Raw genomic sequence first — 57671 nt, 5'->3', positions numbered from 1 at the left:
CAGACCCGTCTGGGCGGTAGATTTACAGTATTCAATATAGCGGCCTGCGGCGTCGTCAATGCGGCGCACCTTGCCCAATTTCGCAGACTCAACCGTCGTCATGCTGGCATCAATAGCCTCTTCAATCGCAATCTCAAGCTCGTCAGGTAACTTGGTACCATCGGCAGAAAAAAACTTAATCCCATTATCATAATAGGGATTGTGGCTCGCGCTGATCACAATCCCCGCGCGCGCTTGAAATGTTCTTGTTAAATAAGCAATAGCCGGTGTTGGCATTGGCCCCAATAGCAAGACGTCAACACCAGCCGCAACCAAGCCCGCCTCTAACGCCGACTCAAACATATAACCTGAAATACGGGTGTCTTTGCCAATAATGACCTTACTTCGACCTTCGCGGGCGAACACCTGCCCAACAGCCCAACCCAATTTCAAAACAAATTCAGGGGTGATTGCACCCTCACCAACGCGACCACGAACCCCATCGGTGCCGAAATACTTTCTAGTCATTATTACAGCTCTCAGACTTCACTGCGCTTGCAAGCTTTACTGCATCGACGGTTTCTTTAACATCATGCACGCGAAGAATATGTGCGCCGCGTTCTACCGCCATCGCCGCCATTGCCACGCTCCCAGCCAATCTTTCCTCAACCGCTCGGCCAGTAAGCGCACCTAACATAGATTTTCTTGAAACCCCAACCAACACTGGAAAACCCAACTCAACAAAACTCGGCAAACGACGAAACAATTCCAAATTATGCTCCACGGTTTTGCCAAAACCAAAACCAGGGTCGAGTAATATTTGCTCACGCGCGACACCCGCCGCCACACACACCGCAACACGCTCTTGAAGAAATGCAGCGACCTCATCAAAAATATTTTGATATGTTGGACTTCTCTGCATTGAGCTTGGATCACCCTGCATGTGCATTAAACACACCGGCAAACCACTCTCTACGGCAGCATCTATAGCACCAAACCGCGACAACGCCCGCACATCATTAATTAAATTTGCACCCAACTGCGCCGCGCCGCGAATCACTTGCGGGGTACTGGTATCGACCGAAACAATCGTGTCAAAACGCTGCGTGATAGCCTCGACCACCGCCAACACCCGATCACACTCTTCTTCAGCAGTGATCGCCATCGAACCCGGTCGCGTTGACTCGCCGCCAATATCTACCAGCGCGGCGCCCTGCTGACACACCTCATCAACTCGGCGCAGCACTTTTTCAAGCAAAACACTGCCGGCGTGAAATACACCACCATCGGAAAATGAATCAGGGGTAACGTTAATAATCGCCATCACCTTCGGCTCGCTTAAGTCTAATAAGCGAGCACCGCAGCGGAGCTGCGGTGACCATTGGCTTACAAAGGAGTTCATTGCAAACTCAGTGATCGCTCACCGAGCCAACAAAAGGGTCTTCTGGACGATTCTTTTTGTCATCGCTAGGTCCAGCGTCAGTATCGCCCTCAGCAGCCTCTGCCTTATGGCCGCCACGACGATCATCGTCATCCCACCCCGCAGGTTTACGCGGAGCACGACCAGACATAATATCGTCTATTTGTTTGGCATCTATGGTTTCATATGTCATCAAAGCATCAGCCATTACATCTAACTTACCGCGATGCTCTTCAAGAATTTTCCGCGCACTTTCATAGCACTCGTCAATAATGCGCCGAACCTCTTCATCAATCTGCCTAGCAGTTTCACCAGAAAAACTTTTACCTTGCTGCCCCGCTGAACGACCAAGGAAAACCTCTTCCTCAGCATCGTCATACATCAACGGCCCCATCTTGTCTGACAAGCCCCACTTGGTCACCATCTTACGAGCGATATCAGTTGCACGCTGAATATCGTTAGAGGCGCCCGTGGTCACACCATCTGGCCCCAGGGTCATTTCTTCTGCAATTCGACCGCCAAATAAAGAGCAAATCTGGCTAGTGATGTGCCGACGACTCAAGCTGTAACGGTCTTCTTCTGGCAGGAACATGGTCACACCCAAGGCGCGGCCACGGGGAATAATGCTTACTTTATAAACAGGATCATGCTCAGGCACCGTACGACCAACAATCGCATGACCAGCTTCATGATAAGCGGTATTCAATTTTTCTTTATCTGACATCACCATGGACTTGCGCTCAGCGCCCATCATGATTTTATCTTTCGCTAGATTGAATTGCTCCATGCTAACCAAGCGTGAATTACCACGAGCGGCAAACAGAGCCGCCTCATTCGCAAGGTTGGCAAGGTCTGCGCCAGAGAAACCAGGTGTACCACGGGCAATAATTGACGCCTCAACGTCATCACCCAGCGGCAATTTGCGCATATGCACTTTTAAGATTTGTTCGCGGCCACGAATATCTGGCAAACCCACTACAACCTGACGGTCAAAACGACCGGGACGCAATAGTGCAGGATCAAGCACATCGGGGCGGTTAGTTGCAGCAATAACAATAACGCCGTCATTTGCTTCAAAACCGTCCATCTCAACCAGCAACTGGTTCAGTGTTTGCTCGCGCTCATCATGACCGCCCCCCATACCGGCACCACGGTGACGGCCTACCGCATCGATCTCATCGATAAAGATAATGCAGGGCGCCTGTTTTTTCGCTTGCTCGAACATATCTCGCACGCGCGACGCACCAACACCAACAAACATTTCAACAAAGTCAGAACCAGAAATAGAGAAGAACGGCACTTTCGCTTCGCCAGCAATCGCTTTTGCCAACAAGGTTTTACCAGTACCCGGTGGGCCGACCATCAATACGCCGCGTGGAATACGGCCGCCCAAACGCTGGAATTTACCAGGATCGCGCAAGAACTCTACTAACTCTTGAACGTCTTCTTTCGCTTCATCCACACCCGCCACATCGGCGAAAGTGGTTTTAATTTGGTCTTCACTTAATAGGCGCGCCTTGCTCTTACCAAAGGCCATCGGACCGCCTTTACCGCCGCCAGCACCACCTTGCATCTGCCGCATAAAAAACATAAAGATCGCAAGAATGATCAAAATTGGAAAACTTGCCACCAACAACTGAGTCCACAAACTTTGGCGCTCAGGCTTACTTCCTTCAACAACCACATTATGCTGTAGTAAATCGTCGATTAATTTGGGGTCATCTAATGGCGGCCGCACGCTTTCAAAACGACTATTGTCATTGCGCTCACCACTTATCACTAAACCATTAATAACAACTTTGCGGACACGCTCATTTTGCACTTCAGTAATGAACTGCGAATAATTAAGCTGCTCAGTAGGTGACTGGACGCTGAAATTATTAAATACCGTCAACAAGACAGCAGCAATAACCAGCCACAACAGTAAATTCTTAGCCATATCGTTCAAAAACCGATCCTCACGCTACTCTGCTTTCAAAGTACACAAAACGGGAAGTTAACCCCAATGTTTGCCCACTCTACTACATTAATTGGGCACCCTCTACGCAATATTTAGCCGCGCAGACCGGTGGCTACTAGGTAAACTTCCCGCGACCTCGGCCTTGATGCCGCGGGTTTACGAGTCACTACCTTGCTGAAACGTTCACGGAGAAGACGCATATATTCTTCAAAGCCTTCTCCCTGAAATATTTTGGTGACGAATCCACCGCCGGGGCGCAACACTAAACTCGCCATGTCCAGCGCCAGCTCGCATAAATACATCGACTGCGGCTGATCAACATCCCTCATACCACTCATATTGGGGGCCATATCGGAAATTACAAGGTCTGCCTTCTGATTCCCCAAAAAAGCCATCAGCTCGTTGGCTACAGCCTCGTCGGTAAAATCACCCTGAATAAACTCCACGCCGGCGATGGTATCCATCTCTAAAATATCAGATGCCAACACCTGGCCATGATGCCCCACCAGCATGGCCGCTACCTGCGACCAACCGCCAGGCGCACTACCCAAGTCAACCACACTCATGCCGGGCTTAATCAGACGATCTTTTTCCTGAATTTCCAATAGCTTATAGCAAGCCCGCGAACGATAGCCCTCTCTCTGGGCCATTTTGACGTAGTGATCATCAAAATGTTCCTTCATCCACGTAATACTAGATCCTGTACGTTTAACCACGCCCACCCCATTAATAGCGAGAATTCATATTTCAGCGCAAGCGCCTTTCGAGTAAAATGCTCGGCCACGCCTTTTTCGGTTTAGTAATATTATGCCCAAGTTCAGCGCCAGCGATAAAAAACACCTCCGCAGCCTCGGCCACAAACTCAGTCCCGTTGTGATGATCGGTGATCGCGGATTAAGCGAAGGCGTAATGACCGAAATTGACCGAGCACTAGACGATCACGAACTCATCAAAGTGAAAGTGAATCTGGCTGATCCGACGGAACGTCGCGCTATGATTGATCAATTCTGTGCTGCCCACAAGGCACAATTGGTGCAAGCTATCGGCAAGATCGCATTGATTTACCGGCCAGCTAAAAAGCCTAACCCGAAGCTATCTAATCTGCTTCGGGCATAGACTAAGCAGAATTACTCGGCAAGGTGTTGCACCTTGTCGATTTCGTACTCAATAGTACCGCCTGGCGCAGTCACCAAGGCAACATCACCCTCTTCTTTACCGATTAGGGCGCGGGCAATAGGTGAAGTCACAGAAATTTTTCCTAACTTCACACTCGCCTCGTCTTCACCAACAATGCGATACGTCACTTCTTCATCGGTCTCGCAATTAATCAAGGTTACCGTAACCCCGAAAATGACTTTGCCGGTGTAGGGAATAGTGGAAATATCGATCACCCGCACGCCAGCCAGCTTACTTTCGATTTCCTGAAGCCGGCCTTCACAAAAACCCTGCTGCTCACGCGCAGCATGGTATTCCGCATTTTCTTTCAAATCACCATGAGCACGCGCTTCGGCAATAGCTTGCGTGATACGTGGACGCTCCACCGACTTCAGATGTTTTAACTCTTCGCGCAGCGCTTTTTCGCCAGCAACCGTCATTGGTACCTGATTCATTGCATAATACCCTCGTGTACGTCCTGTAAACGACGCACTGTTTTTTCTTCACCAAAGGCAATAGCCTGACAAATTGCCTCGGCCCCAGCAAGTGTAGTGGTGTAACTCACCTTGTTAACCAAAGCGCTTCGGCGAATCAATGATGAATCGGCAATAGCTTGCTTACCTTCGGTGGTATTTATAATTAAATCAACATCGCCATTTTTAACCATATCGACAATATGCGGCCGCCCCTCCAGCACCTTGTTTACGCGCTGACAATCTAGCCCCGCCGCAATTAATACCTTATGAGTACCGCGCGTAGCGCACAGCGTAAAGCCCTGGGCTACAAGTTGCTTAGCAACCTCAATCGCGCCATCTTTGTCGGGATCACGAACACTAATAAAGGCATGACCGCTAGTTGGGAACACCTCACCCGCACCTACTGCCGCTTTCGCAAAGGCTTCAGCAAAAGTCTCGCCCAAACCCATGACCTCACCCGTAGATTTCATCTCCGGCCCAAGAATCGGGTCAACACCGGGGAACTTCGCAAACGGGAATACCGCCTCTTTCACCGCGAAATATTTAGGTATTACTTCGGTAGTGAAATTTTGCTCTTCAAGGCTAGTACCGGCCATGCAACGCGCCGCCACTTTCGCCAGCGACACACCAATACATTTAGACACAAATGGCACGGTACGCGAGGCACGAGGGTTAACCTCAATCACGTATATTTCACCATCTTGCACCGCAAGCTGTACGTTCATCAAGCCGATAACACCCAGCTCTAAAGCCATAGCCTTAACAATCTCGCGCATGCGATCTTGCACTTCGGCCGACAGCGAATACGGTGGTAACGAACATGCCGAATCACCGGAGTGAACACCCGCTTGTTCGATATGCTGCATGATCGCGCCGATCACTACTTGCTTGCCATCTGATACGGCATCGAGATCGACTTCAACCGCAGCATTCAAAAAATGATCTAGCAGAACCGGCGATTCATTAGATACCCGCACCGCTTCGCGCATATAACGCTGTAGTTCGTCTTCTTTGTAGACGATTTCCATCGCACGACCACCCAAAACATAAGATGGGCGAACTACCAATGGATAACCAATTTTTGCCGCTGCCAACAAAGCCGCTTCTTCTGAGCGCACAGTCGTGTTTGGTGGCTGCAACAGATCAAGCCGTTCGATCATCTGCTGAAAACGCTCACGGTCTTCTGCGCGATCAATGGCATCTGGCGACGTACCAATAATCGGCACACCCGCCGCCTCAAGATCTCGCGCCAATTTCAGGGGCGTTTGGCCACCAAACTGGACAATAACACCTTTAGGCTTTTCTATTGCGACAATTTCTAGCACATCTTCTAAAGTCACAGACTCGAAATACAAGCGGTCAGATATATCGTAATCAGTTGATACAGTCTCAGGGTTACAGTTAACCATAATGGTCTCGTAACCGTCTTCACGCATTGCTAAGGCCGCATGAACACAGCAGTAATCGAATTCAATACCCTGACCAATACGGTTAGGACCACCGCCAATAACAAGAATCTTTTCGCGGTCAGATGGCAGTGACTCGCACTCTTCTTCATAGGTGGAATACATATACGCCGTGGACGTAGAGAATTCCGCCGCGCAGGTATCAACACGCTTGTAGACCGGACGAATATCCAAACTATGACGTAAAGTACGCAACTGCTTCTCGCTTACCGCAAGCAATACCGCTAAGCGCTGATCTGAAAACCCTTTACGCTTTAGGCGCCACATCAAATCTTTGGTGATGTCTGTGAGGGTCAGCGTTTTCAGCGAGTTCTCGGTCTTAACGATGTCTTCAATCTGCACGAGGAACCAAGGATCAATCCACGAGTGTTCGAAGACTTCCTCAACGCTCATCCCCGCACGGAAAGCATCTGCAACAAACCAAATGCGCTCAGGGCCAGGGTTGGTCAGCTCAGCAATCAATACATCACGCGCATCGTCACGATCTACATCAATTTGATGTTCAAAGCCGGCGGAGCCAACCTCAAGACCACGAAGTGCTTTTTGCAGCGACTCTTGGAAGGTACGACCAATCGCCATGACTTCGCCGACTGATTTCATTTGAGTGTGTAAACGAGTCTGCGCTTCGCCAAATTTTTCAAAGGTAAAGCGTGGAATTTTGGTAACCACGTAGTCGATGGCAGGCTCAAACGAGGCAGGGGTCGCGCCGCCGGTAATCTCGTTTTGCAACTCATCAAGTGTGTAACCAATCGCCAATTTTGCCGCTACTCTCGCAATCGGGAAGCCCGTTGCTTTAGAGGCTAGCGCAGAAGAGCGACTCACCCGCGGGTTCATTTCAATAACGACTAAACGGCCGGTGTGCGGCTCCATACCAAACTGGACGTTTGAACCACCCGTCTCAACACCAATCTCACGCAATACCGCGCAAGAGGCGTTACGCATGATTTGATATTCTTTGTCAGTCAGGGTTTGAGCTGGCGCCACTGTGATCGAGTCACCGGTGTGCACGCCCATCGGATCAAAATTTTCGATTGAGCAAATAATAATGCAGTTGTCGTTTTTATCACGCACAACTTCCATTTCAAATTCTTTCCAGCCAATCAAGCTCTCGTCAATCAATAGCTCATTGGTTGGCGACAAATCGAGACCACGGGTACAAATCTCAACAAATTCTTCTTTGTTGTAGGCAATACCACCGCCCGAACCACCCATGGTGAAACTCGGGCGAATAATGGCGGGAAAACCGATAGAGTCCAGAACTTGCAAGGCCTCTTCCATGCTATGCGCGATAGCTGAGTTCGGCGTTTCTAGGCCGATACGCTTCATGGCCTTATCGAACAGCTGACGATCTTCCGCCATATCGATCGAGTCTTTAGTCGCGCCGATCATCTCAACGCCGTACTTGGCCAAAACGCCTTCACGGTCCAAATCTAGAGCGCAGTTAAGTGCTGTCTGCCCACCCATGGTCGGAAGAATCGCATCTGGGCGCTCTTTTTCAATAATCTTCGCAACCGTTTCCCACACCACTGGCTCAATATAAGTGGCATCCGCCATCGACGGATCCGTCATAATGGTCGCAGGGTTGGAGTTCACCAAAATCACTCGGTAACCTTCTTCCCGCAAGGCCTTACACGCCTGCGCACCGGAATAATCAAACTCGCAGGCTTGACCGATAACAATCGGGCCAGCACCGAGGATGAGGATACTTTGAATATCAGTTCTTTTTGGCATAAGTTCTAATCATCTGACTCTGTGCTTCGTTACAAAAAGTCGGACGTCGGAAGCTGGACGTCGGACGCTAAAGTCGGGCGCAGTGTTGGGTTTTCTCATCCGACATCAGACGCCGGACCAACAAAAACCACTTACAAAACCGCAAAGCCGGACTTCTTACTAGGCCTGCTTAGAGGCTTTAATCAAATCTATAAACTGATTAAACAAGGGCGCAATATCATGCGGGCCCGGACTCGCCTCTGGATGCCCCTGGAAACCGAACGCAGGTGTATCTGTGCGTCGAATACCTTGCAAGGAACCATCAAATAACGACTTGTGGCTTACCACTAAGTTGGCCGGCAAGGAGCTTTCATCAACCGCAAAACCGTGGTTTTGGCTGGTGATATGCACAACCTTCGTAGCCAAATCTTGCACCGGATGGTTGGCACCGTGATGACCAAATTTCATTTTCTGGGTTTTAGCACCAGACGCCAAACCCAGCAACTGATGACCCAAGCAAATACCAAACACAGGCACACCCGTCGTCAGAATCTCTTTAATGGCGGTAATAGCGTAATCACAAGGCTCTGGGTCGCCAGGGCCGTTAGACAAAAATACACCGTCAGGCTTCATCGCCAATACATCGGCAGCGGATGTTTGCGCCGGTACCACCGTTAGACGGCAGCCTCGGTCAGTCAACATCCGTAAAATATTGCGCTTTACACCAAAGTCGTAGGCAACAACATGGTATGGCAGCTCGGCGTCGCTAAAGGTTTTGTGACCCGCACCTAGCGCCCAACTCCCTTCGCGCCACTCGTAGCTTTTGGCGGTAGTGACTTCTTTGGCTAAATCCATGCCTTTAAGACCGGCAAATTCCTTCGCCATCGTCAGCGCCTTAGCCTCGTCGATATCGCCGGCCATCAAACAGCCGCCCTGCGCACCCTTGTCACGCAAAATACGCGTTAGGCGGCGGGTATCGATATCGGCTATACCAATAATGTTCCGTGCTTTTAGGTAATCAGACAGGCTTTGCTCGCTGCGAAAACTCGATGCGAGCATGGGAAGGTCACGAATAACTAATCCGGCAGACCAAATATGCTCTGCTTCTTCGTCTTCGCTGTTCACACCGGTATTACCGATATGAGGATAGGTTAATGTCACAATTTGGCGAGCATATGAGGGATCGGTCAATATTTCTTGGTAACCGGTCATTGCCGTATTAAAAACGACCTCACCAACCGAATGCCCTTCAGCACCAATGGCGATGCCCCGAAAAATGCTGCCGTCTTCAAGGGCAAGTATGGCTGGAACCGTCAAGACTACCTCCTAGATCGAACTTGCGGCCGAGAGCTACCGCCGACACACTCGCCGGAACGACAACCAAGGGACCACAGAGGAAAATACGCGTGCAAAAAAGCGAGATGAAGATTACCTCACCTCGCTTTTTGCGGGGCTGCGGAGCTTATTTAGCTCGGCACCCTAATCTGATGCGCGATTTTACGCGAAATGCCCCCCGCGCGTCCACCGCAATAAATACCGCTAATGCCAACCTTGCTCGCTGCGCCTAGCTATGCCGACCGAATACCCAGCCAACAAAACCCAAGATCACTTCAAGCCAAGCACGTCCTGCATATCATAACGGCCTGCCGCCTGCGCACTCACCCATGCCGCCGCACGCACCGCGCCGCGAGCAAATGACATACGCGAACTGGCCTTGTGAGTTATTTCGACCCGCTCACCTTCGGCAAAGAAAGAAACAGTGTGATCACCCACCACATCGCCACCGCGCACAGTGGCAAAACCAATAGTTTCACGCTCCCGCGCACCGGTTTGACCTTCGCGACCGTAAACCGCCACTTTTTCTAAATCGCGCCCCAGCGCATCGGCCACAACCTGCCCCATGCTCAGCGCAGTGCCAGATGGCGCATCGATTTTATGGCGGTGATGAGCCTCTACAATTTCAATATCAACATCATCACCCAATACTCGTGCCGCCATATCCAACAGTTTAAAGCACAAATTTACACCGGTACTAAAATTCGAGGCCTGACAAATCGCGATGGGCGCAATTGCCGCTTCCAGCTCTGCCTTTTGTTCAGCATTAAAGCCGGTAGTACCAATCACCATGCCCTTGCCTGCAGCGCCACACGCTTTGGCATTAGCGAGCGTTGCCGCAGGCACGGTAAAGTCGATGAGCACGTCAAAATCATTCAGCACCGCATTCACGTCACCGACGATGACCACGCCATTTTTGCCAAGGCCCGCTAGCTCGCCGGCATCAGCGCCGATAAGAGAGCTTTCAGGGCGTTCAATTGCCGCCGTTAATTCACAACCATTATTGAGCGATACCGCCTCAATTAAAATTCGCCCCATCCGCCCTGCGGCACCGGTTACTGCTATCCGAACTGTCATAACGCTTTCCAATATTTAAGAGTCTGTATCTGCTTTTTTGTCGACGCTTGCTACGCCTTGTTGCGCCGCAGCATCTGCCCGTTCACTTCCAAGCGCCATATCTCGCACCGTAGTTGATGCCAAAGCCGCATCCAAAGCCGCGTCAATTGCCGCAGTCACTTCAGCCACACCTTGCACCGGCTTACGCGGCACTCTCAGCGCAATCATGGGCACGGTACCATCACTTCGTACCGCGTCTATCACCATCTTTAAGGAGGTTTTTTCAAGCGGCGCATTCGGCAAGTAGCGCGGCGGATCTTCGTGGTTCTCGGTCACCAGACCCGCCTGTTTTAACGCCCCCAACACCCGCGTTACGCCTTGGATTTGCACCCGTAAGCGATAGACAAAATCACTGGCAGAAAACGGCTTGCGCGACTGGTAATAACGCTGCGCGATAACAGCCATAACCTGCAAGGCTAAGGTTTCGCGCTGACGAATACTTAAATCACCACTGCGCCGCGTTGGCGCGATATATTCGGGGTGCTGCACATAAAATGCAACACTGCTACCCACCAACAAAATCAGCCAGCTGATGTACATCCACATCATAAATAGAATCAAAATCGCAAAGCCAGAATAAATCGCATACGTGCCACTGCCACTGGCAGATACCACCACGCTACCAAAACCCCAACCTAAACTTTGAAACAACACCCCAGACACCACACCGGCAACCAAACCAGCACGGACAGTGACCTTGGTATTAGGGATAAACATATAGAAGAAGGTGAAGGCGGCAATAATCATCAAATACGGCGCCGCTTCCGTAGCAAACGCAATTAAATGCTGCACGAAGGGCAGGTGCGTACTAATGGTTTGCACAAAGCCGCCACCCAACACACTGGCAGACAAACCAATGGCTGAAAATACCAGCAAGGGCCCAATCAGCATCACGCTACCGTAATCGGCAAAACGTCTGCCGATACTACGGTGCTGGTCAAGACGCCAAATATAATTAAAGGTAGCTTCTATTTTTTGAATCAATGAAATCGCGGTGTAAAACAACAGCGCGACACCGAAGGTGCCGAGGACACCAATTTTTACGTTGTCGATAAATCCAATAATTTTGTCGGTAATCTCAACACCCTGCGCGCCCATTGGTGCAAGAAACTGCAGCATAATCGGCTCTAGCTGCTTATTGTGCATACCAAAGGCCTTAAGGACGGAGAAGCTCACCGCCATCATGGGCACCAACGACAACAAAGTGGTGTACACCAAGCTCATTGCCCGCAGGGTTAACTCGCCCTTGGTTAAATCGTCCAGCACCACATAAACCAAACGCAAAACGTCTATTAGCTTTTGTCGCCAAGGACTGTAATGCACGACCTTCTCTGACCACAGATAATCGGCTACCAATTTATTGAGGGTTTTATCCATTATTGAGACGCCCTTACTCAGAGTATCGATTGACTACACTCAAGCCGCAAAAATCGCGAAATGATGAGCAACCGTCATGCTTTTAGAATGGCATGCCGCCAAGAATGGAGAAAAAAGCAGGGGAAGTCGAGACTGGATTCCGCCAATTCAGCGGAACCCAGTCATCAACGCATTAAAATAATCAGAGCTTCATATCGTCAAAAAAGGTTTTCACGCCGTCAAACCACGTTTTTTTTCGCGGTGACTGCTTATCGTCTCCCTCCATACTCGCCTGCAACTCTTGCAATAGCTCTTTTTGGCGCTTAGTGAGCGACACCGGCGTTTCCAGTGTGACCTTGCAAATCAAGTCACCAGTACTGCCACCGCGGACCGGGGTAATGCCTTTACCGCGTAGGCGGAAGGATTTGCCGGTTTGAGTTTCGGCCGGAATTTTCAGTTTTACGCGACCTTCCAAGGTCGGCACGTCAAGCTCGCCGCCCAAAGCTGCATCTGCAAAACTAATAGGCACGTCGCAGTACAAATTTTTGCCATCGCGCTTAAATATCGCATGCGGGCGCACAGACATTTGTACATACAAATCGCCCGTGGGGCCGCCGTTCGGACTCGCCTCACCCTCACCGGTTAGACGAATGCGGTCTCCAGTATCTACGCCAGCAGGCACTTTAACAGAAAGGGTTTTTGTCTCTTCTATTAAGCCTTGGCCACGACATTCACTGCAGGGGTTCGCAATGATCGTGCCTTTGCCACGGCAATTTGGACAAGCCTGCTGCACAGCAAAGAAGCCCTGCTGCATCCGCACCTGACCAACACCATTACAGGTATTACAGGTGACCGGCTTAGAGCCTTTTTTAGCCCCGCTGCCATCACAGGGCTTACAGGCTACCAGCGTAGGAATACGAATTTTAGCCGTTGAGCCATGAACCGCCTGCTCAAGGTCAATCTCCAATGTGTAGCGCAAATCAGAACCGCGCTGCGGGCCGCGCTGACGACCGCCACCGCCGCCGCCAAAAATATCCCCAAACACATCACCAAAAATATCACTAAACCCGCCGGCACCAGCACCACCGCCGCCAGCGTTAACACCTTCGTGGCCGAAGCGATCATAGGCCGCGCGCTTGTCTTCATCAGAAAGCACTTCGTAGGCTTCGGTCGCCTCTTTAAAAATGTCTTCCGCCTTCGGATCATCAGGGTTGCGGTCGGGATGATTTTTCATCGCAATTCGACGGTAGGCTTTTTTAACTTCCTTGCTGTCGGTATCTCGCGATACACCCAGAATTTCGTAATAATCTCGTTTTGACATAGCTTCGCTTCACGCTAGACGGGAAGCAGGAGACGCTTTTTGTAGTGCCACCCGCTACCCCTTAAATGATTCTACCCCTCATGCCAAACGGGAGATCGCAAAACACGCTGACCTTAGCCTTTGCGTCTTCCGTCTCCCGTCCAGCGTTACACTCAAGCGAGGCAAGCCTCGCGTCGAGCTTACTTCTTATCGTCGTCTTTCACTTCTTCAAACTCGGCATCAACGACATCGTCACCACCGGCTTGTGGCTGTTCTGCACCCCCCTCAGCCTCTGCTTGAGCCGCTTGCTCAGCATACATTTTTTGTGCCAAGCCGCTAGACGCTTCGGTTAGCTTCTTAGTGGCTTCTTCGATTTTCTCGACGTCGTCACCTTTAACCGCTTCATCGACTTCAGCCAAGGCCGCTTCAATAGCTGCCTTTTCTTCGTCACTAGCTTTATCGCCTGCTTCTTCAACTGTCTTACGAGTCGCGTTAGCCAAGCCTTCTGCAGTATTGCGAGCAACTACCAGTGCTTCAAACTTCTTATCAGCTTCTGCGTTCGCTTCTGCATCACGCACCATTTGCTCTATCTCGTCCTCACTCAAACCACTAGACGCGGTAATGCGGATAGATTGCTCTTTACCGGTTGCTTTATCTTTAGCAGACACATGCAAAATACCGTTGGCATCAATATCGAAGGTCACTTCAATTTGCGGCAGACCACGTGGTGCTGGTGGAATATCAGCCAAGTCGAAACGACCCAGTGATTTGTTTGCCGCAGCTTGCTTGCGCTCGCCCTGTACGACGTGAATCGTTACCGCTTGCTGGTTGTCATCCGCCGTTGAGAACACCTGTGATTTCTTAGTCGGAATCGTGGTGTTTTTCTCAATCAGGTGAGTCGCTACACCGCCCATGGTTTCAATACCCAAGCTCAGCGGGGTAACGTCTAGCAGCAATACGTCTTTTACTTCACCAGACAATACTGCGCCTTGTAGCGCTGCACCCATTGCTACCGCTTCGTCAGGGTTTACATCGCGACGCGCTTCTTTACCAAAGAACTCAGTTACTTTGGTTTGCACCAAAGGCATACGAGTCTGACCACCAACCAAAATGATTTCGTCTACTTCAGAAGCAGATAAACCTGCATCTTTCAGTGCAACTTTCATTGGTTCTAATGAGCGAGCAACCAAATCACCAACTAGTGATTCCAATTTGGCACGACTCAGCTTCACCACTAAATGCTTAGGACCGGTCGCATCTGCTGTGATGTACGGCAGATTGATTTCAGTCTGCTGACTAGAAGAAAGCTCAATTTTGGCTTTCTCTGCCGCTTCTTTGAGACGCTGCACAGCCAGTGAATCGCCTTTCAGATCAATGCTGTTTTCTTTCTTGAACTCTTCAGCCAAATAATCGATCAGGCGCATATCGAAATCTTCACCACCTAAGAAGGTGTCGCCGTTAGTCGACAACACTTCAAACTGGTGCTCGCCGTCTACTTCAGCAATTTCAATAATCGAGATATCAAAAGTACCACCACCTAAGTCGTATACCGCGATAGTGCGGTCGCCCTTAGATTTGTCCATACCGTAGGCCAGTGCCGCTGCGGTAGGCTCGTTGATAATACGTTTAACGTCCAAACCAGCGATACGACCAGCGTCTTTAGTTGCCTGACGCTGAGAATCATTGAAGTAAGCCGGTACGGTAATAACCGCTTCGGTAACTTTCTCACCCAAGTAGTCTTCAGCGGTTTTTTTCATTTTCTTCAAAATTTCCGCAGAAATTTGCGGAGGCGCCATTTTCTCGCCCTTTACTTCTACCCACGCGTCGCCGTTATCAGCTTCGCAGATATTGTATGGCACCATTTTGATGTCTTTTTGAACCACGTCGTCTTTAAAACGACGACCGATCAAACGCTTCACCGCGTACAAAGTGTTATGCGGATTGGTGACGGCCTGACGCTTAGCGCTCTGACCCACCAAAATTTCCTTGTCGTCGGTGTACGCAACAATAGATGGCGTAGTACGCGTACCTTCAGCGTTCTCGATTACCTTAACCTTGTCGCCATCCATTACCGCTACGCAAGAGTTAGTGGTACCCAAGTCAATACCAATAATTTTACCCATGATCATTCTCCACTTAAAAACTGTCGCCACGTCCGGCGAAATTCTTTGTCTTGTGACAGATATTGGCCCTTATCCACACATTTCAAGGGGGCATAGGCCATTTTTAATACAATTACTGCTTATGGCGCCTTAGCAATAACGACCATCGCTGCACGCAGCAAGCGGCCATTTAAGGTGTAACCCTTTTGCATCACGTCCATCACCGAGTTCGGCTCAGCATCGGGGTTGGGCACCATCGCCATCGCCTGGTGATACTCAGGATTAAACGGTTCGCCAACGGGGTTTAACTGCTCAACATTGTGACGCGCCAAAGCGTCTACCAATGTTTTAAGCGTTAACTCAACGCCTTCCAAAATCGGCTTTAAGGCTTCATCAGCGATATCGACAGAAGCCAGCGCACGATCAAGATTATCGACCACCGGAAGCATATCGCCGGCAAATTTCTCGAGCGCAAATTTGCGCGCGTTTTCAGCATCTTTCTCAGCACGACGACGCATATTCTGCGCCTCGGCCGCCGCACGCAGCGCCTGCTCTTGTGCATCAGCAACCGCTTGCTTGGCCTCTTCCAACTGCTCTTCCAAGCTGAGTTCTAACTTGCCGCTAAGGTCAAGGTCGTCGTCTTGCTGCAACTCTTCAGGCTGAAACTCTTCATCCGGCATTGCCGCTTTGTCTTGTTCCTCTGCCACGTATTCAATCTCCGTACACGTATTAGGTCTTGCGGGTAATCTCCGCGCTGTCGCATTTATGGGGCTTAGCACCAATAATTCAAGGCAATGACAAATATTTTTACACCTAGTTATTGACGACCACCTTTACTGGCAGTATTTTACTGTATAAATATACAGATAAATTTTGTACAACCGTGAGAGACCACTATGCTGAGCAATCTCAATATCAGCAATTACGCCATCACCGAACATCTCGATATAGAACTTAAAACCGGCATGACCGTGCTCACCGGCGAAACCGGCGCGGGCAAGTCCATCATGCTAGACGCCCTAGGGTTGGCGCTTGGCGACCGTGCCGACAGCAATATTGTCCGCAGCGGTGCAGATCGCGCCGATATTCACGCTTTGTTTGATATTAGCGCCATTCCCGCAGCCCACGACTGGCTAAAGGAACGCGATTTAGACGACAGCAATGAATGCATGCTAAGACGAGTTATTACCGCGGACGGTCGCTCACGCGCCTATATCAATGGCCAACCCGCAACGCTGCAAGATGTTCGAGGGCTGGGCAGCCTTCTTATCGACATCCACAGCCAGCACGCCCACCAATCGCTGCTTCAAAAGCCCTACCAGCGGGAATTATTAGATGCCTACGCCGGCACTGCCGCGCTCGCCAGGCAGGTAAGCGAATACTGCCATCAATACCAACACTGCAAAAAAACCTTGGCCTCACTAGAAGCCAACCTCGCCGAACAAAACGCGCAAGAACAGCTACTGCGTTATCAACTTGAAGAATTACACCGACTAGACCTAAAAGCCGGCGAAGTCGACGAGTTAGAAAGCTTACAAAAGCAGCTCGCCAATGCAGAACAAATACTGGCCGCCAATCACCATAGTTTAAACCTCTGCCGCGAGGGAGAAGTTAATGCCATGGGCATTTTGCATCAGGCGCTGTCTTCTCTACAAAGCAGCCAACACCGCAGCAGCGCCCAAGAAAATGCCGCGCAACTTATAGAAAGTGCCCGCATTCAGATTGAAGAAGCCGCCGTCGAGCTTCAGCACGTTATCGACAGCACCGAGCTCGACCCCGAGCGCTTAATCGAAGTAGAAGCAAGACTAGACGCCATCTACCAAACCGCTCGCAAGCATCGCATACAAGCCAACGAACTACTGACACTGCAAACCTCATTAGAAAATCAGCTCGAGGCGATGGATGCCAGCGACGAGAAAATTGATCAGCTACGCAATACGCAAGACGAGGCACTAAAGGCCTACCAAACCAATGCCAAGGAACTAAGTAAAAAACGTGCTAAAGCAGCCAAGCTTATGAAAACAGGTATTGAAAAGCAGCTGCAAGCACTGGCAATGAAGCATTGCGAAATCGAATTTGCCATGCACCCACTGGGCAACGACGAACCTCACAGCCACGGCCAAGAGGAAATCGAAATATTAATCAGCACCAACCCGACAAGCCCTAAAGGGCCGCTAAACAAAATTGCCTCCGGCGGCGAGCTATCACGCATCAGCCTAGCAATCCAAGTAATAACCGCGCAGGTCGCCGCTATACCCACAGTAATTTTCGACGAAATTGACGTCGGTATTGGCGGCGCCACCGCAGAAATTGTGGGACAACTGCTAAAGGCGCTAGGAAAACGCAGCCAAGTTCTGTGCGTCACCCATCAGCCGCAGGTTGCCAGCCAAGGTGATCATCATATTCGCGTGAAAAAGACCGGCAGTAAAACCAAACTCACGACCAGCTTAGAGCCGCTGGAAGACAACCAAAAAATTGAAGAAATTGCACGTATGCTAGGAGGCATTGCGATTACGGAGAACACCTTGGCGCACGCGCGGGAGATGCTGGGGATAAGACACTAAACTCGGAAGAGGATAAACCTAGAGTCGCTGGATGCTTGACGGGAGACGAGAAACGCCCTTGCATCTCCCGCCTCCCATTCAGCGTTAAAAAGCATTACGCCTTCTTCGGCCTTACATACAAAACCAAGCTGTGATCGACCAGCTCAAAGCCGCGCTCTGCCACCAATTGACGCTGGCGGGATTCAATCACCTCGTCAAAAAATTCGATAACGTCGCCGGTTTCCATGCACACGATATGATCGTGGTGATCACCTTTTTCTAATTCAAATACCGAGTGACCGGTTTCAAAATTATGCCGGGTCACTAGGCCTGCAGCCTCGAACTGAGTCAACACGCGGTAAACCGTGGCCAAACCCACATCTTCACCAGACTCCATTAAAGCGCGATAAACATCTTCCGCGCTGAAGTGTTGATTCTCGGTTTCAGCCTGCTCCAGCAACTGTAAAATCTTCACTCTCGGCAGAGTAACTTTGAGACCCGCTTTACGAAGCTCTTGATTTTCTATAGACATATGTCCTGGACCTTAGCGTTGCGATTGGGTTTGCGCTATTATCCCACGCCTCTATAAGCGATTGGAACCCTTAGCATGTATAGACAACTTGCCACAGCCTGCCTACTCGTCTCTTTGGCCGCCTGCAGCTCTTTGGAATTCCCCGGTGTTTACCGTTTGCCCATTGATCAGGGCAACATTATTACCCAGGAAATGGTAGATCAGCTCAAGATCGGCATGACCCGCAGCCAGGTTGAATACGTCATGGGCACACCACTAGTGCGCGACACATTCAACCCAAATCGCTGGGACTACGTTTATACGCTAGACGATCGCAACAATGACAAGACAGAGCGACACCAACTGACGGTAAAATTTGTCGACGGTAAACTCAGCGAATTTACCACTGACATTAAACCAACCTCAGAAACTACCCCTGCAGAACAAGTAAACACCGACGCCGAATAATTATTTGGCGTCTTTGCGAGCCTTCACCTTGGCGGCTCGCTGTTTGCGAACCTCTTTGGGATCGGCAATGAGAGGTCGATAAATTTCAACGCGCTCGCCACCCTTTAAAGCCTGTGCGTCTGGGGCACTTACCGATTTGCCAAAAATACCAAGGTCTGCGGTCGCCAAGTCTAAATCCGGAAACTGCTTATCTAATGCAGACTGCATAACGGCAGCCCGCACGGTACAACCTTCAGGCACTTCCAAGGCCACAATACGCTGCCTATCCGGCAAGGCGTAAGCCACCTCAACATGAATAGTATCGCTTTTATTTTCCATACTGCTCATTCGCTCTCTTAACAAGGGCATCGACTAAATTATTAGCAACAGAGTTAAACAACTGCCGCGTTGCCGCACCAACAACACTATTGGTAAGTGCAAACTGCAAATGTAAGCTTACCTTACAGGCATCTGCCCCCAGCGGCAGTAACGACCACTCGCCGGTTAGATTTTCAAACGGACCTTCAATTAATTTCAAACGCACGCTGCGGCCAGGCGTCAAGGTGTTGCGAGTAACAAAACTAAGACGAATACCGGCGCGGGACAAATCTAAACGCGCGTCCATTGAATCTTCCGTCTGCGCCAACACCTCTGCGCCAATACAGCCATCCATATATTGCGGATAGGCTTCAACGTCATTTATTAAGTGATAAATGACGTCTGCAGAATACGGCAGCAAAGCGCTGCGTCGAATCTCGTTCATACGGGGTCCCGAATCATTTCAACGCGCTAACAACAACTCAGCCACTAACACGCAAATACAAGCCAATGATTAGCACAGCCAACACGGCTGGCGGCGCAATATACCGCAACAATGCCTGCCAAAGCCAAAAAAACGCCCCTTCAAACCAGCCTTTTCGCACTCCGTATACCGATTTCGGCACCCGCCAAGCAGCAAACAAAACAAAACTAAAAACGCACATCGGCAGTAAAACATTGGCCGCTAAAATATCTAGCCACTCCATCAAACTCAAGGAAAACCACCGCAAATCGGAGTTTGGCATCATCGACAATATCGACAAATCGCCAAGCACAAACACCAAACCGCCGACCAATACTGCCGCCAGCCAGCGCAGCACACCCCAGCGCTCCACCAAATACGCTACCACTGGCTCCATCAAGGCAACGACTGTGGTTAATGACAGAATAAATAACAATAAATAAAACGCGGTGCCTGCGATATCACCAAACACGAGGTTAGCAAAAGAAAATGGCAAGCTGATGAACAACAACGCGGGGCCCGAACCAGAGACAATGTGTTGATCAAACACCAGCGCTAAAATGGCCACGCCAGCAATAATCAACACCGCCGCATCAAATACCGCCAAAGCAATTAGCTGACGACTCACAGAGCGTCCCGACGGAAAATACGCCCCATAGGCCATTAAAGCGCCAGTGCCAATACTGAGTGTGTAAAATGCGTGTTGTAGGGCAGAGAAGCCACCCCGCCACGTTAGGTCTTCTATCCGCATATCAAACATCCAGCTTAGCGCCGAATGGAAATCACCTAAAGCGTAGCCGTAATAAAGCAAACCCAATAGCACAAGCAATAGCACCGGCAAAACAATTCGCAACACCGCCGCCATTCCCTTCACCACATTCAATGCCGACAATGCCACCGCCAATACCAAAAATAGCCGCTGCCACAGCCTCATTACATCTGCACTTGCCAACAACGCTTGAAACTCGCTGGCGACAACATCCAAACTAGCCGCGTCTAGCACGCCAAATGCCATTTTGGTCACATAAGCTAACAACCATCCAGACACGACCGAATAAATCGCGGCCAGTAACAACGCCGCAATACAGGCGAACTGCGTAACTAACGACCAATACTTACTGGCCTTGGAATAATGCGCCAGCTGGTCAATCGCATGCACAGGATTGCCTCGAGCACGCACGGCAATACGCACTTCTGCCACCGCGATAGGCAGCATAATAAGAAACAAACACGCCACATAGGTAACGAGATAGGCGCCACCACCGTTTTGACCAAGCTCCTGTGGTGTCCGCCAGAAATTCCCGAGACTAACCACCAATCCGGTGGCGGCAGCAAGGAAAGTCCAACGGCTAGACCAAATTCCCTGTATTTTTCTTTTTTGTAAGGCCATACGTCGGCAACATCAATTTCAGCAAAGCAGACGTCTTTTTACCTGAGCCCAATAGGTTTTGCCAGCAACTCCCTCTATAATCGCCACCATGAGCAAAAACAAATCAAAAAACACCAGCGGCACGATCGCCCAAAACAAAAAGGCGCGTCACGACTACAGCCTCACCGACAAATTTGAAGCGGGTATAGTGCTTCAAGGCTGGGAGGTGAAAAGTCTGCGTCAGGGCAAAATTCAAATTACAGATACCTACGTCTTCCTTAAAGACGGCGAGGCGTTTCTGCTTGGCTGTAACATCACCCCGCTACTCAGTGCGTCGACACATTTTGTGACTGACCCAACCCGTACCCGCAAACTCTTGCTACACAGCAAAGAACTAAGCAAACTACAGGAGGCCGTTCAGCAAAAAGGCTATACCTGTGTATGCACCGCGCTGTACTGGAAAAAACACTTAATTAAAGCTGAAATTTGCTTGGCCAAAGGTAAGCAGGATCACGACAAACGTGAGACTGAGAAAAACCGTGACTGGGAACGACAAAAAATGCGCATTGTGCGCGACCATAACTAATACGAGCTAACCGCCACTCGACCATGAAAACTCTCTATTTACTGCGTCACGCCAAATCTGACTGGAATGATGACCAATTAACGGACGCAGATCGCCCCATCACCAAACGCGGTAAACGGGACTGCCAATTGGTCGCCGCCGAGCTTCAACGCAGCGGACGACGCTTTAAACATGTTTATTGCAGCACCGCAAAACGCGCGCAAGAAACACTCAAGCGCTTTCAAGGCGATTCCGATGTGTTTGACGACGCCGACATTATCCATGAAAACGCGGCATACACCTTTGAAGCAGCAAAATTGCTCGCGTGGCTAAAAGAGCTACCACAATCCCAAGATAGCGCCATGGTCATCGGCCACAATCCCGCCCTCGCTGAGCTGGCCAACTATTTATACGACGGTAAACTCGGCCACGTTGGCACATGCACCTTCATGGAATTAGAAATCAATATCGAATATTGGGATCAACTCCGGGCCGACAGCGCAAAACTCACCGACATTATTCGCCCCAAGCAATTCCGTTAATTCGCACGCTGCGACAAAGGACAATCACTGACAATGACCGCGCATCCGGCATTAAAAGATATAAGCATTGTTAACGACGTACTCATCCTCAAAAAAAATCACAAACTTATTCGCCGCATGCAAAATGCCCTGCCAGGGCCAGAAATTCATGGCTACCAAGTTTGGGGCTCGTCATTTTTAATCATGGATTACTTACTAGAAAACCCTCCTAAGAAAAAATCCAAAATGACTGAAATTGGCTGCGGCTGGGGAATTTTAGGCGTTTCTTGCGCGCAGCACTTTAAAGCAAAAGTGACGGCGGTTGACGCCGACGAACACGTATTCCCCTACCTCGATGCCCACGCATTGCTAAATGACGTCAAAATCACAACCCGCACAGCGCGTTACGAACACCTCAAAACAGCTGACCTAAAAGGTCATAGCCACATGCTAGGCGGCGACATTTGCTTTTGGGACAGCTTAGTAAAACCGCTATTCTCCGCAATAGAAGCCGCCCGCGAAGCAGGTGTTAGCACTATTATTATTGCCGATCCGGGGCGGTCACCATTTCATAAATTAGCCAAGCGCTGCCAAAAGGCCTTTGGCGCTGAGCTCATCACTAGAGAGATCAGCACGCCAAAAAAACTAAGTGGCGAGTTGCTGATTATCTCTCAGTAGATACTATTTTTTGACTTTCGACTTCGCAGCCTTAAGCTTTAATCTTGACCTATAGTCCAGCTTTGCCATGCGCGGCAATTTACCCGTACTCAAATATTTATGAGTCAGTAATTGCGAGCGAATTTTCGCTGAGCTTTTCTTCCGCGGCCTAAACGTATTACTCTGTGATGCATCAATAATCCGAGCTTTTACGTTATCTGCCCACTGCAAATCGATAATAGACTGCAATGTTTCCTGCAAAGGTTTACTGTATATCGGGCAGGTTACCTCGACTCTGAAATCGATGTTCCGCGTCATTAAATCTGCCGACGAAATAAAATAACGCGGCTCACCCGCGTTATGAAATATATAAACCCGCGGATGTTCTAAAAAACCATCCACAATACTAATGGCTTCAATATTTTCACTTAGACCTTTTACCCCCGGCACCAAAGAGCACATACCACGCACAATCAAACGCACCGGTACGCCCGCCGAGCTAGCCTCATATAATTTATCGATCAATTCACGATCAACCAAATTATTACACTTCAGCGTAATCCCACACTCAAGCCCCTTACGGCCATTATGAATTTCAGTTTCTACTAAGGCCAGCAAGCGCTCACGGCTATTTAAAGGCGACACGCCAAGATGTTTAAATTCATGTCGCTTGTAGTTGTAAGCGATAAAATCAAAGACTTTAGCAACCTCGTCGCCAAGCGCTTGATCGTAAGTAAGCAAGCTGAAGTCGGTGTATACCGTTGCGGTCTTCTCGTTGAAATTCCCAGTACCGATGTGTGAATAATATTTTTGGACACTGCCTTCCTGACGCACAATTGAAATCAATTTACTGTGCACTTTTAATCCAGGTACGCCTAAAATCACATTCACACCACCGTCCGTAAGACGTTGTGACAAGGCAATATTCGCCTCTTCATCAAAGCGCGCTTGTAACTCAACCACTACCGTCACTTCTTTGTGATTCGCCACCGCATTTAACAAAGCATCGACCACATGGGAATTAGATGCCACCCGATAAAGACTAGCCTTAATGCTTTTAACCGCAGGATCAATCGCTGCAGTTTTTAGCAAATCAGTTAGATAATTAAAACTGTGGTACGGGTAATGCAATAAAATATCCTGCTCACGCAGGCAGCTGAGAATATTTGATGCCTGATCAATGGCCGGCACCGGAATAACTGGCAGTTGCTTATTATCTAAATAGGCGGGGCCCAAATTAGGGAAGCGCATAAAATCTTTAGAATTATGATAGCGGCCACCAGGAATCATAGAATCCAAACGCCCCAAGCCTAAACGTCTCACCAAATAATCAAGTAAATCATTAGGCATGGCGCTGTCGTACACAAAGCGGACAGGATCACCTTTTTTGCGACGCTTTAAACTCTGTGTCATTTTTTCTACAAACGTGTGTGTTACCTCTTCACCTAATTCCAAATCTGCGTCACGAGTCAGTTTTATAGTGTAGGCTGCAGCCTCATCCATGGGAAAAATGCCGCGAAAGACTTCAGGCAAACACACCCGAATCATATTCTCTAGAGCAATAAGTACCTTACCCCGCTTACCCTTGCGCCCAGGAATACGAATAAAACGATCTAGTCTAGTCGTAGGAATTTCGAGCAGTGCAAAACGCGTCTGCTGCTCACTGCTCAGCTTTATTGCCAAATAAATCGAGGCATCATTTAATTCGGGAATGGGGTTCGCATCATCCAAAACAATCGGCACCAACTCCTGCTGGATATGCGAATGAAAGTAGCTCCTCACAAATGCCGTCTGCGGCCCATCTAACTGACGCTCATTTATCAAATAGATCTTACGGCGCCGCAACTCCTTCAAGTTTTCTCGGTACATTGCATCAAAACGATGCTGCAGCTTAAGAACTGACTGACGAATCTCTTCCAACAGCACCTTATATTCTTCTTGTTTAGACGGCGGTGAAAACGCCGCCAAACGCCGCACATCGGCTACCCGCACCCGGAAAAACTCATCTAAATTATTTGAAAAAATACCAAGATAACGAATACGCTGAATTACCGGCACACCTGGATCTGCTGCCTCTTGCAATACTCGCTCGTTAAAAGAGAGCCAACTCAACTCTTTAGCAATCCATGTCGTTCCTTCGATTTGCCCGCTCATCACCAATCCCATTTATTAAAAGTGTAATAAAAACTACACGCCAGCTTAATAAAGAATGATGTCATTAATATGACACATTTAAGCAGTCGATTTTGCTCTGCCCAGCCGATACACTAAACCCTCACCAAGGAATTATTATTACAATGGCTCAAAATAGTGACTCTTACGCGGCCCTCGACCTGGGCTCCAATAGCTTTCACCTACTTATTGCTAGTTTCCATGAAGATAAACTCCGTGTCATAGATCGCCATAAAGATATGGTTAGACTAGCCGCCGGTTTAGACGAAGACGGCCGCTTAAGCGACACAGCCCAAGACCGTGCGCTAGAAAGCCTCGCTAAAATGGCTGATCGCCTGCGCGGCGTACCCCGCCGACAAATCCGCATTGTCGGTACCAACACCCTTCGCGCTGCGACGAATGCCAATGAATTCATGGCCAAAGCCGAAGTCGTGCTTGGCCTACCCATTAACATCATCTCTGGCACAGAAGAGGCCCGCCTAGTCTACCTCGGCGTTGCTAACGACTTTGCACCAGAAAAACAGCGTCGCTTGGTCATTGATATCGGCGGCGGCTCAACTGAACTCGTCATTGGCACCAACACACCACGCCAGCTCGAAAGCCTACCGATGGGCTGCGTGAGCTTTAGCATGCGCTATTTTAAAAACGGCGACATCAGCGAAAAAGCGTTTAAAAAAGCGGTTAACGCCGCACGACAAATGATCGGCCCCTATGTAGAGCCCTTCCGCGCCCAATGGGACGAAGCTGTAGGCTCCTCTGGCACCATCCGCAGCATCGGCAAAATACTCGCAGAACAACAATATAGCGACGCCGGCTATATCTCTGCAGAAGGCTTAGAAAAGCTCAAAGACCAAGTACTGGCAATTGACAACAGTCACACACTAAATATCCCCGGCCTCAGCGACGATCGTAAAGAAGTATTCGTCGGTGGCCTTGCCGTCCTCTACGCACTGTTCCAAGAGCTAGAAATGCCTGGATTACACGTATCGGCGTACGCTATACGCGAAGGCATTGTCCACGACCTCGCCGGCCGTCTGCATCACCGAGACAAACGTGAAGACACCATCAAACACCTTATCCTTCAATACGGCATAGACAGCGCCCAAGGCGATCGCGTTGCTAACTGTTGCGCAAAGCTTTTACCCGCTGTTGCGCCACACATCAACACCCCCGAACATGAAGCTGAAGCACTGTTACGCTGGGCAGCACAACTCCACGAGCTCGGTCTTGCCATCGCCCACGGCGGCTACCAAAAACATGGCGCCTATATACTTGGCAACGCAGACATGCCCGGATTTTCTCGGCAAGAACAGGCCCGCCTAAGCTTTTTAGTAGCCAACCATCGTCGCAAACCCAAACAGCCTAGCACCTTAACCTACGGCGTCAGCGCAGACTGGCCATTAGTCTGCGTGCTCCGCCTCGCCTGTATTCTCTATCGCCGCCGACAACCTAAAAAACTCCCCGACAGCATCAGCTTACATAGCGCGAACGCTGACGAACTAACGCTCGCGATTCCAGAAGATTGGCTCAGCATAAACCCACTTATCGCGGCAGACCTTGAAGACGAGGCCGAACTGCTTAGTAAATCACTTAACATCAAACTCAGCATCGAACATAAAAACTAAGCAAGCAAAGCCACTGGCCGCAAGCAACGCAAAGCGGTACACTTACCGGTCTGGGGCCGATTTGGATTCGACGCCGGTTACAACGCTCTGAGGTGCATGCCGTGATGACAGCCAATCACGTAAATCCAAAGCTGTAAACCTAATAGTTGCCAACGACGACAACTACGCTCTAGCCGCTTAAACCCCGGTTAGCGGTCGCTACCAGATGCTTGTAAATGGGACGCGACTGTCATATAGAACAAGCTAGCGAGTAAGGTATGTCTGAGACCGAGCCGCGAAACACCTAATCAGAATCGCCAATCACGTCCTGCCCGTCGGGCTGTTTGCGGCTAAATTAATTGACGGAAACCAAGCATGTGAAGAGCCCTGAGTGGCGGACTGACGGACGCGGGTTCAATTCCCGCCGGCTCCACCAAGTATCAAACCCCAATCTGAAAGGATTGGGGTTTTTTATTGCCCTTTTAAAAATAAAAATATGCCAAAAGTAACTTGCCTCAAAATTTCTTGTTTTGCAAAAAGCACAGATCGCAAAAACCTTACTACCGACTACCATGTCACTAAGATGTCAGTACAGTGCTCACAAGGTTTCGTAAATATTTGTTCCAGTAAAGGGATTCGCCTATAGTCGAGGCCAGAACACGGAAGTAAGCATAAACACCCGTACTGAGGGAACAATGGCAATAGCAGCAGACGCGCCACAGAGCAGCAACTTCGCCTTTCTTAGCGAACACGACCCTATCCTGATTCAGCTTACCTCCACTGCTGAAAATGCCTTTTATGCAGACCCCAACACCACTCTGATTAAACTACGCCAGTTTGGCGAGGCCCTTGCTCAAGACGTGTCGCTGCGCGCCGGTATCGACTTTGACGACGCTACCAGTCAAGCCGACCTGCTCTACCGCTTGAATCGCGACATTAGCCTAGAGCCGGATGTTCGCAACCTCTTCCATGTACTACGCATCGAGGGCAATAAGGCCACCCACCAATTTCAAACCCAGCACAGGGAAGCGATGCAGGGCTTAAAGGTCGCTCGGCAGCTCGCTATTTGGTATCACAAATCCTTTGGCAAGCAAGGCAGCACATTTAAAGCTGGCGCCTTTATAGCGCCGCAGGACCCTAGCCAGAAGCTCCGTGAGCTGCAAGTACACATCGATCAGCTCAATGCAGAACTAAGTAGCAAAGCTGGCCAGCAGGAGGTCGAACAGCAACGCGATGCCCTGCTAGAGCTGGAGAAGACCGAATACCAGCAGCTCGCTGAACTAATGGACGAAGAAGCCCAGCAGTTTAAACAGCAGGCCCAGGCGGCGGAACAGGCGCTTGCTGCGCAGAGAACCAAGTTTGAAGCGCAGATCACCGCACTAAAACAACAGCTCACCACCAACAACGCCGCGCCAATAGAAAAGCAGCGCCAGTCCGTGCTAAACAAAACCCAATCGGCCAGTAAAACACTGGTGCTTGATGAAGAGCTCACCCGCGTGTTTATTGACCAGCTGCTGATCGATGCTGGCTGGGAGGCAGACACCCAAGAACTGACCTACAAATCTGGCGCCCGCCCCGAGAAAGGCAAGAACAAAGCCATTGCCGAATGGCCAACCCAGACTGGCCCCGCTGACTACATGCTATTCGCTGGGCTGACGCCCATCGCCGTTGTTGAAGCTAAACGAGAAAACAAAAACGTCGCAGGCATGATTCCCCAAGCCGAGCGCTACGCCAAGGGCTTTAAGCCCGACGCCACGGTAACGCCAGCATGGCAACTCGCGGGCCGCACAATCGCGTGGCCAGACGAGAACGACGGCCATTATCAAATTCCCTTTGTGTACTCCTGCAATGGCCGCGAATACATCAAACAACTGAAAGAACAGTCTGGCACATGGTTTCGGGATGTACGAGAAACCAGCAATCTTAGCCGCGCCCTGCAAAGCTTCCACAGCCCCTTAGGCCTATTAGACTTACTCGCCAGAGATAAAGAAAAAGCCCAGCAAATATTACAGGGCGAAGGCTTCACCTACCTGCGCCTGCGCGACTACCAAGAAAAAGCCATTGTCGCCGTTGAATCTGCCCTCGAGCGCGACCAGCGTGAATGCCTGCTGGCGATGGCAACCGGCACCGGTAAAACCCGCACTATCATTGGTTTGATGTACCGTTTTCTCAAAGCGGAGCGCTTCAAACGTATTCTGTTCTTAGTCGACCGCAGCGCCCTTGGTCAGCAAGCTATCGACGCGTTCAATGAAGCGCCACTGGAACAGAACCAGCCCCTAAGTAAAATCTACAATATAAAAGAACTCGGTGACATGGCTGCCGAGGCCGAGACCCGCATTCAAGTAGCTACGGTGCAAGCGATGGTGAAACGGATATTTATGTCCGACACCCCACCACCGGTTGACCAGTTCGACTGCATCATTATTGACGAAGCCCATCGCGGCTATACCCTCGACCAAGAGATGACCGAAGGTGAACTCGCCCTGCGCGACACCAGCCAATACCTGTCGAGCTACCGCCGCGTATTAGATTACTTCGATGCTATCAAGGTCGGACTCACGGCCACCCCCGCCAAACACACCAGCGACATTTTCGGCAAACCGGTTTACACCTACTCCTACCGCGAAGCCGTCGCCGACGACTGGCTAATCGACCACGAACCGCCGATTCGCTACGAAACCTTACTCAGCCAGAACGGCATTAAGTTTGAAAAAGGCGACACCGTCAGCGCAATCAACACCGCCACCGGCGAAGTTGAAGCCTCTGAATTAGAAGACGACCTAGGATTTGAGGTCGACGCCTTTAATCGCGGCGTGATCAGCGAGAATTTCAACAACGTCATCTGCCAACAGCTGGTGCAAGAGCTAGACCCCTTTGGCGATGAAAAAACCCTAATCTTCTGCGCCACCGACTTACATGCCGACATGGTCAAACGGCTGTTGGATGAGGCCTTTGTTGATGTTTACAACGGCGACTACCCGCAAGCCGCGGTCGCCAAAATTACCGGCCAAAGCGACAAAGTCGACCAGCTCATTCGCCGCTACAAAAACGAGCGCTACCCCAATATCGCGATAACCGTCGATTTGCTCACCACCGGCATCGATGTGCCCAAGATCGCCCACTTGGTGTTTATGCGCCGAGTGCGCTCACGCATTCTTTATGAACAAATGGTGGGCCGCGCCACTCGCCGCTGCGACGACATTGGCAAAACCGTATTCCGCATATACGACCCCGTTGGCATTTACGCGGCACTGCAAGACGTGTCCACCATGAAGCCGCTAGTGCGCAAGCCCAACATCACTCTTGAACAGCTCTGCGACGAGCTGACCGACCCCGACAAACTAGAGCAAAGCCTGAATGCCCCCGGCGAAGCCCACGACAGTAGTCACGCCGACACCGTTTTGAGCCAGCTCGGCCAAAAGGTGATGCAGGTGCTGCGCAAGGCCGAAAAGAAAGCCGAGAACAATCCGCAGCTGCGCCAGAAGCTAGATGAGCTGCAATACAGCTGGGGTGTTGAACCCGCCAAACTCCACCAACACCTGCACACTCTAGGCCCCCGTCAAGCCGCCGCCTTTCTCAATGAGCACCGCGGCTTTATAGACCAGCTCGCCCAAGTAAAAGCGATTATGGGCAGCGAGCGCATGCCAGTAATATCGGAGCACGAAGACGAGCTACGAGTGCGGGAGCAAAACTACGGGGTTTACGACAAACCCCAAGACTACCTCGACAGCTTCAATCAATTTGTTCGCCAGCAGCTCAACGACTCCGCCGCCCTCAGCGCGGTGGTTAACCGGCCCCGCGACCTGACTCGCCAGCAACTCAAAGACGTTCGCCTGCTCTTAGACAATAACGGCTATACCGAACCCAGCCTACAATCGGCATGGCGGCAGCAAACCAACCAAGACATTGCCGCCAGTATCATCGGCCACATTCGCCGCGCCGCCATCGGCGAGGCCATGATCCCTTTTGAGCAGCGGGTACAAAACGCGGTGCAAAAAATTCTTAGCCAGCACAACTGGACAGCCAATCAGCGCAAATGGCTAACTCGGCTTGGCAAACAACTCACCCACGAAGTTATTATCGACCGCGACACCATTAACCAAATTCCCGCCTTTGAAGGCGGCGCCAAGCAATTCGACAAAGTGCTCGATAATCAGCTCGATACCGTACTCGACGCCATTAACGACGCGCTGTGGGCGGCGTCTTAATCCACAGCAACACGGCATATGCATAAAAAACGCAACTTTTTATGCACGTCGACAGAACGTGTACATTTTTTGCGACTTTTTATACATATCAGCTTGTCATGTCGATGCCATCAACCTATGCTGGTCAAATGTCGATAAAACCGGATTATTTAAACATGACATGGCAAGCCGACCGACCCTACAACAACCTACCGCCACTGCCACCACCGCGAGAAGCGGTAGAAAACCTCGGCATACTCAAGGCCTGCATTCCAGCACGCGCGGCCTTGGCCGAGCTAAAACAAGCGGGCGAGCTGCTGCCCAACCAAGGTTTGCTGATCAATCTGCTACCGCTATTAGAAGCCAAAGGCTCGTCTGAGATCGAAAACATTGTCACCACCACCGACAAGCTCTTTCAGTACGCCGACGAAGACAGCAGCGCCGACCCAGCAACCCGCGAAGCGCTGCGTTATCGCACGGCATTGGCTAGCGGCTACGCCAAACTCCGCGAACGCCCTCTCACCGCCAACACCGCCATAGATATATGCAGCACCATTAAATCGCTAGACATGCAGGTGCGCAAAGTACCCGGCACCAAACTCATGAATCCCGCTAGTGGCCAAGTGATTTACACACCGCCAGAGGGCGAAGCCCAGCTCAATACACTGCTTAGCAACTGGGAGAAATTTCTTTATAGCGACGACGACCTAGACCCGCTCATTAAAATGGCCATTGCCCATTATCAGTTTGAAGCCATTCACCCCTTTACCGACGGCAATGGTCGCACCGGCCGCGTATTGAACATTCTTTACCTTATTCAAGAAGAACTCCTCAGCCTGCCTATACTCTACCTAAGCCGCTATATTGTGGAACACAAGGCCGACTACTACCGCCTACTACTCGGTGTAAGCAGCCAGCAAAACTGGCAGGAGTGGATTTTATATATACTGGCCGCAGTAACAGACACGGCGCAGTGGACAACCGCTAAGATTGCCGCGACCCGCCAGCTCATGATCATTACTGGCGACCATGTGCAACGTCAGCTCCCCAAAGCCTATAGCCACGAGCTGATCCAGGTCATCTTCCAACAACCCTATTGCCGAATAACTAATTTAGTCGACGCCAATATTGCCAAGCGGCAAACCGCTTCGGTATACCTTAAGCAACTCTGCGAGATTGGCGTGTTAGAAGAGCGCCAAGTTGGCAAAGAAAAATTATTTATACATCCCAAGCTGGTTCAGCTTTTGAGTCAGGACAGCAACACCATTAAGGATTACCCCCCAGCATGACCAACAACGACATTGTTCAAAAACTCTGGAATCTCTGCGACGTACTCCGCGACGACGGCATTAACTACAGCGACTACGTCACCGAGCTGGTGATGCTGCTGTTTATGAAAATGGTGCACGAGAACACCGAGTCTGACTTGCTCAAAACTCACATTCTGCCAGAAGGCTGCCGCTGGACCGATCTCAACAGCAAGTCGGGTTTAAATTTACTCGACGACTACAAACGCATACTGTTGGCGCTGTCTTCCGGCAAAGACGCCAACAACGTGCAGGTTCACAACGACCTATTAATTTCTGCCGTATATGCCGACGCCCAAACCCGACTGCGCGAGCCGCGTCACCTAGAGCAGCTGGTAAAAGCCCTAGACCAAATCGACTGGTATAGCGCCCAGCAAGATGGCTTGGGGGATTTATACGAAGGCCTGCTCGAAAAAAACGCCAGCGAAACCAAATCTGGCGCAGGGCAATACTTCACCCCGCGAGCCCTTATTAATAGCATGGTGCGCTGCATTCAGCCCCAAGCCGGTGAAATCGTGCAAGACCCCGCGGCGGGAACCGCCGGTTTTTTAATTGCCGCCGACGCCTATATTAAACAGCACACCGACGACCTATTTAACCTGCCAGCAAAAGATCAAAAGTTTCAACGCAACAAAGCCTTTCTCGGTGTAGAGCTAGTGCCCAGCACCCGCCGCATGGCCTTAATGAACTGCCTGCTACACGGCATGGAAGGCGACGACGAAGGCGTGGTTCACCTTGGCAACGCACTTGGTATGGTCGGCGCCAATCTGGCAAAGGCCGACATTATTTTAGCCAACCCGCCCTTTGGCACCTCCAAGGGCGGCGATGCCAGCATCACCCGCGACGACCTCACCTATAAAACCAGCAACAAACAACTGGCCTTCTTGCAGCATATTTATCGCAATTTAAAACCCGGTGGCCGCGCCGCCGTGGTCTTGCCAGACAATGTCTTATTTGAAGCAGGCGTGGGCAACGAGGTGCGCCGCGACTTAATGAACAAGTGCAATCTGCACACCATACTGCGCCTGCCCACTGGTATTTTTTACGCCCAAGGTGTTAAAACCAACGTACTGTTTTTTACTAAAGGCCACCCCAAAGACAAACTGCAAGACGAAAACTGCACCACTAACGTATGGGTTTACGACCTGCGCACCAATATGCCCAGCTTTGGCAAACGCACACCATTTACTGAAGAACACCTGACGCCTTTTGAAAACGTGTTTGGCAAAAAAGCCGACGGCACCTCCAAACGCAGTGAGGGTGAATGGAGCTTCAACGCCAAAGAGGCCGACACTACCGAAGAAGCTGGCAGTAACGACGACCTAGCCAAAAGCCGCTGGCGGGTATTCAACCGCGACTGGGTACGCGACACCAAAGGCGACTCGCTAGACATTAGCTGGCTAAAAGACAAAGACAGCGTCGATGCCGCCAACTTGCCAGAACCAGAAGTACTGGCAGCAGAAGCCATGTCCGAATTGACCGAATCACTGAGAGAGATAGATGGCTTGATGCGGGCCTTGGGGGCTGGGGACGAGGCAGATGTTCAGAAGCAGCTTTTGCAGGATGTATTAGGTGTTGGGAGTGAGTCGGCCTAATGAGTAAAACCGACAGCAATATAAACTCAGCACTCCAAAGCAGTCATTCCTGCGAAGGCGGGAATCTAGAGCTACCGACCTCTTGGGTATACACCCAGCTAGGCGCCGTTACGAAATATGGCAAAACAACCAAAGCTGAACTAAGCGATGCGTCCCAAGGCGACTGGATTCTTGAATTAGAAGACGTCGAAAAAGATAGCTCACGGTTACTGAAACGCGTAACTGTAGAGGCAAGAAAATTTAAAAGCTCCAAGAACAAGTTCAAAACTGGTGATGTACTGTACGGTAAGCTCAGGCCTTACCTAAATAAAATCATCATCGCTGACCGCCCAGGATATTGTTCGACAGAAATCATTCCAATAGATGCAGAACCTTTTGTATCAAATAGGTACCTATTCTACTGGCTAAAATCAGAATCATTTCAGGCCCATGTAAATGCAGCCAGCTATGGGGTAAATATGCCTCGACTAGGCACCAAAGACGGTTTGCAAGCACCACTAATACTCCCGCCCCTAGCTGAACAAAAAGTCATCGCCGACAAACTCGACGAACTACTGGCACAGGTCAACACCGTAAAAGCCCGCCTCGACGCCATCCCCACCATTCTCAAACGCTTCCGCCAATCGGTACTCGCTGCGGCGGTGAGTGGGAAATTGACGGAGGAGTGGCGCCATGAAAATAATGCCGTAGACAAAAATGCGATTATTCAATTTATCGAGAACGAGCGCTTGAACAGCTGGATCACTGAGCAGAAGAAAAGTGCACATAGAAAAGGTATACCGTTTAATCTTGACTCAAATATTAAAAAATATAAAAAGCCAACCAATAACTATTCAGACGAGCTCAATCTTACAGCCATACAATCTGCACCAGAAGGATGGTTTGTCTCTAACCTTGATAGCATATCAATATCAGTTACAGGAAAAACCCCACCAACAACAGATGAAAAAAATTGGGGTGGGAAAATTCCATTCATTACCCCATCACAAATTAAAATAAATGGACATATCGTGGCACCTGAGCGGTACGTCACAGATAAAGCCGCCGAAAAAACACCGATTCTACCCTCCGGATCTATTCTCATTGTCTGCATCGGTACTATTGGGAAAGTTGGATTACTAGAAAAGGAGTCAGCATTCAATCAGCAAATAAATGCACTTATACCCACAGCAGCAATCAAGAAAGAGTTTCTTTTCATGTGGGCACAGACCTTACACACATGGCTGAATAAAACATCTAGCGCAGTAGTCAACGCTGCAATTATCAACAAAAGCAGATTATGCTCTGCACCCTGCCCTGTACCTCCTATCGAAGAACAAACCGAAATAGTCCGCCGCGTAGAACAACTCTTCACCTACGCAGACCAAGTCGAGCAACAAGTCAAAAACGCCCAAGCCCGTGTTAACCAGCTCACGCAGTCCATACTTGCCAAAGCATTCAGAGGCGAGCTCACCGAGCAATGGCGTCAAGACAACCCCGAACTCATCAGCGGCGACAATAGCGCCGCCGCGCTGCTAGAACGCATCAAGGCCGAGCGCGCAGCGGCCAAACCGGCCAAGAAAACCAAAGGCAGGAAGAGCGATGCCTAACAACGACGAACAGCAATTACCGCTCTTTGATCTTGAGCTTAGTCCGAGTAAGGAGCAGCCGACTACAGAAAATGTTGTCGACCGCGAAGATGCTGCCCCAATAAAGGAATCACGCTATAGCAAGTACATTGTCTACGTTGACGAGAGCGGCGATCACGGTATGCAGACTATCGACCCTAATTACCCGCTATTCGTCTTGGCACTATGCGTTTTCCATAAACGGCACTACAGCGAGAAAGTCGTTTCAGCCTTAGAAAAATTTAAATTCAATCACTTCGGCCATGATCAAGTGGTGCTTCACGAAAACGAGATAAGAAAGGAAAAAGGGGAGTTCAATATCTTCCGCAGCAAGGAAGAAAAGTTTGCGTTTATGGACGAGTTGACCCAAATCATTGAGCGTAGCAATTTCATTCTGATCAGTTGTGTTATCGATAAGCGTCAACTAAAGGGCCACGCCGATGCAAATGCCAACCCCTACCATATCGCACTCGGCTTTTGCCTAGAGACGCTCTTTGAGTTTTTGCAGGAAAAAGGCCAAGAGAAAAAGCAAACCCATGTAGTGGTTGAATGTCGCGGTAGGAAGGAAGATAACGAGTTAGAGCTGGAGTTTCGCCGTATTTGTGACGGCGCCAATCGACTTTCGCGGCAACTACCCTTTGACGTTCGGTTCTCAGATAAAAAAGCCATGTCGTCCGGCTTGCAGTTAGCTGACCTAGTCGCCCGACCAATAGGACTGAGCGTTTTCAAACCAGAACAAGAAAATCGGGCATTTGACGTACTGAAACGGAAATTTTACTGCGCAGGAGGTCGAGACGCTGTCGGAAATGACTTTGAAAGCTATGGCTTGAAGATTTTTCCAAGCCCAGAAAGCGAAAAGCCCCGATGATACTCACCGAGGCTGCGACGCCGACCGGGAACCCCCAATCCACTTGCGCAAATTATAGGCCACCCCCGCTAACTAGATCAACCTCCCTACCCCCATATTAATGAACAATCGCCTCAGTCTCGCAGAACTGGGGGCATTTATGGGGCATAAATAAAAACACAAAAACACAAAACCTTTAATATCAATCAGTTGGAATGTCTATTAAAGTGACGCCGGCTCCACCAAGTATCAAACCTCAACTCGAAAGAGTTGGGGTTTTTTATTACCTGCTTAAAAGAACGCCGTACCACCACTTCAATTTCTACAAATAGCCTCACGCGGTAATCACAATAAAAAAGGCGAGCCATTCACTGCTCGCCTTTCCAACTCCCATTTTTAAATCAAATTTAAGCAACAACTAAGATCTTTCCATCACGGCCACCTTCGGCCGCCGCTGCTACCGCTTGTTTAATTTCGCTCACAGGATATTCGGCATGAATTTTTGTCTTCAATTTACCTTCAGTAATGTATTTGGTGATTTGGCCGAATAGCGCCATTTGTTTTTCAGGTGTGGCGGTGCGGAACCAACGGGCCAACCAGAAGCCTTTGAGGGTGACGTCACGAAACACTAGGGATTTTGCTGACAATTGGCATGACTCGCCACTCATTAAACCGTAGTTGACCAAGGTGCCACCCGTCGCAAGACAGGCGCCCACGTTATCGGTAGCGGCGCCACCAATGGCGTCAATTGCCAACTTTGGTAGATTGTCGCCGCATATTTTGGCAACGTCTTTGGCGAGTGCGGGGCCGTCGACCAACACCACATCACCACCCAGCGCTTTCACGCCTTCAACGGCAGATTCGCGGCGAACCACGTTTATGGTTTTTAATCCTTTAATTTTTGCCAATTGAATCAGGTAGCTGCCTACGCCTGAGTTGGCCGCATTTTGTATTACCCAGTCACCCGGTTTTAAATCAACAAATTCTTCCAACATTAATAGTGCAGTTGGCGGGTTAATGGTCATCATGGCCAACTGCTTAGCGTCGGCCTCATTCGGCACAGGAATCAGCTGCGCAGTTTTACATACCATGTGGGTCGCCCAGCTACCAATACCAACTGGCAACATGACAGTTTGACCAATCGCAGGTCCCTTGCCCCCAAGCTTAACTATCTTACCCACACCTTCATTGCCACCAATTGCGGGCAAAGGCGGCAATATGCCGTACTCACCGGTTAGGGTGAGGACGTCTGAAGGATTTATCGGCGAGGCGATTAACTCTACCAGCGCCTCATCTTCGGCAAGCTCGGCAATGTCAAATTCTACCGCGCAAATCGATTTCTGCGGATCTGATCCGCGCTCGGTGTACTGTGCTTTTAACATAATTGCTCCTTTGCATTTTTGCCGTACTGCCTTAGTACAAGCAGCAGGACAGTAAACTAAAATTCCGCGTCATCGCGACATCCGTACGTCGGGGATATCAAGACCGCCGATAAGCGCAGTGAGAATTTCCACCGGCTTTCTGATGTTGATATCAAACCGCGCAGATTTACTTTGCGCACAAAATAATGGCAGGCCATCGTTGACGCGTCAATGATTTGCGCGCAAAATATTTCTCAACACGGAGAACAACATTGACTGACATACCGGCCCTAAAGCTCAAAAACCAGATCTGCCACTCACTTTACTCGGCAACCAACGCCCTAATTCGAGCCTATCGACCGCTACTAGATCAGCTGGGGCTAACCTATGCCCAGTACTTGGTCATGCTAGCGCTGTGGGATGAGGACAAGGTAATTATTAAAAGCCTTGTAGAGCGCACGCGATTTGACGCGGGCACGCTCACGCCGATACTCAAGCGCCTGGAAAGCAAAAAATTACTCACCATCGCCAAATCGAGCAATGATTCACGCCAGAAAGTAATCGTGTTAACAACCGCAGGGAAGGACCTCGCCGATCAAGCCAAGCAAACTCCCGACAACATCAGCGGCCAAATTGCCATGCCACGCCAAGATGTCCAGCAGCTCAAAGCGCTCGCTGAGCAGCTGTACGCCCTCATCAATACCAACTTAACAAACAGCGACACTGAATAAATCCGCACTCAGCGCGGGTTCACTTTTTTAATCGCCACGCCACTCACATTGCCCAAAATTCCAGCTCAGAACCACAGCGCGAACCTAGACTTAGACCCCGTACCGACACGTAAAGTTATAGAACCATTACCATATAGTTACAATTGGCGACTTTTGTGCAGTAGAGTGGTAGCTTAGCGATTAGGTCTAACGGCTTTTCAAAGTGGCCGGTCCAGCCAAAATAAAAATACGCGACCGCCCCCGTCAAAACGATAAGAAACAATACCAAACACCCAGTAGGTTAAAGAATGAAAATCCAGCTATCCGTTCTGATTTTATGTACGTCCACGTTAATCGCTTGCGGTGGTTCAAGCTCTTCTGGCTCAGGCGGCAGTCAAGGCGGCAGCAATCCACCACCTACAGAAACACCCGTTACTCGCTACGACATGGCCAATGGCTGCTACGCTATTCAGTCGACACAAACCAAAAATTACGTCGCTGCAAGCGACGGTACTTACAACAGCAATGCCGAGTCAGTAGGCGCCGGTGATACATTTTTTATGCAGCCCGCCAATCTAGGTAAATATCTGTTCTACACCGAAGACCGCAAATTACTTACCGCAAGAAACGGTTCGGTCAATGCCGAAGACGTAGCAACTGACGCCGCGATTTGGACTATTGATGTTGCGCAGGGCAGCGATAGTTTCACTATTGTGTCTGACAGCAGTTCGCAAACTATGCAGGTGGATGACAACGGCGCGCTAGTTACAGCGGAAAATACCAGCGGCCCAGCTAGCCAGTTCAAATTCGTACCGAGCACTGGCTGCACCAGCTACCCCGAAATGCCCACCGCAGTGAGCGGTAAAACATTTAAAGGTAATGGAATAAATAAACCGCTTATTGGCTTTGCCGATATCCACACCCACATGGGCATGTCTAGCGAGATGTCTTATGCGGGCGATGTTGGCCCCTCAGCTGGTGGCGTACTCTACGGTGAAGTTATTCATCGCTTTGGGGTGGATCACGCACTAGAAAACTGCGAAGACATTCACGGCCCCAACGGGATTCGCGATGGTAATAACGTGCTTAGCATGAGCCCCACCGACACCCATAACACCGAAGGCTGGCCGACCTTTGTGGATTGGCCGCGCCGCGATTATTTAACCCATCAAGTGATGTACTACAAATGGGTGGAACGCGCTTACCTTTCCGGCTTGCGGTTAATGGTAAACCACGGCACCAATATCACAGCGCTGTGTAATGTCGGTAAAGTGCTGGCGACCAACCCGCAAGCCGACTGCAACGACATGAGCGTAGCAGTTAAACAGCTAGAGTATTTATTTGACGTACAGGATTACATCGACGCCCAATCCGGCGGCCCCGGTAAAGGCTGGTATCGTATTGTTAAAAGCCCACAAGAGGCGCGCGAAGTCATTAACGACGGCAAGATGGCGGTGGTACTCGGTGTAGAGGTTGCCCAAATATTTGACTGCGGCGTCACCATGTTGCCCGGCGGCATAGAGCAGCGTAAATGTGACCAAGCGCAAATTGACAGTGAAATTCAGCGCCTATGGGATCTGGGCGTGCGCCACGTTTATCCCTTCCACGACATTGACAGCTCATTGGGCGGCGCCGGTATCTTTAGCGGCGACGTCATAAACGTTCTCAACTTCCTCGACACCGGCGCATTCTGGAAAACGACCGCGTGCCGCGACTACCCTGTAGACGAACCCTCGGTTCGCACCCCCGGCACAGAAATGACCACGGCCATTCCCGGCTCCGGCAATGACCCAATAACGCAACTATTGTTTGAAACCACCGGCGGGATCACACCACTATACCCACCGGGCAAACGCTGTAATGCCCGCACCGTGACCGACCTTGGTGAATACGCGCTCCGTGCGCTGATGCAACGTGGCATGGTAATCGACATCGATCACGCCGCCTATCACAGCAAAGACATCATGCTGGATATCGCCGACGAACAAGCGCCGGCCTACCCACTGTCATCTGGACATGACGCGCATGGCGGCCTAACCAGCGACCAAGTAGTGCGTATGCTCAAAAACGGTGGCGTGGTTTATCCCTACAAAGGTACCGGCGTAAAGCACAAAGAATTTTTGGAAAAATTAAAATTCTGGCGTACCAAAGCCGGCATTAATAACAGCAATCAAATTCTAGGATTAGGCTACGGCGCCGACGCCAACGGCTTTGGCGGTCATCCCGGCCCACGCGGCGGCGACTCAGAGCCCGTCATTTATCCTTTCACATTATTCAGTGGTGACGACTGGGGATCGCAATTTGCAGGATTCGACCCCGTTACCGTCGACATGTTATTAATTCCAGAAAGTGGCAAGTATTGGCATATTGACGAAACCGGTATGTCGCACTACGGTCTAGTTGCAGACTTTGTTGAAGAAGTGCGATTAGAAGGCGGCAAAGAAGCCCTCGACGCCCTGTATAATTCTGCGGAAGCCTATGTACAAATGTGGGAACGCGCCTACAACCGCAACGGAAACTAAGCAATGCGTCAAAAGCTATTATTTTTAATTTGTGCTGCACTGGTACTCGCTGGCCTATGGTTGGTGATGAAACCAGCGCCTGTAGTGAATGATACTAGCGAAACACACGCATTTTACTTTGCCATTCTTGAGGGCAGCATTCCCGAGTCCATGGTGATTCAGCTTAAGCTTGGCGACACCGCCAAGCTTAGCTTCGTCAGTGACAAAAACGCCGCCGTGCACATACACGGCGTCGAAATGCATATTGTGTTAGAGGCAGGTATTAAAAAAGACATTGAGTTTGTTGCGACGCAAACCGGACGATTCGCCATTGAAGTTCACGTTAGCGAAATACAGCTTGGCACCATAGAAGTTTACCCGCGCTAATGCGCTGTAAACTTCTGCCATTATTATTAATTGCAGGCCTATTTCCTGAATACAGTTTTGCGCACTCCTTTGGTGAACCCTATAAATTACCCATGCCCTATTGGATGTATATCTACGGGGCAATGGCGGCACTGGTCTTATCATTTTTAGTTTTAGGCTATTTTTACAGTGCCGAGTCAGCCAAACGGCCACCGTGGCAATATGTCGTCGACAATCCAAAGCTAAGGTTTATTGCTAACAAACTTAAGCTAGCGACGTTATTAAAAAGTATATTAGTTTTATGTTTTGGCCTCGCCATCCTTAGCGGCTTTATCGGCAATCAAGACCGCTACCGCAATTTCAATATGACATTCTTCTGGATTAGTTTCGCGCTTGGCGCTAGCTACCTCAGCGCCTTATTTGGCAACTGGTACCACGACTTAAACCCTTGGAAATTTCTGTTATCTCCGTTTAAAAAATTTAGACAAGGTCGTTACATCTACCCCAACGAGCTTGCATACTGGCCGGCCGTTCTACTCTATATGGCTTTTATCTGCCTTGAACTATTTGGCAATACACAGCCCTTCTCGCTCTCAGTCATTTTACTCAGCTACACCGCTATTAATTTATTCGCCGTGTACTTGGTAGGCAGTGCGGAGTGGTTTCGCTACGGGGAATTATTCTCAGTGATGTTTCGGCTTATCGCTAAAATGTCGCCCGTTCATTGCCCAAGCAACCAAACAGGGCAACGTCAGCTTACCTTACGACTTCCCTTCAGCGGCTTATTACATGAACGCATTGAGCACCGCAGCTTACTCGTTTTTTTATTATTTATGCTGTCGTCTACCGCTTACGACGGACTGCGAGAAACCAGCTTATGGTTTAATGTTTTCTGGCAAGACCCACTCCATATTTTAGAAGCCTTACTCGGCAAACATCCACTTCATGCCTACATCACATTACGGCCTTGGTATATCGGGTTTGAAACCCTATGCTTACTACTCTCTCCGTTCATCTATCTCGGATTGTTTTTGTTTTTTCTATGGCTAGGTAAATGTCTAACTCGTAGCCCACTGACCGTCACCGAATTATCACTGAGATTTGGCTATAGCCTACTGCCCATTGCACTGGTCTATCACATCACCCATTACTACACCTTGGTACTGAGTCAGGGCTTAAAACTGCGGGGATTATTCTCAGACCCCTTTGGCTGGGGCTGGGATATTTTTGGCACCGCCATCAGCGGCAGACTGCCGGTGTTACCGGACATGGGCTTTATCTGGAATAGCCAAGTCTGGCTTATTTTAATAGGCCATGTTGCCAGTGTTTACCTAGCCCACGCGGAAGCCCTGCGGAGCTTTCCAAATCAGCGGCAGGCAAGTATCAGCCAAATTCCCATGCTATTACTTATGGTGATATTTACCGGCGTGGGCCTATGGATACTTGCCCAGCCTTTGCAGGGCTAATTTCCGCTATTATTTTTTTGGCGACACGTGCATAGAAATTTCCGCGTCAAATACCACATTGCCAACTGCATTTTTCACTTCTACCTTAACCGGCACCACGCCTTTTTCGCCAACAACAATGTCACGCATACTGGCGTAGCCTCGCAACACACCCTTGGCTGGGCCCAAGTAACGCACAGTCATGCCTGCGGGAATCCAACGCATGCCAGCGGGCATAGATGCTTCGCTAACAACACCGCCGGCAATCTCCGCGAGATTGCACAGCGCAATCGCGTGAACACTTTTAATGTGATTGTGAATAGCGCGACGTTCTTTTATTCGCACTACCGCATACCCGGTTTCCAGCTCTTCAAACACAGGTTTAATGGTTGCGAAATAGGGCGCTTTCATACAGACGCCTTTAGAAAAAAGCAGTCTGCCAGCGGGAAGCGCAGAGAGTTTGCGCCATAACTTCAATGTTGGATTCACTGGTATCACTCCACGAGTTTGGGAGTATCAGAGTAGGGCGACCGCCAACGACAAACATTGGCCGCGATGACTAAATGAACCGGCAAGCCGGCAACTGGGAAGAACCAACAAATTGCGCCCACCACCGAAAACAGGTGGACGCCATCACTTTAGAAGTTTACACGAAGGCCTACAGACGCCGTCCGCGGCAGGTTAACTCTGGCCCCAGCTGGGCTGCGCGACACAATGGATTCATCATCCATTAAATTGTCGATACGAGTGTACACCTCCACATTTTCAGCCAGAGGCATGCTGGCAGCAACATCAATCGACACATAACTATCCGTACTGCGATAGCGCTGCTCGACAGGGCGCTCACACTGATTATCTTTGCACATTTCATCAATATAAGTGGCCGACAGGTAGACTTTGCGACCCAGAGTATCTTCAATGCCGACATTCATATTCAGCAAATTCTCTGGTAGATACGGCAGGTTATCGCCCTTGAATACATCGCCCGAGTCTGAGTCTTTGGTGACCTCGGCATCGGTATAGGTGTAGGCTAAAGTAAAGGGAACTTGAAAATCGGCAGTTTCCATTAATACCGTGCGCAAACTCACTTCCAAACCTTTGATCGCAGACTCGCCAAAGCTCTCGGTACCCGACTCAGCACCACCGCTACAAGGGTTGGCAATAGAACAATTGTTAACAGTGTTTTGATAATCACTAAAGAAAGCCACCACATCTGCGCTTAAGTTACCGCTGCGGTAGCGCCCACCAAATTCATAGTTCAGACTCTCTTCCGCACCCGTGCCATCCGTCGCGCCGCCGCCCGGAGGGGCAAAACCTTGATGGACACCACCAAGCAGTTGCCAGCTATCGTTCAGCGCATAGGTAACACCCAGCCCAGCCATAACCTCGTCGACCGAGTTTTTGCCGGTGCTAGCCACTGCGCTCCGATCTAGCGCGCCGTAGCGAGTTTGCGCGGTACCAATATCTTCATGACGTAAAGACACCGTGACATCCAGATCGCCCATATTGATACGGTCCATTACCCACAGCGACAAAGCCTCAGCCTCATCAATGCGGTTATCACTGCTGCCGGGCTGGATTATCGAATCAAACTGCAGACTACCATTGACCTGATTGTAAACATTTACCGGCTGAAAACGGTCCGACTCATCTTCATGCTGACGAATACCTACTACCCAGTTATGACTAGCCCCAGCGGCGTCAATATTACCGGCCAGTTCAAATTGAATACCCTCACCATAATAGTCGCGCGCATTGTTCTTAACTTGCACACCGACGGCATCCTCCGTGCCTTCCAATATACCCAGTGCAGTGGCGTCACCATTGTTGGCATTATCGATAAGGGCACCAATACTGGTACCACCCACACGATCCAGCTTGAACCAATTGCGTTTAAAATTATTGCGGTAAACCATACTACTCAAAGTCAAACTTTCACTAAAATCAACCGTATGACGCAACGATACCCCAGTCTGACGGGTACTCATTTGATCCAATTCGGTAATGCCATAGCGGCGGTAGGGATCGCGATCAAACTGCGCGTCAGTCACGCCCAAGTATGTGGCGTTAGACTGCTCTTCCGTGTAGTTAAGCTTTAGATCCAGCTGCTGAGCATAGGTCGCTCCTTCGGCACTGCGCCAGCGCAACTTGCCGACGTAATCTTGTTTGTCATAGCCGGTATCTTTTTTAGAGCGATCAATACTCTTAAAACCAAGTGTTTCTTCTTGATAACTCTCCACCAAGAAGCCCCACTGTCCCTCGGTGGCACCATAGTGCACATGAGATTTCTGGGCACTGTTTTCACCGACCTCGATATTAACAAAGCCTTCTCGCTGCTCAGGAATAGGGGTAGATATCAGATTTAGTGCACCACCAACCGTATACGGACCGTAGAGCAGCGTCTGTGGGCCTTTCAGTACTTCCACTCCTGCCATACGACCACTGGTGGGGAAATAATAAGCAGCTGGGTCTGCGTAAGGCGCTGGCGCGATTAACACGCCGTCTTCCATAAGCGTTATTTTTGCAGTACGGCCACTACCCGAGCCGCGGATACCGATATTGGCGCGCAGCCCATACCCGTCCTCTTCTTGAAAATAAACACCCGGCACCTGACGCACAATACGGTGGATATCAACATGCTCAAACTTCTGAAGCTCCAGCTGATCCAACACATAAGCGGAACCAGCAACATCATCTACTCGCTCACCAACGATAGTAACCTGCTCCAACTTCAGGTTCTCGCGGCTCTCCTTAGTGGCTATATCAGCCCAGCCCGTAGAAACCGCAGATAAGGCACCGGCAGCAAATAGTAAACGTCGCATATACACCTCTAGATATTTTTATTACTGGCCAAACGCTTCCCCAGCAAAAGGCCAACCGCATTTTTGTTGCGCGGATATTAGCAAGTACAAACACAAATCTAAATATAAATTATTCTTACTTATTGCGCCGGATATAAAAAAGCCCGGCACTACAAACCGGGCTTTTAATCACTTTAAAACAAAAGGAGGGGGAATTACTGAGTAGCTTGTACCGCTGTTTCCTGCACCAACGTTTTTAACTCGCCACTTTCGTGCATTTCACAAATAATGTCGCAGCCACCGACCAACTCGCCAGCAACCCACAATTGTGGGAAGGTTGGCCAGTTCGCAAATTCTGGCATTTTCGCGCGGATATCTGGGTTCGACAAAATATCCACAAACGCGAAGCGCTCACCACATTCCATTAAAGCCTGCGACGCGCGTGCAGAGAAACCACACTGCGGCTGGTTCGGGGAGCCTTTCATATAAAGGATGATGGGGTTGGCTGAAAGTTGCTGTTTGATTGCTTCAATAGTGTCCATGGATCACCTACTTGTCGGATAACGGTGATAAGGCCTGATTCACGGGGCGCTTATCCGGAGATTGTTGGCGCTATTCTAGCAATTCCAGTGGCAAAAGTAATGGCTCTGGTTGAAACCGTCGGAGGTCTGGCGTCGGATGTCGGACGTAAGGTTGCCGTATACCAAGCCCGTAGATGCTGAATTACGTTTTGGTCTAGTGTTATGTAATCGTGCTGAGAGCTGCTTTTGACCTTATCGTCAGTCGTCCGACTTCTGACATCCGACTAAGATTCCTAAAAAGCGTCCCCGTCCAGCGTATAGCCCCGCCACGCATTATAGCTTTGTCCGACGTCAGCCACCCCAACCACCACCGCCAGGAGTTTCAATGGTGAGCACATCGCCCGCTTTCGCGGACTGGCTCACTTTAGCCGGAAGCAGCTGACCATTTAAAAAATTCCGCCCAGCTACCGCATCAGCGCCACCCGCCAAGCCCCACGGTGCGAGGCTTCGACGCTCAGTTAGCAAGGTGAATTGTGTTGGCGCTAAAAATTCAAATTCACGTACAACACCATCGCCACCCTTAAACTGGCCCGTACCACCAGAGCTATGACGCAGAGCATAACGCCGAATTCTAAGTGGATAATGCATTTCTAAGCTTTCTACCGGCGTGTTTAAGGTATTGGTCATATGACTTTGCACCGCGCTTAAGCCGTGTCCGTCTGCGTGTGCCCCCATGCCACCGGCGATGGTCTCGTAGTAATTCCACGTATCGCTACCGCCTTGTGAGTTCATCGCGCCACCCATAGCAACATTATTCATACTGCCCTGACTCGCGGCAGGAATAAGCTCAGGCACCGCCTGCGCCAATGCACCCAACACCGCGTCGGTAATACGCATTGAGGTTTCTACATTACCCGCCGCCACGGCTGCGGGGCGCTGGGCATTGAGTAAGCACCCTAGCGGCGCGCTCAAGCTAATTGACCGAAACAACCCCATACACACCGGCACTTCGTTTGGCATTAAACACCGAAATACGTAATACACTGCTGCTGCAGCCACCGATAGGGGACAATTTATATTGCCTGCCACCTGCGCGGAGGTGCCGCTAAAATCTACGACAACACCGTCGTTAGCTAATTCGATACTGACGACAATAGGAAGATGACTATTGCCGAAACCATCGTCGTCCATATAGTCGGTAAAGTGGTAAATACCCTTCGGCAAGTCTGCCAAACGACGACGGGCAATGCCTTCGGCGTAGTGTTGCAATTGCTCGACGGCGGCATCAAATGCCACCGGCAGTGCCGACACCACTTCAGCCAAGCGCAGCAAGCCACTGCGATTGGCACTGACCTGAGCAATAAAATCGCCATGCTGGCCGTCGCCAAACCACGAATCGAGCAAGGCTTTATCTAAGACGCCAGCGCGGACTAACAAGGTAGGCGGAATGACTACACCCTCTTCGGCCAGCGTTTTGGAAAGCGGCATGGAGCCCGGAGTTGAAGCTCCAATGTCGGCGTGATGAGCACGGTTTACAACAAAGGCCAGCAACTCACCCCCCCCGTCGAAGAACGGAGCAATCACCGTCACGTCAGGTAAATGAGTACCGCCAAGAAAAGGATCGTTGACCACGATCATATCGCCAGAATGCCATTCACAGGCACTCACAATATCGGCCATCGCGTATGCCATGCTGCCAAGATGCACGGGAATATGTGCCGCCTGCGCGCAAAGCTCACCACGAGCATCAAAGATCGCACAGGAAAAATCCAAACGATCTTTTATATTGGGTGAGAAGGCCGCACGCTGTAACACCGCGCCCATTTCCTCGCACACTGACTCCAGTCGGTTCACAAAAAGACCGAGTTTTACGGGGTCGAGTATTGGCGATTGCGACATAAAAACACTCTACTGTTCTACTAAAGACCAATATGACTATTGGCGGCATTATCCCTGATCGCGACTCGCCGCCACAAACAGCGCATCCACGAAATATAGTTTAAGCACTATGGCTGGTTATCGGAGCGTTAACCCCGCCGAACAAATCGCGTAAATTGTATTTACGACCCACAGCCTATTAAATAGCGCCTATACAATAAAGAGATTATCGCCATGACCAGCAATATCAATCTGCCACGCATTTTACGCATTGGTGCAGAAGCCAGCCGTATGCTGCCAGCGACTTTAAAAGAGCTGGGCTTATCGCGACCACTCTTAGTGAGCGATGCCTTTATTGTGAGTTTGGGGTGGCTTGCCAATCTGCAGCAGCAGCTAGATGACGAAGGTGTTTTTCACCGCAGCTTTACCGAGGTCGTGCCCGACCCGACCACCGACGCAATCTATCAAGGCTTGGCCGTGTTGCGCGAAAACGAACACGACTGCGTGGTAGCCCTGGGCGGCGGCAGTACCATCGACACCGCCAAAGCCATCGCCGCGATGGCGAACCGCGAACAGCCAATACGCGACTACAAAGTGCCACGCACCCTAGACGACGGCCTGCCGATTATCGCCATCCCCACCACCGCCGGCACTGGCTCGGAAGCCACCCGCGTTGCAGTGATTACCGACACCGAAACCCACGAGAAAATGCTGTGCATGGGCTTGGGACTAATGCCGGTAGCGGCGCTGGTAGATTTTGAACTCACCATAACCATGCCGCTGCGCCTCACCGCTGATACCGGCATTGATAGCCTTTGCCATGCTTTAGAAGCCTATGTAAGCCGCAAGGCAAACCCGTTTACCGACACTATCGCATTGGCCTCAATGAGCGCCATTGCTAAGCATTTGCCCACCGCGTGCAAAGAACCGGACAACCGCGAAGCAAGAGAAGCCATGATGCTCGCCGCCACCCATGGTGGCATTGCCTTCTCAAATGCCTCGGTCACACTCATTCACGGCATGAGCCGCCCCATTGGCGGCCTATTCCATGTACCGCACGGCATGAGTAATGCCATGCTTTTACCCGACATAACCGCGTGGTCTATAAGTGGCGCACCAGCCCGTTATGCCAGCTGCGCCCGCGCCATGCAGTTGGCTGATGCCAGCGACAGCGACGAGCAGGCGAACCAAAAACTGGTCGCCGGCCTACGCCAACTTTGCACTGATTTACAAGTGCCAACACCCGCCAGTTTCGGTATAAGCAAAGCTCAATGGCAGCAAGCCATACCGACGATGGCCCAGCAAGCGCTGAACTCTGGCTCACCGGCAAACAATCCGCGTATTCCCAACGCCGAACAAATAGCCACGCTGTATCAAACGGTTTGGGGCGACTAATTCGCCGCCCCGACCTTATTAATCCTGCGGCAACGCAAGCCATTGCAAAACAAGGGCTGAACCGTAAGTTAATACTGACATACGGTAATTCTCACGTTCGGTGTTTTTCCGGCGCCAAGGCCTAGAATTCCCGCGTGGTTCCTTATATTATTGAGGCTCTGACTAGGCAGCACTGGCTGCCTTTTTGCGTTTTAAATCCTTTGTACTGCTTTTTTGCGCTGTTTATCGCACTTTAAGTGATATTCGCGTACGGAGATCTGTTGATGGCACAGCCCGCATTAATGAACACCTACGGACGGCTACCGGTAACTTTTACCCGGGGCGAAGGTGTGCGACTGTTCGATACAGAAGGTAAGCGCTATTTAGACAGCATTAGTGGTATTGGCGTAAATGCCCTTGGCCATGCCCACCCCGCCGTGACCGAAGCCATTCAAACTCAGGCCGGCCAGCTTTTGCACACCTCCAATTTATACTCGGTGCAAAAACAAACCGAATTAGCGGAAGCCCTGTGCGCCGTTAGCGGCATGGACAATGTGTTTTTCTCAAACTCTGGCGCCGAGGCTAACGAAGCGGCCATTAAGCTCGCCCGTAAGCACGGCCACGATCGCAATATCGAGATTCCCCACGTTGTCGTTATGGAGCAAGCCTTTCACGGCCGGACATTAGCTACCCTAACGGCGTCGGGCAACCGTAAAATTCAGGCCGGCTTTGAACCGCTGGTACGTGGCTTTATCCGCGCGCCCTTTGGCGACATAGCGGCACTGGAAACCATTGCCCACAATAATGACAGCGTTGCGGCTGTCTTAATTGAGCCGATTCAAGGTGAAGGCGGTATTCACACTCTGCCGCCAGAATACCTCTCGCAACTGCGGGCGCTGTGCGACAAATACGACTGGCTGCTGATGCTAGACGAAGTGCAAACTGGCAATGGCCGTACTGGTAAATATTTCGCCTACCAGCATAGCGACATCATGCCCGACGTAGTCGTGACCGCCAAAGGTCTTGGCAATGGCGTGCCAATTGGCGCCTGCCTCGCCCATGGTAAAGCCGCATCGTTATTTCAGCCCGGTAACCACGGCTCAACCTTTGGCGGCAACCCCTTGGTATGTGCCGCCGGACTCGCCGTGGTCAAAACCCTGACCAGCAACAACGCGATTGAGCAAGTAGCCGAAAACGGTCGCTACTTAGTCGCCGGATTAAAACAACAGCTCGCCAACGCTCCGCATGTAAAAGAAGTGCGCGGCCAAGGTTTAATGATTGGCATTGAGCTGACCACCCCCTGCGCTGGCCTTGTTGCTCTGGCGCTTGAGAAAGGTTTGCTAATCAACGTGACATCAGAGCGCGTGGTACGTTTACTACCACCACTAATTATTAACCAACAGGAAATTGATGAATTGCTCTCTATCCTCTGCCCACTCATTTTAGCGTGGACAGACCAGAGCAGCGCGGCGTGATGCCGATTCAGCAGTATAGGTAGCCGAATGGCCTTAAGACATTTTTTAACTCTCACGGATTTGAGTCCCGCCGAACTGGAACAGCTTATTCAGCGTGCCATCGAACTCAAAGCAGAGCACAAAGCCCGCAAACCCAGCGTTCAATTTCCTAATTACGTGTTAGGCATGGTGTTTGAAAAGGCGTCCACCCGTACTCGCATTTCTTTTGAAGCGGGCATGGCGCATATGGGCGGCCACGCTATTTTCTTATCGCCCCGCGACACCCAGCTTGGCCGCGGCGAACCCATAGAAGACAGCGCCAAGGTTATTTCGTCGATGTGCGACATCGTCATGATTCGCACCTTTGAGCACGACATTATCGAGCGTTTTGCCGCCAACTCTAGCGTCCCGGTTATTAACGCACTAACCGACGACTACCACCCCTGCCAGCTACTCGCCGACATTCAAACCTTTGTCGAAAACCGTGGCAGCATGAAAGGCAAACAAGTCGCGTGGATTGGCGACGGCAACAATATGTGCCAGTCATATATTAAAGCGGCGATGATGCTGGACTTTACATTAATGGTCGCCTGCCCAGAGGGCTTTGAGCCCCGCGCCGATCTGCTAGCCGCCGCTGGCGACCGCGTAAAAATCGTCCGCGACCCCGTAGACGCCGCCCGTAATTCCGACCTACTCGTTACTGACGTGTGGGCATCGATGGGCCAAGAAGAAGAAAAGGCCGAGCGTCGCCGCAAACTGTCTGGCTACCAGATCAATCGCACCCTGATGGACTTAGCCAACCCCGACGCACTGTATATGCACTGCCTACCCGCCAAGCGCGGTGAAGAAATCAGCGCTGAATTGATGGACGATCCTAACACCGTCATTTGGGACGAAGCAGAAAATCGCCTGCATGCACAGAAAGCCTTGCTGGAGTTTTTATTGCTTGAGGCACAGACTGCTTGATGCTGGACGGGAGAGGGCCTGCCCCGCGAGCGCAGCGAGTGCTTTGGGTACGGGAAACGCTAGGGCCTTACAACTGCTCCGCCGAATCAGCGCGGCAAAGCCGCGCCCGCTTTTGCATCTCCCGTCTCCCATCCGGCCTATAGCGGGTCCAAAGCCATGCTCCAAATTCACGAAATCCAATGCCAATACGCCAGCGACTTTGTCGTCGACAAGGTCAGCTTTCACGTTAATGACGGCGATATTTGCAGCCTGCTCGGCCCCAGCGGCTGCGGTAAAACCACCATACTTAGAGCCATCGCGGGATTCCAACCACTCACCCACGGCAGTGTTATTTTACGCGACCACTGCCTAAGCGAACCCGGCAAATTAATTGACCCCGAGCAACGCAATATCGGCATGGTGTTCCAAGACTACGCCCTGTTCCCGCACTTAAGCGTTAAAGACAATATAAGCTTTGGCCTACGCAAACAGAGCAAAGTACAACAACACAGCACCGTAAAGCGCCTGCTGGAGCTGGTGCAGCTGGATGGTATCGCCCATCGTTACCCTCACGAATTATCTGGCGGCCAGCAGCAGCGCGTCGCACTGGCTCGCGCTCTTGCACCCAGCCCAGACTTATTATTGCTAGACGAACCGTTTTCAAACTTAGATGCCGAGCTGCGTAAGCGCCTGAGTTTGGAAGTGCGCGACATTCTCAAAGAACTCAAAATCAGCGCCATTTTGGTTACCCACGACCAGCAAGAAGCCTTTGCCTTCAGCGACCAAATCGGCCTGCTCCACGGCGGCCAGCTACAGCAGTGGGACACCCCGTTTAATCTCTATCACGAACCCAACAATCGCACCGTCGCCGACTTTATTGGCGAAGGCTGCTTTTTACCCGGCGTAATCGGCACCGAGGCTAACACCGTCACCACCGAACTTGGCACCCTCATGGGTAACCGCGCCTATCACTGGCCGCCAGGCACCCCCGTAGAAGTATTGCTGCGCCCGGATGACATTGTATTAAGTGATTTTGGCGGTATTACCGCCACTATCGAGAAAAAAGTATTTTCTGGCAGTGCCACCCTCTACACATTAAGCTTGCCAACCGGCAGTCGCGTGGAAGCACTGCTACCAAGTCATCGCAATTACGCGATAAATGACACCGTGCAAATCACCACCGAAGCAGATCATTTAATCGTCTTCAGCCGCGAAGAATTGCTGCACGGCGCAGCCTAAATTTTAAAGGCATAAGAAAACCTTTTTTATTCACAATCCGTCTACCGGCCCACAGCGGGTCGGCAATCCAGCGGAAACCCACGTCTCGTGGGCATCTACCACTTCATACCGTGTTTACCCACCACTTACCGACACTTTATCCACAGAAAATACACAGCATCTAGTGCTTGCGAACTCAGGCAAACCGCATTATCTTGTATGCCAGCTTCAGCCAAACCCCATATATAGGGTTTCAGCCAAACCAAAATAACAACGGATGACACATCCGAACTGAAACCAAGTTTCAAGGTTATTGAAGCATCATATAAAGCCCTCACCCCGTATTTGGGTAGCAAGAGGCCACGCAGGAAGACTGCCGCACAATCGTTTCAAGGACATCAGCAAGGGCCCGGAGATATCATGCAAACCCAACAAGACAGCACCACCAGTGCCACAGGCATTCCCCCGCAAAACAGCAACGACGCAGAACTTAAAGCCACCGCTCCCGGTCAGTTACGGGTTATTAAGCGCAACGGTTCTGTGGTTCCCTACACTGACGACAAAATCAGCGTTGCCATTACCAAGGCCTTTCTAGCGGTAGAAGGTGGCAACGCCGCCGCCTCTACCCGTATTCACGAAACGGTTGCCAAACTGACCGACCAAGTCAGCGCCACCTTTAAGCGCCGCATGCCTTCTGGCGGCACTATGCATATTGAAGAAATTCAAGACCAAGTAGAGCTGGCACTGATGCGCAGCGGCGAGCATAAAATTGCCCGCGGCTATGTTTTGTATCGCGCTGCCCGCGCTGAAGAGCGCAGCCAATTGGCCCCTGTTGGCGAAAAAGTTCACCCTAGCATTCGCGTTAAGCACGCTGATGGCAGCGAGTCGCCACTTGATCTTGGCCGCCTAGAATTCATCGTTCAAGAAGCCTGCGAAGGCCTGAAAGATGTCTCTGCTGCTGCCGTGCAAGAAGAAGCCCTGAAAAGCCTGTACAACGGCGTGCCAGAGGATGAGGTCAATACCTCGCTGGTGATTACCGCCCGCGCCATGGTTGAGAAAGAACACAACTACAGCTTGGTGACCGCTCGCCTACTGCTAGACAAATTGCGCGCCGAAGCCCTGAACTTTTTAGGCGTAGCCCAAAGCGCGACCCAGCACGACATGAGCATTTACTACCCGCAGGCCCTGCCAGTGTATTTGGCTAAAGGTGCCGAGCTAGAATTGCTCGACCCTCGCCTAGAAACAGAATTCGACGTTGCCGCACTGGGCGAAGCCATCAAGCCAGAGCGCGATATGCAGTTCCATTACCTTGGCCTGCAAACCTTGTACGACCGCTACTTTATTCACAGCAATGAAGTGCGCATTGAATTACCACAAATCTTCTTTATGCGTGTTGCCATGGGCCTCGCTATGAACGAAGAAGACCGCAATGCCCGCGCCATTGAATTCTACGACCTGCTGAGCTCCTTCGATTATATGAGCTCAACGCCAACACTCTTCAATGCCGGCACCCTGCGCCCGCAACTGTCTTCTTGCTACCTGACCACCGTGCCAGACGATCTACACGGTATTTACGGCGCGATTCAAGACAATGCCATGTTGTCTAAATACGCTGGCGGCCTAGGTAACGACTGGACACCCGTTCGCGGCCTCGGCGCTTACATCAAAGGCACCAACGGCAAATCACAAGGCGTTGTCCCCTTCCTTAAAGTGGTTAACGACACTGCTGTTGCCGTAAACCAAGGTGGCAAGCGTAAAGGGGCCGTGTGTGCTTACCTAGAAAGCTGGCACATCGACATTGAAGAATTCCTCGAGCTGCGCAAAAACACCGGTGATGACCGTCGTCGTACCCACGACATGAACACCGCCAACTGGATTCCTGATTTGTTCATGAAGCGGGTTTTCCAAGACGGCGACTGGACCTTGTTCTCACCCAACGACGTTCCAGACCTGCACGACCTGTATGGCAAGGCCTTCGAAGCGCGCTTTGAGCACTACGAAGAACAAACTCGCCAAGGCGGCATCAAACTTTATAAGCGCGTAAAAGCAGCCGACCTGTGGCGCAAAGTGCTGTCTATGCTGTTTGAAACTGGCCACCCATGGATCACCTTTAAAGACCCATGCAACCTGCGCAGCCCACAGCAACACGTTGGCGTGGTGCACTCGTCTAACCTGTGTACAGAAATCACCCTGAACACCAGCAAAGATGAAATCGCAGTATGTAACTTGGGTTCGGTTAACCTTGCGCAACACATCGGCGACAGCGGCTTAGATCTAGCCAAGCTAGAAAAAACCGTAAAAACGGCCGTCCGTATGCTCGACAACGTCATCGACATTAACTACTACAGCGTGCCACAAGCTAAAAACTCAAACTTCAAACACCGCCCTGTCGGCCTGGGTTTGATGGGCTTCCAAGACGCACTATACAAGCAACACATTCCCTACTCGTCTGACGAAGCAGTGGAATTTGCCGACCGCTCAATGGAAGCCATCAGCTACTACGCCATTAAATCATCGAGCGACTTGGCAGCAGAGCGCGGCTCTTACCAAAGCTACGAAGGTTCATTATGGAGCCGTGGCATTCTGCCCATCGACTCAGTAGAAATCCTCGTGCAAGAACGCGGCGCCGACTACATTGAAGTTGACCGCAGCCAAACTCTAGATTGGGACAGCCTGCGCGCCGTCGTTAAAACCCAGGGCATGCGTAACTCTAACGTGATGGCAATTGCGCCAACCGCAACCATCGCTAACATCACTGGTGTGTCGCAGTCGATCGAGCCGACTTACCAAAACCTGTATGTGAAATCTAACCTGTCTGGCGAGTTCACCGTCGTGAACCCCTACTTGGTTAAAGACCTAAAAGCACGCGGCCTGTGGGACGCGGTTATGGTCAATGATCTTAAATACTACGAAGGTTCGGTTAGCAAAATAGACCGCATTCCAGACGATCTTAAAGCCCTGTACGCCACCGCGTTCGAAGTTGAACCGCGCTGGTTAGTAGACGCCGCAAGCCGTCGTCAAAAATGGTTAGACCAAGCCCAGTCATTGAACCTATATATAGCTGGCGCCTCAGGCAAAAAGCTCGACATCACCTACCGCATGGCATGGTACCGTGGCCTAAAAACCACTTACTACCTCCGCGCGCTGGCAGCGAGCTCCACTGAGAAATCTACTGTGACTCAGGGCTCAATGAACAAAGTATCGTCGCAGTCAGCACCTAAAGCAGCCGCCACCGCGTCTGCCGCAGCACCGCAAGCTGCACCAGTACCACTGGCCTGCTCGCTGGACGATCCAGACTGCGAAGCCTGTCAATAAGTGCGCAGGGGCCGCTGGCCCCTTAGTTGGACGTCGGATGCCTGGCGTCTGACGAAAAATACAGAGCAACACATAAAAGAATTGAGGTTATAAAATGTTAAGTTGGGACGAATTCGATAAAGACGAAGCACCCGCAAAAGCACCGGTCGCCAAACCCCAAGCACCGAAAACTGCTGAACCGGTTGTTAGCGCCGCGCTAAACACCATGAACAACGAAGACGGCGTTAGCATTGCTGATCAAAGCGTACTCGAAAAAGCCAACGCCGCTATCGAACACCTAGACGTTGCCGCCGGTTTAGAAGAACTGGAAATGGGCGCAGCGCGTCTGCGTGTAGAAGACAAACGCATCATCAACTGCCACCTCGACTTAAACCAACTCGTACCCTTTAAATACGACTGGGCATGGCAGAAATACCTCGACGGCTGCGCCAACCACTGGATGCCGCAAGAAGTAAACATGACCGCCGACATCGCCATGTGGAAAAATCCAGAAGGCCTGACCGACGACGAGCGCCGCATCATCATGCGCTCACTGGGTTACTTCTCAACCGCCGACTCCTTGGTTGCCAATAACTTAGTGCTGGCCGTATACCGCCACATCACCAACCCAGAGTGCCGCCAGTACTTATTGCGCCAAGCCTTTGAAGAAGCCATCCACACCCACGCCTACCAATACTGCGTAGAGTCACTGGGCATGGACGAAGCCGAAGTCTTCAATATGTACCGCGAACTGCCCTCCATCGCTAAAAAAGCGGCGTGGAGCCTGCAGCACACCCAAGCACTGGGCGATCCAAACTTCCACACCGGCACCCCAGAAACCGACCAAGAGCTGCTCCGCAACCTGATCGGTTTCTACGCGGTAACCGAAGGCATCTTCTTCTACTGCGGCTTCACCCAAATACTGTCTATGGGCCGCCGCAACAAAATGACCGGCATCGCCGAACAATTCCAGTACATACTCCGCGACGAGTCTATGCACCTGAACTTCGGCATCGACATGATCAACCAGATCAAACTGGAAAACCCACACCTCTGGAGCGAAAAATTCCAAGGCGAAGTCACCCAAATGATCGTCGAAGGCATGCAGCTAGAAATTGAATACGCCCGCGACTCAATGCCACGCGGCGTACTCGGCATGAACTCAGGCATGATGGAAGAATACCTCCAATTCATCGCCAACCGCCGCCTAAGCCAACTCGGCTTAAAAGAACAATTCCCCGGCGCGCAAAACCCCTTCCCATGGATGAGTGAAATCATGGACTTGCGTAAGGAGAAGAATTTTTTTGAGACAAGAGTAATTGAGTATCAGACTGGAGGGGCGTTGACTTGGTGATGTAATTTCCCCCCGGCAATTCTCACTAGAGAGCGACATTTTGTCACTAGTGATGATCCAGAAGGCCGCTAATTAGCGGCCTTTTTCGTTTAATATCAGTGTGTTACAAGCTTTCCCAATGACCACCATCTGAGATTGGGCCCAGTTTGCGCTAGAGAGGTAAGCGCTCTATTAACCACACCCTACACGAGCGACACATTCCAAGGTAGCAGCGCCTGTAATTCTTCATCACTGGATATGCTCGGCAGTCTTGTAAACACTTCCCGCAAATACGCGTAAGGCTCAAGGCCATTTGCTTTTGCCGTTTCGATTAAACTATATATAGCGGCGCTGGCATGGGCGCCCCTCGGTGTGGCGCTGA

45 protein-coding genes and 1 other RNA gene (1 of these 46 running past the window's edge) are annotated in these 57671 nt (G+C 50.6%); 23 read left to right on the top strand and 23 right to left on the bottom strand.

Annotated elements, in window-relative coordinates:
- The 4 genes from glmM to rlmE form a co-directional block, all read right to left on the bottom strand.
- A protein-coding gene (gene glmM / locus GVJ32_RS04705; RefSeq protein ID WP_159238906.1) for a phosphoglucosamine mutase crosses the window boundary here: on the bottom strand, positions 1 to 507 show its 5' portion. Its footprint begins 828 nt before the window's first position; only the first 507 of its 1335 coding nucleotides appear in the window; its start codon is at positions 505 to 507; its stop codon lies off the left edge, out of view.
- On the bottom strand, positions 500 to 1381 hold the full coding sequence (folP, locus tag GVJ32_RS04700) for a dihydropteroate synthase (RefSeq protein ID WP_159238905.1): 882 nt from the start codon (positions 1379 to 1381) through the stop codon (positions 500 to 502). The genes glmM and folP overlap by 8 nt, the downstream gene beginning before the upstream one ends.
- A 7-nt stretch (positions 1382 to 1388) precedes the next feature.
- Positions 1389 to 3338 (bottom strand): ATP-dependent zinc metalloprotease FtsH, encoded by a 1950-nt coding sequence (gene ftsH, locus GVJ32_RS04695; RefSeq protein WP_159239324.1) that lies wholly within the window; start codon positions 3336 to 3338, stop codon positions 1389 to 1391.
- Positions 3339 to 3451: 113 nt separating this feature from the next.
- Positions 3452 to 4075, bottom strand: coding sequence for a 23S rRNA (uridine(2552)-2'-O)-methyltransferase RlmE (rlmE, locus tag GVJ32_RS04690; protein WP_159238904.1), 624 nt, complete (start codon positions 4073 to 4075; stop codon positions 3452 to 3454).
- A 91-nt stretch (positions 4076 to 4166) separates the two neighbouring features.
- On the opposite strand from rlmE, the gene yhbY reads away from it, so the two are divergent.
- On the top strand, positions 4167 to 4475 hold the full coding sequence (yhbY, locus tag GVJ32_RS04685; protein ID WP_159238903.1) for a ribosome assembly RNA-binding protein YhbY: 309 nt from the start codon (positions 4167 to 4169) through the stop codon (positions 4473 to 4475).
- An 11-nt stretch (positions 4476 to 4486) separates the two neighbouring features.
- Here the strand turns inward: yhbY and greA are convergent, their stop codons facing one another.
- From greA to grpE, 8 genes are all read right to left on the bottom strand, one after another.
- The gene (greA, locus tag GVJ32_RS04680; protein ID WP_159238902.1) at positions 4487 to 4969 is read right to left on the bottom strand and encodes a transcription elongation factor GreA; all 483 of its coding nucleotides are present in this window, start codon (positions 4967 to 4969) and stop codon (positions 4487 to 4489) included.
- Positions 4966 to 8187: a carbamoyl-phosphate synthase large subunit gene (gene carB, locus GVJ32_RS04675; protein ID WP_159238901.1), complete on the bottom strand. Its 3222-nt coding sequence runs from the start codon at positions 8185 to 8187 to the stop codon at positions 4966 to 4968. Before carB ends, greA begins: the two co-directional genes overlap by 4 nt.
- 159 nt (positions 8188 to 8346) lie before the next feature.
- Positions 8347 to 9483, bottom strand: coding sequence for a glutamine-hydrolyzing carbamoyl-phosphate synthase small subunit (gene carA / locus GVJ32_RS04670; protein ID WP_159238900.1), 1137 nt, complete (start codon positions 9481 to 9483; stop codon positions 8347 to 8349).
- A 288-nt stretch (positions 9484 to 9771) separates the two neighbouring features.
- Positions 9772 to 10578, bottom strand: a complete 807-nt coding sequence (dapB, locus tag GVJ32_RS04665) for a 4-hydroxy-tetrahydrodipicolinate reductase (RefSeq protein WP_159238899.1) — start codon at positions 10576 to 10578, stop codon at positions 9772 to 9774.
- Positions 10579 to 10593: 15 nt separating this feature from the next.
- The gene (locus tag GVJ32_RS04660; RefSeq protein WP_159238898.1) at positions 10594 to 11994 is read right to left on the bottom strand and encodes a YihY/virulence factor BrkB family protein; all 1401 of its coding nucleotides are present in this window, start codon (positions 11992 to 11994) and stop codon (positions 10594 to 10596) included.
- A gap of 181 nt (positions 11995 to 12175) precedes the next feature.
- Complete coding sequence (gene dnaJ / locus GVJ32_RS04655) at positions 12176 to 13294, bottom strand: molecular chaperone DnaJ (RefSeq protein ID WP_159238897.1); 1119 nt, start codon at positions 13292 to 13294, stop codon at positions 12176 to 12178.
- Between the two features lie 179 nt (positions 13295 to 13473).
- Positions 13474 to 15396 carry a molecular chaperone DnaK gene (gene dnaK / locus GVJ32_RS04650; protein WP_159238896.1) on the bottom strand — a complete coding sequence of 641 codons (1923 nt, stop codon included), beginning with the start codon at positions 15394 to 15396 and terminating at the stop codon, positions 13474 to 13476.
- A gap of 119 nt (positions 15397 to 15515) precedes the next feature.
- A complete protein-coding gene (grpE, locus tag GVJ32_RS04645) occupies positions 15516 to 16082 on the bottom strand; it encodes a nucleotide exchange factor GrpE (RefSeq protein ID WP_159238895.1) in 567 nt (188 codons plus the stop codon).
- Between the two features lie 189 nt (positions 16083 to 16271).
- Here grpE and recN point away from each other — a divergent pair, with 189 nt between their 5' ends.
- Positions 16272 to 17939, top strand: a complete 1668-nt coding sequence (recN, locus tag GVJ32_RS04640) for a DNA repair protein RecN (RefSeq protein WP_159238894.1) — start codon at positions 16272 to 16274, stop codon at positions 17937 to 17939.
- A 94-nt stretch (positions 17940 to 18033) separates the two neighbouring features.
- On the opposite strand, the gene fur is transcribed toward recN, so the two are convergent.
- Positions 18034 to 18450: a ferric iron uptake transcriptional regulator gene (gene fur / locus GVJ32_RS04635; RefSeq protein WP_159238893.1), complete on the bottom strand. Its 417-nt coding sequence runs from the start codon at positions 18448 to 18450 to the stop codon at positions 18034 to 18036.
- Between the two features lie 75 nt (positions 18451 to 18525).
- Between fur and GVJ32_RS04630 the strand changes: the two genes are divergently transcribed.
- A complete protein-coding gene (locus GVJ32_RS04630; RefSeq protein WP_159238892.1) occupies positions 18526 to 18897 on the top strand; it encodes an outer membrane protein assembly factor BamE in 372 nt (123 codons plus the stop codon).
- Here the strand turns inward: GVJ32_RS04630 and GVJ32_RS04625 are convergent, their stop codons facing one another.
- Genes GVJ32_RS04625 through GVJ32_RS04615 form a run of 3 tightly spaced genes read right to left on the bottom strand, consistent with a single transcriptional unit; the run spans position 18898 to position 21047 of the window.
- Positions 18898 to 19224 (bottom strand): RnfH family protein, encoded by a 327-nt coding sequence (locus GVJ32_RS04625; RefSeq protein WP_353652894.1) that lies wholly within the window; start codon positions 19222 to 19224, stop codon positions 18898 to 18900. It abuts the gene before it with no gap.
- On the bottom strand, positions 19205 to 19639 hold the full coding sequence (locus tag GVJ32_RS04620; protein ID WP_159238891.1) for a type II toxin-antitoxin system RatA family toxin: 435 nt from the start codon (positions 19637 to 19639) through the stop codon (positions 19205 to 19207). Before GVJ32_RS04620 ends, GVJ32_RS04625 begins: the two co-directional genes overlap by 20 nt.
- Before the next feature lie 37 nt (positions 19640 to 19676).
- Positions 19677 to 21047 (bottom strand): sodium-dependent transporter, encoded by a 1371-nt coding sequence (locus tag GVJ32_RS04615; RefSeq protein ID WP_159238890.1) that lies wholly within the window; start codon positions 21045 to 21047, stop codon positions 19677 to 19679.
- An 88-nt stretch (positions 21048 to 21135) separates the two neighbouring features.
- Here GVJ32_RS04615 and smpB point away from each other — a divergent pair, with 88 nt between their 5' ends.
- The 3 genes from smpB to GVJ32_RS04600 are packed head-to-tail and all read left to right on the top strand — an operon-like array spanning position 21136 to position 22790.
- Positions 21136 to 21612 (top strand): SsrA-binding protein SmpB, encoded by a 477-nt coding sequence (gene smpB / locus GVJ32_RS04610; RefSeq protein ID WP_159238889.1) that lies wholly within the window; start codon positions 21136 to 21138, stop codon positions 21610 to 21612.
- Positions 21613 to 21635: 23 nt separating this feature from the next.
- Entirely contained in the window at positions 21636 to 22133 is a 498-nt protein-coding gene (locus GVJ32_RS04605) for a SixA phosphatase family protein (protein WP_159238888.1), read from the top strand.
- Between the two features lie 33 nt (positions 22134 to 22166).
- Entirely contained in the window at positions 22167 to 22790 is a 624-nt protein-coding gene (locus GVJ32_RS04600) for a class I SAM-dependent methyltransferase (protein ID WP_159238887.1), read from the top strand.
- Between the two features lie 3 nt (positions 22791 to 22793).
- On the opposite strand, the gene ppk1 is transcribed toward GVJ32_RS04600, so the two are convergent.
- Positions 22794 to 24923: a polyphosphate kinase 1 gene (gene ppk1 / locus GVJ32_RS04595; RefSeq protein ID WP_159238886.1), complete on the bottom strand. Its 2130-nt coding sequence runs from the start codon at positions 24921 to 24923 to the stop codon at positions 22794 to 22796.
- Between the two features lie 143 nt (positions 24924 to 25066).
- Here ppk1 and ppx point away from each other — a divergent pair, with 143 nt between their 5' ends.
- The 7 genes from ppx (at position 25067) to GVJ32_RS04560 (ending at position 36109) form a co-directional block, all read left to right on the top strand.
- Positions 25067 to 26566 (top strand): exopolyphosphatase, encoded by a 1500-nt coding sequence (gene ppx / locus GVJ32_RS04590; RefSeq protein ID WP_159238885.1) that lies wholly within the window; start codon positions 25067 to 25069, stop codon positions 26564 to 26566.
- Between the two features lie 52 nt (positions 26567 to 26618).
- Positions 26619 to 26981: a transfer-messenger RNA gene (gene ssrA, locus GVJ32_RS04585) on the top strand.
- A gap of 259 nt (positions 26982 to 27240) precedes the next feature.
- The gene (hsdR, locus tag GVJ32_RS04580; RefSeq protein WP_159238884.1) at positions 27241 to 30753 is read left to right on the top strand and encodes a type I restriction-modification system endonuclease; all 3513 of its coding nucleotides are present in this window, start codon (positions 27241 to 27243) and stop codon (positions 30751 to 30753) included.
- A 98-nt stretch (positions 30754 to 30851) separates the two neighbouring features.
- Entirely contained in the window at positions 30852 to 32021 is a 1170-nt protein-coding gene (gene fic, locus GVJ32_RS04575) for a protein adenylyltransferase Fic (RefSeq protein WP_353652893.1), read from the top strand.
- Entirely contained in the window at positions 32018 to 33634 is a 1617-nt protein-coding gene (locus tag GVJ32_RS04570; protein WP_159238883.1) for an N-6 DNA methylase, read from the top strand. Before fic ends, GVJ32_RS04570 begins: the two co-directional genes overlap by 4 nt.
- The gene (locus GVJ32_RS04565) at positions 33634 to 35223 is read left to right on the top strand and encodes a restriction endonuclease subunit S (RefSeq protein ID WP_159238882.1); all 1590 of its coding nucleotides are present in this window, start codon (positions 33634 to 33636) and stop codon (positions 35221 to 35223) included. The genes GVJ32_RS04570 and GVJ32_RS04565 overlap by 1 nt, the downstream gene beginning before the upstream one ends.
- The gene (locus tag GVJ32_RS04560; RefSeq protein ID WP_159238881.1) at positions 35216 to 36109 is read left to right on the top strand and encodes a DUF3800 domain-containing protein; all 894 of its coding nucleotides are present in this window, start codon (positions 35216 to 35218) and stop codon (positions 36107 to 36109) included. The genes GVJ32_RS04565 and GVJ32_RS04560 overlap by 8 nt, the downstream gene beginning before the upstream one ends.
- Before the next feature lie 386 nt (positions 36110 to 36495).
- Here GVJ32_RS04560 and GVJ32_RS04555 read toward each other — a convergent pair whose 3' ends face one another.
- Positions 36496 to 37470, bottom strand: coding sequence for a zinc-dependent alcohol dehydrogenase family protein (locus tag GVJ32_RS04555; protein ID WP_159238880.1), 975 nt, complete (start codon positions 37468 to 37470; stop codon positions 36496 to 36498).
- A 251-nt stretch (positions 37471 to 37721) separates the two neighbouring features.
- Between GVJ32_RS04555 and GVJ32_RS04550 the strand changes: the two genes are divergently transcribed.
- From GVJ32_RS04550 to GVJ32_RS04535, 4 genes are all read left to right on the top strand, one after another.
- The gene (locus GVJ32_RS04550; protein WP_159238879.1) at positions 37722 to 38180 is read left to right on the top strand and encodes a MarR family winged helix-turn-helix transcriptional regulator; all 459 of its coding nucleotides are present in this window, start codon (positions 37722 to 37724) and stop codon (positions 38178 to 38180) included.
- A gap of 287 nt (positions 38181 to 38467) precedes the next feature.
- Positions 38468 to 40681 (top strand): peptidase M19, encoded by a 2214-nt coding sequence (locus tag GVJ32_RS04545; protein WP_159238878.1) that lies wholly within the window; start codon positions 38468 to 38470, stop codon positions 40679 to 40681.
- A gap of 3 nt (positions 40682 to 40684) precedes the next feature.
- A complete protein-coding gene (locus GVJ32_RS04540) occupies positions 40685 to 41047 on the top strand; it encodes a hypothetical protein (RefSeq protein ID WP_159238877.1) in 363 nt (120 codons plus the stop codon).
- On the top strand, positions 41047 to 42492 hold the full coding sequence (locus GVJ32_RS04535) for a hypothetical protein (protein WP_159238876.1): 1446 nt from the start codon (positions 41047 to 41049) through the stop codon (positions 42490 to 42492). Before GVJ32_RS04540 ends, GVJ32_RS04535 begins: the two co-directional genes overlap by 1 nt.
- A gap of 9 nt (positions 42493 to 42501) precedes the next feature.
- Here GVJ32_RS04535 and GVJ32_RS04530 read toward each other — a convergent pair whose 3' ends face one another.
- From GVJ32_RS04530 to GVJ32_RS04515, 4 genes are all read right to left on the bottom strand, one after another.
- Positions 42502 to 42960, bottom strand: a complete 459-nt coding sequence (locus GVJ32_RS04530) for a hotdog fold domain-containing protein (RefSeq protein WP_159238875.1) — start codon at positions 42958 to 42960, stop codon at positions 42502 to 42504.
- A gap of 149 nt (positions 42961 to 43109) precedes the next feature.
- Positions 43110 to 45293 (bottom strand): TonB-dependent receptor family protein, encoded by a 2184-nt coding sequence (locus tag GVJ32_RS04525; protein ID WP_200841339.1) that lies wholly within the window; start codon positions 45291 to 45293, stop codon positions 43110 to 43112.
- Positions 45294 to 45487: 194 nt separating this feature from the next.
- The gene (grxD, locus tag GVJ32_RS04520; protein WP_159238873.1) at positions 45488 to 45814 is read right to left on the bottom strand and encodes a Grx4 family monothiol glutaredoxin; all 327 of its coding nucleotides are present in this window, start codon (positions 45812 to 45814) and stop codon (positions 45488 to 45490) included.
- 330 nt (positions 45815 to 46144) lie between these two features.
- On the bottom strand, positions 46145 to 47692 hold the full coding sequence (locus GVJ32_RS04515; RefSeq protein WP_200841338.1) for a hydantoinase B/oxoprolinase family protein: 1548 nt from the start codon (positions 47690 to 47692) through the stop codon (positions 46145 to 46147).
- A 213-nt stretch (positions 47693 to 47905) separates the two neighbouring features.
- Between GVJ32_RS04515 and GVJ32_RS04510 the strand changes: the two genes are divergently transcribed.
- From GVJ32_RS04510 to GVJ32_RS04485, 6 genes are all read left to right on the top strand, one after another.
- A complete protein-coding gene (locus GVJ32_RS04510) occupies positions 47906 to 49066 on the top strand; it encodes an iron-containing alcohol dehydrogenase (RefSeq protein WP_159238872.1) in 1161 nt (386 codons plus the stop codon).
- 263 nt (positions 49067 to 49329) lie between these two features.
- Entirely contained in the window at positions 49330 to 50520 is a 1191-nt protein-coding gene (locus GVJ32_RS04505) for an acetylornithine transaminase (RefSeq protein WP_159238871.1), read from the top strand.
- 27 nt (positions 50521 to 50547) lie between these two features.
- A complete protein-coding gene (gene argF, locus GVJ32_RS04500) occupies positions 50548 to 51465 on the top strand; it encodes an ornithine carbamoyltransferase (RefSeq protein ID WP_159238870.1) in 918 nt (305 codons plus the stop codon).
- A 156-nt stretch (positions 51466 to 51621) separates the two neighbouring features.
- A complete protein-coding gene (locus tag GVJ32_RS04495; RefSeq protein ID WP_159238869.1) occupies positions 51622 to 52683 on the top strand; it encodes an ABC transporter ATP-binding protein in 1062 nt (353 codons plus the stop codon).
- A 399-nt stretch (positions 52684 to 53082) separates the two neighbouring features.
- The gene (locus tag GVJ32_RS04490) at positions 53083 to 55977 is read left to right on the top strand and encodes a ribonucleoside-diphosphate reductase subunit alpha (protein WP_159238868.1); all 2895 of its coding nucleotides are present in this window, start codon (positions 53083 to 53085) and stop codon (positions 55975 to 55977) included.
- Positions 55978 to 56071: 94 nt separating this feature from the next.
- Positions 56072 to 57310, top strand: a complete 1239-nt coding sequence (locus GVJ32_RS04485; protein WP_159238867.1) for a ribonucleotide-diphosphate reductase subunit beta — start codon at positions 56072 to 56074, stop codon at positions 57308 to 57310.
- A gap of 182 nt (positions 57311 to 57492) precedes the next feature.
- Here GVJ32_RS04485 and GVJ32_RS04480 read toward each other — a convergent pair.
- Positions 57493 to 57671: transposase domain-containing protein (locus GVJ32_RS04480; RefSeq protein WP_200841337.1), on the bottom strand; the 179-nt coding region annotated here is incomplete at its 5' end.

This window comes from Zhongshania aliphaticivorans (genome assembly GCF_902705855.1).
Taxonomy (GTDB): Bacteria; Pseudomonadota; Gammaproteobacteria; order Pseudomonadales; family Spongiibacteraceae; genus Spongiibacter; species Spongiibacter aliphaticivorans_B.
The sequence above is the reverse complement of the archived record's forward strand: the minus strand, read 5'-3'. Positions and strand labels throughout refer to the sequence as shown.

What these genes read in the sequence shown, in the direction of transcription:
- GVJ32_RS04625 (WP_353652894.1), bottom strand. Translation starts at nt 19,224, where the DNA reads ATGAGCAGTATGGAAAATAAAAGCGATACTATTCATGTTGAGGTGGCT.
- yhbY (WP_159238903.1), top strand. Translation starts at nt 4,167, where the DNA reads ATGCCCAAGTTCAGCGCCAGCGATAAAAAACACCTCCGCAGCCTCGGC.
- GVJ32_RS04660 (WP_159238898.1), bottom strand. Translation starts at nt 11,994, where the DNA reads ATGGATAAAACCCTCAATAAATTGGTAGCCGATTATCTGTGGTCAGAG.
- GVJ32_RS04600 (WP_159238887.1), top strand. Translation starts at nt 22,167, where the DNA reads ATGACCGCGCATCCGGCATTAAAAGATATAAGCATTGTTAACGACGTA.
- GVJ32_RS04615 (WP_159238890.1), bottom strand. Translation starts at nt 21,047, where the DNA reads ATGGCCTTACAAAAAAGAAAAATACAGGGAATTTGGTCTAGCCGTTGG.
- GVJ32_RS04570 (WP_159238883.1), top strand. Translation starts at nt 32,018, where the DNA reads ATGACCAACAACGACATTGTTCAAAAACTCTGGAATCTCTGCGACGTA.
- GVJ32_RS04515 (WP_200841338.1), bottom strand. Translation starts at nt 47,692, where the DNA reads ATGTCGCAATCGCCAATACTCGACCCCGTAAAACTCGGTCTTTTTGTG.
- GVJ32_RS04490 (WP_159238868.1), top strand. Translation starts at nt 53,083, where the DNA reads ATGCAAACCCAACAAGACAGCACCACCAGTGCCACAGGCATTCCCCCG.
- grxD (WP_159238873.1), bottom strand. Translation starts at nt 45,814, where the DNA reads ATGGACACTATTGAAGCAATCAAACAGCAACTTTCAGCCAACCCCATC.
- carB (WP_159238901.1), bottom strand. Translation starts at nt 8,187, where the DNA reads ATGCCAAAAAGAACTGATATTCAAAGTATCCTCATCCTCGGTGCTGGC.
- GVJ32_RS04510 (WP_159238872.1), top strand. Translation starts at nt 47,906, where the DNA reads ATGACCAGCAATATCAATCTGCCACGCATTTTACGCATTGGTGCAGAA.
- fur (WP_159238893.1), bottom strand. Translation starts at nt 18,450, where the DNA reads ATGTCTATAGAAAATCAAGAGCTTCGTAAAGCGGGTCTCAAAGTTACT.
- recN (WP_159238894.1), top strand. Translation starts at nt 16,272, where the DNA reads ATGCTGAGCAATCTCAATATCAGCAATTACGCCATCACCGAACATCTC.
- hsdR (WP_159238884.1), top strand. Translation starts at nt 27,241, where the DNA reads ATGGCAATAGCAGCAGACGCGCCACAGAGCAGCAACTTCGCCTTTCTT.
- dapB (WP_159238899.1), bottom strand. Translation starts at nt 10,578, where the DNA reads ATGACAGTTCGGATAGCAGTAACCGGTGCCGCAGGGCGGATGGGGCGA.
- GVJ32_RS04540 (WP_159238877.1), top strand. Translation starts at nt 40,685, where the DNA reads ATGCGTCAAAAGCTATTATTTTTAATTTGTGCTGCACTGGTACTCGCT.
- ftsH (WP_159239324.1), bottom strand. Translation starts at nt 3,338, where the DNA reads ATGGCTAAGAATTTACTGTTGTGGCTGGTTATTGCTGCTGTCTTGTTG.
- GVJ32_RS04495 (WP_159238869.1), top strand. Translation starts at nt 51,622, where the DNA reads ATGCTCCAAATTCACGAAATCCAATGCCAATACGCCAGCGACTTTGTC.
- folP (WP_159238905.1), bottom strand. Translation starts at nt 1,381, where the DNA reads ATGAACTCCTTTGTAAGCCAATGGTCACCGCAGCTCCGCTGCGGTGCT.
- fic (WP_353652893.1), top strand. Translation starts at nt 30,852, where the DNA reads ATGTCGATGCCATCAACCTATGCTGGTCAAATGTCGATAAAACCGGAT.
- GVJ32_RS04560 (WP_159238881.1), top strand. Translation starts at nt 35,216, where the DNA reads ATGCCTAACAACGACGAACAGCAATTACCGCTCTTTGATCTTGAGCTT.
- GVJ32_RS04620 (WP_159238891.1), bottom strand. Translation starts at nt 19,639, where the DNA reads ATGAACGAGATTCGACGCAGCGCTTTGCTGCCGTATTCTGCAGACGTC.
- GVJ32_RS04605 (WP_159238888.1), top strand. Translation starts at nt 21,636, where the DNA reads ATGAAAACTCTCTATTTACTGCGTCACGCCAAATCTGACTGGAATGAT.
- ppk1 (WP_159238886.1), bottom strand. Translation starts at nt 24,923, where the DNA reads ATGAGCGGGCAAATCGAAGGAACGACATGGATTGCTAAAGAGTTGAGT.
- GVJ32_RS04545 (WP_159238878.1), top strand. Translation starts at nt 38,468, where the DNA reads ATGAAAATCCAGCTATCCGTTCTGATTTTATGTACGTCCACGTTAATC.
- GVJ32_RS04525 (WP_200841339.1), bottom strand. Translation starts at nt 45,293, where the DNA reads ATGCGACGTTTACTATTTGCTGCCGGTGCCTTATCTGCGGTTTCTACG.
- GVJ32_RS04535 (WP_159238876.1), top strand. Translation starts at nt 41,047, where the DNA reads ATGCGCTGTAAACTTCTGCCATTATTATTAATTGCAGGCCTATTTCCT.
- GVJ32_RS04485 (WP_159238867.1), top strand. Translation starts at nt 56,072, where the DNA reads ATGTTAAGTTGGGACGAATTCGATAAAGACGAAGCACCCGCAAAAGCA.
- dnaJ (WP_159238897.1), bottom strand. Translation starts at nt 13,294, where the DNA reads ATGTCAAAACGAGATTATTACGAAATTCTGGGTGTATCGCGAGATACC.
- greA (WP_159238902.1), bottom strand. Translation starts at nt 4,969, where the DNA reads ATGAATCAGGTACCAATGACGGTTGCTGGCGAAAAAGCGCTGCGCGAA.
- GVJ32_RS04555 (WP_159238880.1), bottom strand. Translation starts at nt 37,470, where the DNA reads ATGTTAAAAGCACAGTACACCGAGCGCGGATCAGATCCGCAGAAATCG.
- GVJ32_RS04505 (WP_159238871.1), top strand. Translation starts at nt 49,330, where the DNA reads ATGGCACAGCCCGCATTAATGAACACCTACGGACGGCTACCGGTAACT.
- smpB (WP_159238889.1), top strand. Translation starts at nt 21,136, where the DNA reads ATGAGCAAAAACAAATCAAAAAACACCAGCGGCACGATCGCCCAAAAC.
- ppx (WP_159238885.1), top strand. Translation starts at nt 25,067, where the DNA reads ATGGCTCAAAATAGTGACTCTTACGCGGCCCTCGACCTGGGCTCCAAT.
- argF (WP_159238870.1), top strand. Translation starts at nt 50,548, where the DNA reads ATGGCCTTAAGACATTTTTTAACTCTCACGGATTTGAGTCCCGCCGAA.
- dnaK (WP_159238896.1), bottom strand. Translation starts at nt 15,396, where the DNA reads ATGGGTAAAATTATTGGTATTGACTTGGGTACCACTAACTCTTGCGTA.
- GVJ32_RS04630 (WP_159238892.1), top strand. Translation starts at nt 18,526, where the DNA reads ATGTATAGACAACTTGCCACAGCCTGCCTACTCGTCTCTTTGGCCGCC.
- GVJ32_RS04565 (WP_159238882.1), top strand. Translation starts at nt 33,634, where the DNA reads ATGAGTAAAACCGACAGCAATATAAACTCAGCACTCCAAAGCAGTCAT.